48 protein-coding genes, 1 tRNA gene and 1 pseudogene are annotated in these 57,671 nt (G+C 31.1%); 14 read left to right on the top strand and 36 right to left on the bottom strand.

The window, feature by feature from the left end:
* Positions 1-28: 28 nt before the first annotated feature.
* From WG951_RS08930 to WG951_RS08920, 3 genes are all read left to right on the top strand, one after another.
* Complete coding sequence (locus tag WG951_RS08930) at positions 29-415, top strand: ankyrin repeat domain-containing protein (protein ID WP_105050133.1); 387 nt, start codon at positions 29-31, stop codon at positions 413-415.
* 170 nt (positions 416-585) lie between these two features.
* Positions 586-2,331 (top strand): aromatic amino acid hydroxylase, encoded by a 1,746-nt coding sequence (locus WG951_RS08925; RefSeq protein WP_105050134.1) that lies wholly within the window; start codon positions 586-588, stop codon positions 2,329-2,331.
* Between the two features lie 51 nt (positions 2,332-2,382).
* Positions 2,383-2,664, top strand: a complete 282-nt coding sequence (locus WG951_RS08920) for a rhodanese-like domain-containing protein (protein ID WP_105050629.1) — start codon at positions 2,383-2,385, stop codon at positions 2,662-2,664.
* An 88-nt stretch (positions 2,665-2,752) separates the two neighbouring features.
* Here the strand turns inward: WG951_RS08920 and WG951_RS08915 are convergent, their stop codons facing one another.
* From WG951_RS08915 to alaS, 3 genes are all read right to left on the bottom strand, one after another.
* Complete coding sequence (locus WG951_RS08915) at positions 2,753-3,160, bottom strand: hypothetical protein (RefSeq protein WP_105050135.1); 408 nt, start codon at positions 3,158-3,160, stop codon at positions 2,753-2,755.
* A gap of 114 nt (positions 3,161-3,274) precedes the next feature.
* Complete coding sequence (locus WG951_RS08910) at positions 3,275-4,222, bottom strand: GSCFA domain-containing protein (protein WP_105050136.1); 948 nt, start codon at positions 4,220-4,222, stop codon at positions 3,275-3,277.
* Between the two features lie 72 nt (positions 4,223-4,294).
* Positions 4,295-6,913 (bottom strand): alanine--tRNA ligase, encoded by a 2,619-nt coding sequence (gene alaS / locus WG951_RS08905; RefSeq protein WP_105050137.1) that lies wholly within the window; start codon positions 6,911-6,913, stop codon positions 4,295-4,297.
* A 160-nt stretch (positions 6,914-7,073) separates the two neighbouring features.
* Here alaS and WG951_RS08900 point away from each other — a divergent pair, with 160 nt between their 5' ends.
* The 7 genes from WG951_RS08900 (at position 7,074) to WG951_RS08870 (ending at position 11,869) form a co-directional block, all read left to right on the top strand.
* Positions 7,074-8,042 carry a M23 family metallopeptidase gene (locus WG951_RS08900; protein ID WP_105050138.1) on the top strand — a complete coding sequence of 323 codons (969 nt, stop codon included), beginning with the start codon at positions 7,074-7,076 and terminating at the stop codon, positions 8,040-8,042.
* A 94-nt stretch (positions 8,043-8,136) separates the two neighbouring features.
* Positions 8,137-8,466, top strand: a complete 330-nt coding sequence (locus tag WG951_RS08895; protein ID WP_105050139.1) for a MerR family transcriptional regulator — start codon at positions 8,137-8,139, stop codon at positions 8,464-8,466.
* A 117-nt stretch (positions 8,467-8,583) separates the two neighbouring features.
* Positions 8,584-9,192 carry a LemA family protein gene (locus WG951_RS08890; RefSeq protein ID WP_105050140.1) on the top strand — a complete coding sequence of 203 codons (609 nt, stop codon included), beginning with the start codon at positions 8,584-8,586 and terminating at the stop codon, positions 9,190-9,192.
* A gap of 5 nt (positions 9,193-9,197) precedes the next feature.
* Entirely contained in the window at positions 9,198-9,635 is a 438-nt protein-coding gene (locus WG951_RS08885) for a TPM domain-containing protein (protein WP_105050141.1), read from the top strand.
* Positions 9,632-10,477, top strand: coding sequence for a TPM domain-containing protein (locus tag WG951_RS08880; RefSeq protein ID WP_105050142.1), 846 nt, complete (start codon positions 9,632-9,634; stop codon positions 10,475-10,477). Before WG951_RS08885 ends, WG951_RS08880 begins: the two co-directional genes overlap by 4 nt.
* Before the next feature lie 124 nt (positions 10,478-10,601).
* Positions 10,602-11,447: a hypothetical protein gene (locus WG951_RS08875; protein ID WP_170062926.1), complete on the top strand. Its 846-nt coding sequence runs from the start codon at positions 10,602-10,604 to the stop codon at positions 11,445-11,447.
* 164 nt (positions 11,448-11,611) lie between these two features.
* The gene (locus WG951_RS08870; RefSeq protein ID WP_105050143.1) at positions 11,612-11,869 is read left to right on the top strand and encodes a hypothetical protein; all 258 of its coding nucleotides are present in this window, start codon (positions 11,612-11,614) and stop codon (positions 11,867-11,869) included.
* 159 nt (positions 11,870-12,028) lie between these two features.
* Here WG951_RS08870 and WG951_RS08865 read toward each other — a convergent pair whose 3' ends face one another.
* From WG951_RS08865 to msrB, 14 genes are all read right to left on the bottom strand, one after another.
* On the bottom strand, positions 12,029-12,403 hold the full coding sequence (locus WG951_RS08865; RefSeq protein ID WP_105050144.1) for a DUF423 domain-containing protein: 375 nt from the start codon (positions 12,401-12,403) through the stop codon (positions 12,029-12,031).
* 6 nt (positions 12,404-12,409) lie between these two features.
* Positions 12,410-16,102, bottom strand: a complete 3,693-nt coding sequence (locus WG951_RS08860; protein ID WP_105050145.1) for a metallophosphoesterase — start codon at positions 16,100-16,102, stop codon at positions 12,410-12,412.
* Positions 16,103-16,116: 14 nt separating this feature from the next.
* A complete protein-coding gene (locus tag WG951_RS08855) occupies positions 16,117-16,716 on the bottom strand; it encodes a nucleotidyltransferase family protein (RefSeq protein WP_105050146.1) in 600 nt (199 codons plus the stop codon).
* Positions 16,717-16,720: 4 nt separating this feature from the next.
* Entirely contained in the window at positions 16,721-17,740 is a 1,020-nt protein-coding gene (locus WG951_RS08850) for an XdhC family protein (RefSeq protein WP_105050147.1), read from the bottom strand.
* A 60-nt stretch (positions 17,741-17,800) separates the two neighbouring features.
* Positions 17,801-20,089, bottom strand: a complete 2,289-nt coding sequence (locus tag WG951_RS08845; RefSeq protein WP_105050148.1) for a BamA/TamA family outer membrane protein — start codon at positions 20,087-20,089, stop codon at positions 17,801-17,803.
* Between the two features lie 7 nt (positions 20,090-20,096).
* Positions 20,097-25,136 (bottom strand): translocation/assembly module TamB domain-containing protein, encoded by a 5,040-nt coding sequence (locus WG951_RS08840; protein ID WP_245893545.1) that lies wholly within the window; start codon positions 25,134-25,136, stop codon positions 20,097-20,099.
* A gap of 170 nt (positions 25,137-25,306) precedes the next feature.
* Complete coding sequence (locus WG951_RS08835; RefSeq protein ID WP_105050149.1) at positions 25,307-25,576, bottom strand: hypothetical protein; 270 nt, start codon at positions 25,574-25,576, stop codon at positions 25,307-25,309.
* Between the two features lie 17 nt (positions 25,577-25,593).
* The gene (locus tag WG951_RS08830; RefSeq protein WP_105050150.1) at positions 25,594-26,811 is read right to left on the bottom strand and encodes a bifunctional alpha/beta hydrolase/OsmC family protein; all 1,218 of its coding nucleotides are present in this window, start codon (positions 26,809-26,811) and stop codon (positions 25,594-25,596) included.
* Positions 26,812-26,826: 15 nt separating this feature from the next.
* Complete coding sequence (locus tag WG951_RS08825; RefSeq protein ID WP_105050151.1) at positions 26,827-27,345, bottom strand: peptide-methionine (S)-S-oxide reductase; 519 nt, start codon at positions 27,343-27,345, stop codon at positions 26,827-26,829.
* Positions 27,336-28,280 (bottom strand): aldo/keto reductase, encoded by a 945-nt coding sequence (locus WG951_RS08820; RefSeq protein WP_105050152.1) that lies wholly within the window; start codon positions 28,278-28,280, stop codon positions 27,336-27,338. The genes WG951_RS08825 and WG951_RS08820 overlap by 10 nt, the downstream gene beginning before the upstream one ends.
* A 70-nt stretch (positions 28,281-28,350) precedes the next feature.
* Positions 28,351-29,907: a protein adenylyltransferase SelO gene (locus WG951_RS08815; RefSeq protein ID WP_105050153.1), complete on the bottom strand. Its 1,557-nt coding sequence runs from the start codon at positions 29,905-29,907 to the stop codon at positions 28,351-28,353.
* Complete coding sequence (locus tag WG951_RS08810; RefSeq protein ID WP_105050154.1) at positions 29,907-30,152, bottom strand: glutaredoxin family protein; 246 nt, start codon at positions 30,150-30,152, stop codon at positions 29,907-29,909. Before WG951_RS08810 ends, WG951_RS08815 begins: the two co-directional genes overlap by 1 nt.
* A gap of 66 nt (positions 30,153-30,218) precedes the next feature.
* A complete protein-coding gene (gene msrA / locus WG951_RS08805; protein WP_105050155.1) occupies positions 30,219-30,755 on the bottom strand; it encodes a peptide-methionine (S)-S-oxide reductase MsrA in 537 nt (178 codons plus the stop codon).
* Between the two features lie 86 nt (positions 30,756-30,841).
* The gene (gene msrB / locus WG951_RS08800; protein WP_105050156.1) at positions 30,842-31,285 is read right to left on the bottom strand and encodes a peptide-methionine (R)-S-oxide reductase MsrB; all 444 of its coding nucleotides are present in this window, start codon (positions 31,283-31,285) and stop codon (positions 30,842-30,844) included.
* Between the two features lie 189 nt (positions 31,286-31,474).
* Between msrB and WG951_RS08795 the strand changes: the two genes are divergently transcribed.
* Entirely contained in the window at positions 31,475-32,680 is a 1,206-nt protein-coding gene (locus tag WG951_RS08795) for a Pycsar system effector family protein (RefSeq protein WP_105050157.1), read from the top strand.
* Here WG951_RS08795 and WG951_RS08790 read toward each other — a convergent pair.
* The 3 genes from WG951_RS08790 to WG951_RS08780 form a co-directional block, all read right to left on the bottom strand.
* On the bottom strand, positions 32,677-35,064 hold the full coding sequence (locus tag WG951_RS08790) for a GAF domain-containing protein (protein WP_105050158.1): 2,388 nt from the start codon (positions 35,062-35,064) through the stop codon (positions 32,677-32,679). The genes WG951_RS08795 and WG951_RS08790 overlap by 4 nt on opposite strands.
* Before the next feature lie 77 nt (positions 35,065-35,141).
* Positions 35,142-36,458 (bottom strand): ribosome biogenesis GTPase Der, encoded by a 1,317-nt coding sequence (der, locus tag WG951_RS08785; protein ID WP_105050159.1) that lies wholly within the window; start codon positions 36,456-36,458, stop codon positions 35,142-35,144.
* 125 nt (positions 36,459-36,583) lie between these two features.
* Entirely contained in the window at positions 36,584-38,095 is a 1,512-nt protein-coding gene (locus WG951_RS08780) for a choice-of-anchor I family protein (protein WP_105050160.1), read from the bottom strand.
* Between the two features lie 183 nt (positions 38,096-38,278).
* Between WG951_RS08780 and WG951_RS08775 the strand changes: the two genes are divergently transcribed.
* Positions 38,279-38,788 (top strand): GTP-binding protein, encoded by a 510-nt coding sequence (locus WG951_RS08775; protein ID WP_105050161.1) that lies wholly within the window; start codon positions 38,279-38,281, stop codon positions 38,786-38,788.
* Here WG951_RS08775 and era read toward each other — a convergent pair.
* Positions 38,785-39,669: a GTPase Era gene (gene era / locus WG951_RS08770; protein WP_105050162.1), complete on the bottom strand. Its 885-nt coding sequence runs from the start codon at positions 39,667-39,669 to the stop codon at positions 38,785-38,787. The genes WG951_RS08775 and era overlap by 4 nt on opposite strands.
* A 180-nt stretch (positions 39,670-39,849) precedes the next feature.
* Between era and WG951_RS08765 the strand changes: the two genes are divergently transcribed.
* Positions 39,850-39,922: transfer RNA gene (locus WG951_RS08765), tRNA-Met, on the top strand.
* A 161-nt stretch (positions 39,923-40,083) separates the two neighbouring features.
* On the opposite strand, the gene WG951_RS08760 is transcribed toward WG951_RS08765, so the two are convergent.
* The 15 genes and pseudogenes from WG951_RS08760 to WG951_RS08690 all read right to left on the bottom strand — a co-directional run bounded on the left by WG951_RS08760 (position 40,084) and on the right by WG951_RS08690 (position 57,005).
* On the bottom strand, positions 40,084-41,073 hold the full coding sequence (locus tag WG951_RS08760) for an ISAon1 family transposase (RefSeq protein WP_340916159.1): 990 nt from the start codon (positions 41,071-41,073) through the stop codon (positions 40,084-40,086).
* A complete protein-coding gene (locus tag WG951_RS08755; RefSeq protein WP_158838929.1) occupies positions 41,060-41,410 on the bottom strand; it encodes an ISAon1 family transposase N-terminal region protein in 351 nt (116 codons plus the stop codon). Before WG951_RS08755 ends, WG951_RS08760 begins: the two co-directional genes overlap by 14 nt.
* Positions 41,411-41,445: 35 nt before the next feature.
* A pseudogene (locus WG951_RS08750) lies at positions 41,446-42,462 on the bottom strand (ISAon1 family transposase).
* Positions 42,449-42,799 (bottom strand): ISAon1 family transposase N-terminal region protein, encoded by a 351-nt coding sequence (locus WG951_RS08745; protein WP_105050163.1) that lies wholly within the window; start codon positions 42,797-42,799, stop codon positions 42,449-42,451. Before WG951_RS08745 ends, WG951_RS08750 begins: the two are co-directional and overlap by 14 nt.
* Positions 42,800-42,839: 40 nt before the next feature.
* Entirely contained in the window at positions 42,840-43,118 is a 279-nt protein-coding gene (locus WG951_RS08740; protein ID WP_105050164.1) for a cation:dicarboxylate symporter family transporter, read from the bottom strand.
* A gap of 113 nt (positions 43,119-43,231) precedes the next feature.
* Positions 43,232-45,163 (bottom strand): M1 family metallopeptidase, encoded by a 1,932-nt coding sequence (locus WG951_RS08735; protein ID WP_146105301.1) that lies wholly within the window; start codon positions 45,161-45,163, stop codon positions 43,232-43,234.
* 51 nt (positions 45,164-45,214) lie between these two features.
* The gene (locus WG951_RS08730) at positions 45,215-46,114 is read right to left on the bottom strand and encodes a zinc-dependent metalloprotease family protein (protein ID WP_105050166.1); all 900 of its coding nucleotides are present in this window, start codon (positions 46,112-46,114) and stop codon (positions 45,215-45,217) included.
* A gap of 63 nt (positions 46,115-46,177) precedes the next feature.
* Complete coding sequence (locus WG951_RS08725; RefSeq protein ID WP_105050167.1) at positions 46,178-46,999, bottom strand: hypothetical protein; 822 nt, start codon at positions 46,997-46,999, stop codon at positions 46,178-46,180.
* Positions 47,000-47,025: 26 nt separating this feature from the next.
* Positions 47,026-47,823, bottom strand: coding sequence for a hypothetical protein (locus WG951_RS08720; RefSeq protein ID WP_146105302.1), 798 nt, complete (start codon positions 47,821-47,823; stop codon positions 47,026-47,028).
* 37 nt (positions 47,824-47,860) lie between these two features.
* The gene (locus WG951_RS08715; protein ID WP_146105303.1) at positions 47,861-49,132 is read right to left on the bottom strand and encodes a hypothetical protein; all 1,272 of its coding nucleotides are present in this window, start codon (positions 49,130-49,132) and stop codon (positions 47,861-47,863) included.
* Between the two features lie 18 nt (positions 49,133-49,150).
* Positions 49,151-50,341 carry a hypothetical protein gene (locus WG951_RS08710; protein WP_105050170.1) on the bottom strand — a complete coding sequence of 397 codons (1,191 nt, stop codon included), beginning with the start codon at positions 50,339-50,341 and terminating at the stop codon, positions 49,151-49,153.
* Positions 50,342-50,365: 24 nt separating this feature from the next.
* Positions 50,366-51,778 carry a RagB/SusD family nutrient uptake outer membrane protein gene (locus WG951_RS08705; protein WP_105050171.1) on the bottom strand — a complete coding sequence of 471 codons (1,413 nt, stop codon included), beginning with the start codon at positions 51,776-51,778 and terminating at the stop codon, positions 50,366-50,368.
* Positions 51,779-51,789: 11 nt separating this feature from the next.
* Positions 51,790-55,092 carry a SusC/RagA family TonB-linked outer membrane protein gene (locus tag WG951_RS08700; protein ID WP_170062927.1) on the bottom strand — a complete coding sequence of 1,101 codons (3,303 nt, stop codon included), beginning with the start codon at positions 55,090-55,092 and terminating at the stop codon, positions 51,790-51,792.
* 243 nt (positions 55,093-55,335) lie between these two features.
* Positions 55,336-55,776: a RidA family protein gene (locus WG951_RS08695; RefSeq protein ID WP_105050173.1), complete on the bottom strand. Its 441-nt coding sequence runs from the start codon at positions 55,774-55,776 to the stop codon at positions 55,336-55,338.
* On the bottom strand, positions 55,773-57,005 hold the full coding sequence (locus tag WG951_RS08690; RefSeq protein WP_105050174.1) for a pyridoxal phosphate-dependent aminotransferase: 1,233 nt from the start codon (positions 57,003-57,005) through the stop codon (positions 55,773-55,775). Before WG951_RS08690 ends, WG951_RS08695 begins: the two co-directional genes overlap by 4 nt.
* A gap of 188 nt (positions 57,006-57,193) precedes the next feature.
* On the opposite strand from WG951_RS08690, the gene WG951_RS08685 reads away from it, so the two are divergent.
* A complete protein-coding gene (locus WG951_RS08685; protein WP_105050175.1) occupies positions 57,194-57,610 on the top strand; it encodes an Lrp/AsnC family transcriptional regulator in 417 nt (138 codons plus the stop codon).
* Positions 57,611-57,671 lie beyond the last annotated feature (61 nt).

Genomic DNA, 57,671 nt, shown 5'->3' with positions numbered 1-57,671 from the left:
TTAATTATAAACCCAAAACTTATTTATTATGAAAAAATTAATCTTACCATTATTATTTTGTCTTTTTGCTTTCGGATCTGTAAAAGCAACAACCTCAGAGAGTTTAAATTATAAAGAAGCAGTAATAATTAAATCTAATTATAATGTTAGTGCTTTTTTTAAGTTAATACAAATGGGGAATTATGAAGCTGTAAAAGCTTTAATAGAAACTGGAGAAAATGTAAACAAAAAATCGAACGGTTTAACTCCCTTAATGTTTGCTGCAAGGTATAATAAGGCCAAAATTGCCAAACTTTTAATAGAAAATGGAGCAAAATTAAAGACAAAATCAGACAGAGGAAACATGACAGCATTAGATATGGCAAAAAGATCGAATGCAATAGATGCTATAAAAGTTATTAAAGAAGCTCTATAATATTGATATTTGAATTAATTAATATGTAGCGTTAAACAGACTGTCTTTAAGGGAGTCTGTTTTTTTTGTTCATTATGATAAATGCTTGTTAAAATGAGTTTTAACACCTTTAAAATATGTAATCAATATTTTAAAGCGTATTATTGTAAGAATAATTCAATTTATTTTCAATGAACGCTCATTTTGAACTAAACGAAGTTACTAAGAAACTACCCAAACATTTACATAAGTTTGTGGTACAACAACCTTATGATGAATATACAGCCCAAAACCAAGCGGTTTGGCGTTATGTAATGAGAATGAATGTAGCTTATTTGAGTAAAGTGGCACACAAATCTTACATAACTGGGTTAGAAAAAACGGGTATTTCTTTAGAAAATATTCCTTTTATGGAAGGAATGAATAGAATTTTAAAAGAAATAGGTTGGGCAGCTGTTTCAGTTGATGGTTTTATTCCGCCAAATGCTTTTATGGAATTTCAAGCATATAATGTTTTGGTTATTGCTTCTGATATGAGAACTATTAATCACATAGAATACACGCCTGCTCCAGATATTATTCATGAAGCAGCAGGTCATGCACCCATTATTTCAAATCCAGAATATGCAGAATATTTAAGAAGATTTGGAGAAATAGGTAGCAAGGCAATTTCATCTTCTAAAGATTATGAAATGTATGAGGCAATTCGGCTTTTATCAATCTTAAAAGAAGATCCAAATTCATCAGAAATAGAAATTAAAGCAGCACAAGAAAAAGTAGAGTACCTTCAAGATAATATGGGCGAATTGTCTGAAATGGCTCAAATTAGAAATCTGCATTGGTGGACTGTAGAATATGGTTTGATTGGTAGTTTAGAAACCCCTAAGATATACGGAGCAGGTTTGCTTTCATCAATAGGAGAAAGTGCTTGGTGTATGCAAGACAAAGTAAAAAAAGTAGCCTATTCTATTGATGCTGCTACGGTAAATTTTGATATTACAAAACCACAACCGCAATTATTTGTAACGCCAGATTTTGCTTATTTAAGTTTGGTTTTAGATGAGTTTGCAAATACAATGGCTATTCGAACTGGTGGTTTAAAAAGTATTCAAAAATTAATAGATTCAGATAATTTAGGAACGATAGAACTAACCACGGGTATTCAGATTTCTGGTGTTTTTTCTAAAGTTATTCAGTATAAAAATAATAAAGTAGCATATTTTCAAACAACAGGGCCAACGGCTTTAGCAAATAGAGATAAAGAATTAATAGGACACGGAATTACAAGTCATGCCAATGGTTTTGGCAGTCCTGTTGGTAAATTAAAAGGAATTAATTTGCCAATTGAAGATATGAGCCCTAGAGATTTAAAGGCTTACGGAATTTACGAGGGCGAATTTATGACCTTAGAATTTGAGAGTGGAGTTGTTGTAAAAGGAAAAGCAATTACAGGTACTAGAGATTTAAGAGGTAAGATTTTAATTATTTCTTTAGAAGATTGCACGGTAACTTATCAAAATGAAATATTGTTTCAACCAGAATGGGGTATTTATGATATGGCTATTGGTAAAGAAGTGGTTTCTGCTTATGCAGGTCCTGCAGATGTAGATTCTTTTTTAACTTTAGGTAAGGTTTCAGAAACGAAAACGCATAAAATTACGTACTCAGAAAAAGAGCAGCAATTGTATGGTTTGTATGAAGAGGTTAGAAAGATGAGAGCGGGTAATCTATCAACAAATAAAAAAATAACAGAAATATTTAATCAGTTAAAAACTCAATTTCCATTAGATTGGTTATTGCCGTTAGAATTATATGAATTAGCTTTGCAGCATCAATTTTCTATCCAATCGGCTATTTTAGAATGGTTAGAAGCGTTAAAATGTAACAAAAGCTACACAAAGTTAATTGAAAATGGACTAATTTTGTGTCGAGTTTAATATTTAAAATAAAATAACATGGGTCTATTTGACATGTTTAAAAGAAAAGATATGAGTGCAGAAATTAAAGAATATTTAGAAAAAGGAGCGGTAGTTTTAGATGTTAGAACACAAGAAGAATGGAATGAAGGGCATACAGAAGGTGCAGAACATATTGTTTTAACAGTAATTCCTTTAGAGATTGAAAAAATTAAATCTTGGAATAAACCAGTAATTGCCGTTTGTAGAAGTGGAGCAAGAAGCGGACAAGCAACTCAGTTTTTAGCTAAAAACGGTGTTGATGTTATTAATGGTGGTCCTTGGCAAAATGTAGACCAACATATTTCTAAATAGAGGTAAAGGTTTAAACAATCAATTTATTTAGATTGTTTCTTTTAATATGATAAAATAGAATTATAACAATTGTTGTAGTTCTATTTTTTTATGAATAATAGTGATGTTTTTTATTTCGAAAACCTTTTTTTCGGTGTCTTTGTAATCTATTGTAGATTATAATTGAATGTGTTACTTTTCTTATAACAGCAAATACACCACCAAGCATAGCGCCAACAAATGCACCCATTGTTAGTGGATCAAAATTATGACCTGTAATAAAGTATTTTATATAGAAGGTGATAATTCCTATAAGTATAGCTACAAGAAATACTTGAAGTTTAGATTTAGAAATGTAAGCGTAAATACCAGTAAAGATTCCTGTAATTATTGACGTTGCAGTAATTTTTGTTAAAATGAGTTCTATTAAATTAACTTCATCGGTTACAAAAATAGAAGTAACAAAAATACCTATTAAAAGACCTGAGGTAATACCAATTAATACTTTTTTAATCATCTTGTTGAGGGAATTGTAGTAGGTGAAAATACGATTTTATTTTGATATTTCTTTATTTTTTTGCTATTTTTTTAAAAAAATAAAAAAACAAAGCTTAATAATTGGTAATGTGTTTTAAAAAACGATATGATAAAATTGATCTTTTATTTTTGATTTTTTAAACTCTAAATTTTTTAAAAACTGCTGATGTTGCTCAGAATTCTCATTAAAAGGTCTGTGAGACATCCCTTTTTGAATTGTTTCAATTTCTTTCATCATCGATTTTGAGTCTTCAGAAAACCAAGTATCCGTAAATTTTTCCCAAATATAATTGACGGCTGTTTTATTTGGATGTACCATGTCTTCGTTATAAAAACGATAATCTCTTAACTCATCCATCATAATTTCATAGGACGGGAAATAGAAGGTGAAGCCTTCAGTAAGTATACTGTGTATTGCGGTAATTAAATACGCTTTACTTATTGTGTTTTCTACAAATCCATCTTTTAAGTGTCTTACAGGAGAAACCGTAAAAAGTACTTTTATATTTTTATTAATGGATTTTAAAAGATCAATTATGTTTTTTAAGCTTTGAGAAATTTCAGCTACAGTTAGTATTTCTTTTAAGAATTTTTTTTGCGGAATTTTATGACAATTAGCTACAATTGTATCTGTTTCTATAAATCGATATACCCAAGATGTACCCAAAGTTATAACAACATGGGTTGCTTCTTTTAATTGTTGGTTGGTTGATGAAACTGCTGTGTTTAGATTGTCTAAGAGTACTTTTTTATCAGGAGAACTTAAATTAGAATGCGCATCAAAAGAATGCCAACGTTCATTTTGAAAGATGATATCTTTTGTTGTGTATACTTTTTCATTAATTGCATTTGTAATCAGATTTTCTATTGCCTTTGGATGAAATAAAATACCAAATGGATTTTGATTGGTTTGAAACTTAAAATAATTTAGTTTATCACCAATATTTTCAGAAAAACAAGAACCTAGCAAAAGAAGCTTAGAGTTGTAATCTATTGGGTTTCTTATTTCTTTTTTTAAGGGAATTATTGTCTGAAGCTGCATTTTATAAAAGTAAAATAAAAAAGGTTCAAAATAAAATTTTGAACCTTTTTTGATGAGTTTTCTAATCGCTTTTTAAATCAAATAATCCTTAGCTTTATCTAAAGCTTTAGGGATTCCTCCAGGGTTTTTCCCTCCAGCGGTTGCAAAGAAATTTTGTCCACCACCACCACCGTGTATTAGTTTTCCTAATTCTCTAACAACTTTTCCTGCATCGTAACCACGTTCATTTGCTAATTCTTTAGAAATATAACAAGTTAACATTGCTTTGTCTTTTGCTGCAGAAGAAGCAAAAAATAAGAAAGCATTTTGATGCTCTTTACCTAAAGAAAATGCTAGATTTTTAATTCCGTTTTGATCTAAATCTACCTTTGTAGCTAAAAACTGAACCCCGTTAATTTCTTGTATTTGATTTTTTAATTCGCCAGATAAATTTTTAGCCTTATCTTTTAATAGTTGTTCAATTTGTCTCTGTAGAGAAGCATTTTCATCTTGTATTTTTTGAACAGCTTTTACAGGTTCTTTTGTGTTGTTTAATAACTCTTTAATTTCTAATAGAGCTTTGTTACTTTCAAAATAAAAATCTTTAACAGCTTCATTTGTTATCGCTTCAATTCTTCTAATACCAGAAGCAACAGCACCTTCAGATTTAATTTTAAAGTGCCAAATGTCACTAGTGTTTTTTACATGCGTTCCTCCACAAAGTTCTATAGATTTTCCAAATTTTATAGCTCTTACTGTGTCTCCATATTTTTCACCAAACAAAGCCATTGCACCATCTTCAATCGCTTGTTCCATGGTAATGTTTCTGCTTTCTTCTAACGGAAGTTTGCCTGCAATTCTTCTGTTTACAAAATTTTCTACTTCATGTAATTCTTCTACGGTTAATTTAGAAAAATGAGAAAAATCAAAACGTAAAGATTTAGAATGTACAGCAGATCCTTTTTGCTCTACATGAGTTCCTAAAACCTCTCTTAAAGCTTGGTGTAATAAGTGCGTTGCTGTATGGTTACATTCTGTTCTATAACGTTGTTTTTTATCTACAACAGCCTTAAAAGTTTCGTTAATATTTTTTGGTAAATTCTTTGTAAAGTGAATAATAACACTATTCTCTTTCTTGGTGTCTAAAATATAAATTACATCTCCATGTATATCTTCTAAGTAGCCTTTATCACCTACTTGTCCTCCGCCTTCTGGGTAAAAAGGAGTTAGGTTAAATACCAATTGATACATTTCACCATCTTTTTTAGAAGTTACTTTTCTGTACCTTGTAATTTTTACGTTTGCTTCTAAAGCATCGTATCCAATAAATTCTTCTACCGAATCATCCACTAAAACAGTCCAGTCATCCGTAGACATTTCACTAGCGGCCCTAGATCTGCTTTTTTGTTTTTGAAGTTCTGCTTCAAATCCTTTTTCGTCTAATTTTAGCCCTTTTTCAGAAAGAATTAAAGAAGTTAAATCGATAGGAAAACCATAAGTATCGTATAATTCAAAAGCTTTATCACCAGATATTTCTTTGCTAGAAGAGTTTTCTATAATTCTATCTAATAAAAGTAATCCTTGGTCTAATGTTCTTAAAAAAGAAGTTTCTTCTTCCTTTATTACATTTTCTATTAATTGTTTTTGTGCTTTTAATTCAGGGAAAGCAACACCCATTTTTTTACTTAAAACATCTACCAATCTATAAATAAAAGGTTCTTTTTTATTTAAGAATGTAAAGCCGTAACGTACAGCACGTCTTAAAATTCTTCTAATTACATAACCAGCACCTGTATTGCTAGGTAATTGGCCATCAGCAATAGAAAAAGCAACAGCTCTAACGTGGTCTGAAATTACTCGAATGGCAATATCTTGTTTTAAATCTTCGCCATATTTTACATTGGTAATGGTTTCAATTTCTCTAATAATTGGAGTAAAAACATCGGTGTCATAATTAGATTTTACGCCTTGCATAACCATACATAAACGCTCAAAGCCCATACCAGTATCAATATGTTTATTTGGTAAATCTTCTAAAGTACCATTGGCTTTTCGGTTGTATTGCATAAAAACTAAGTTCCATATTTCTACAACCTGTGGGTGGTCTTCGTTAATTAATGTTCTACCATCAACTTTTGCCTTTTCTTCTGCAGAACGAATATCAACATGAATTTCAGAACATGGTCCGCAAGGTCCTTGCTCTCCCATTTCCCAGAAATTATCCTTTTTATTACCTTTTAAAATGCGGTCTTCGGCAATAAATTGTTTCCATATATCAAATGCTTCTGTGTCCATTTTTAAATTATCTGCATCATCAGAACCTTCAAAAACGGTTACGTATAAAATATCTTTGTCTATTTTGTAAACCTCGGTTAAAAGTTCCCAAGCCCAAGCAATAGCTTCTTTTTTAAAATAATCACCAAAAGACCAGTTACCTAACATTTCAAATAAAGTATGATGATACGTATCGTACCCCACCTCTTCTAAATCGTTATGTTTACCAGAAACGCGCAAGCATTTTTGCGAATCTGAAATTCGGTTCTTCTTTGGTACTCCATTTCCTAAGAAGTATTCTTTAAAAGGCGCCATTCCAGAATTTACAAACATTAAAGTTGGGTCGTCCTTAGTTACCATTGGTGCAGAAGGCACAATTAAATGAGATTTTTCCTTAAAGAAGTTTAAAAAAGTAGCACGGATATCTTGTGATTTCATATAAAAAGAAGTTTCCAACAAGTTGGATTATGTTAAATTATTTTAAAAAAAACTGCGAATAAAAAGCAGTTGTAAAACATTTTGTAAATTCGTAACTTAATAAAAACGAGTTTTAAATATAAAACTCTCGTTACAGAACAAAAATAGTATATTTAGCATTATGGCAAAAGTAAAATATTATTACGATGCAGACACACTTTCTTACAGGAAAATTGCTGTAAATAAGGGTGATTACTACAAGAAATCTATTTTTGGGGTATTAGCTGTCGTTTTAACAGCTTTCTTTGGTTTTATTATTTTAAGTCAGTTTATAATGTCGCCAAGAGAGCGTTCTCAAAAAAGAGAATTAGAAAATTTAAAGTTGCATTACGAGTTGCTTTCTAAACGAATGGAAGAGAGCTCTTCTATTTTGGCACAACTACAAGAAAGAGATAATAATATTTATAGAACCTATTTTGAAGCAAATCCTATTTCTGATGAACAAAGAAAAGCGGGTTTTGGTGGAGTTAATAGATACAAGTATTTAGATGGTTTTGATAATTCTACCATGATAACTAAGTTAACAAAAGATATCGATGTACTTTCTAAACAATTGGTGGTGCAATCTAAATCTTTAGATGAGATAGTAGGTTTGGCTAAAGAAAAAGAAAAAATGTTAGCTTCAATACCTGCAATTTTACCTGTTAAATTACAAGATTTAACAAGAATGGCTTCTGGGTATAAATGGAGAATGCATCCAATCTTAAAAATTAGAAAATTCCATAAAGGAATGGATTTTACGGCACCAGTAGGAACGCCAATTTTTGCTTCTGGTAATGGTGATGTAATTAGATCAGAAAGAAGTGCAACTTTTGGTAATGTGGTTTATATAGATCATGGTTATGGGTATAAAACTATTTATGCACACATGAGTAAAATAAAAGCAAGAAAAGGTGATAAGGTAAAACGAGGAGATTTAATAGGATACGTTGGTAACACAGGGCGTTCTGTATCTGCACATTTACATTATGAGGTTCATAAGAATGATAGAGCTGTAAACCCTATTAACTTTTATTACGGAGACTTAACGCCAGAAGAGTTTGCTGCAATGCAAAAAGCTGCGGAAGAAGAAGGGCAATCTTACGACTAAAAATTGTGTAATTGTTACATCGTTTAAATGTTTAAAATGAAGACATAACTTAACAATTACACTTATATACAGTTAAACAATTACAAAATAAAAAATGCACATAGACTTACCAGAAAAAAGGTATTATAAAATAGGTGAAGTTGCTAAGGCGTTTAACGTAAATACTTCTTTAATTCGTTTTTGGGAAAAAGAGTTTGATATTATCAAACCTAAAAAAAATGCCAAAGGAAATCGATTGTTTACACAAGAAGATATTAAAAATTTTAAATTGATATTTAGCTTGGTTAAAGAACGCGGTTTTACTTTAGAAGGTGCAAAACAAAAACTAAAGCAAAATCCAGAATCTACCATCCATAATCAAGATATTATTAATAGATTAGAAAGTGTAAAGGCAGAATTGATTAAAATTAAAAATCAATTGTAACATTTCTTTTATTTGCGTGTCTAATAAATTGATAGGTGCCGATATCCTTTACATTGTCAAGAATATTCGGTAATTTTGTGAAACAAAAAATCAATCAAAAATTAAAAAATAGAAATTATGAAAAAATGGTTAATTCCGGTAATAGTAATATTGGTAATTGTTTTCGGACTTTACAATTGGGGTAAAAATTTTAATAACGAAGCTGTTGTTTTACAGGAAGATGCAAAAACAACGTGGTCTAATGTAGAAAGTGCTTACCAACGTAGAAACGATTTAATTGGTAACCTAGTAAAAACAGTACAAGGAGCGGCAGATTTTGAAAAAGAAACATTAACAGATGTTATTAATGCAAGAGCAAAAGCAACTTCTGTAAATATAAATGCAGGCGATTTAACACCAGAAAAAATGGCACAATTTCAACAAGCGCAAGCGGGTATGAGTGGAGCACTTTCTAAATTATTAGTTTCTGTAGAACGTTATCCAGAATTAAAAGCAAACGCAAACTTCTTAGAGTTACAAAGTCAATTAGAAGGAACTGAAAATAGAATTAACGTTGCTAGAGATCGTTTTAATGAAGGTGTAAATAACTATAACAAACACATCAAAGTATTTCCAAACTCTGTTTTAGCAGGTATGTTTAATTTTGATGAAATGGATCGTTATAAAGCAAATCCAGGATCAGAAAATGCACCTGATGTAAACTTTGATTTTAACAAGAAAAAATAAGAAAAATGTCTAAGGTAGAAGCATTTCTTTCTCCAGAAGAAGAACAAGAAATTATTTCTGCGATTAGAGTTGCAGAGAAAAATACTTCTGGCGAAATTAGAGTACATATTGAAGCTTCCACAGAGATGGAGCACGATAAACGAGCGTTAGAAGTATTTCATCTGTTAAAAATGAACAATACCAAAGATGATAATGCAGTGTTAATTTATGTTGCCGTAAAAGATAAAAAATTTGTTATTTATGGAGATAAAGGAATTAATAAAGTAGTTCCTACAGATTTTTGGAATACCACAAAAGATGTGATGCAAAATCATTTTAAAAAGGGGGATTTTAAACAAGGAATTGTAGATGGAATCTTAAAAGCCGGAGAAGAATTACAAACCCATTTTCCTTGGCAAATTGATGATGAAAATGAACTTTCTAATGAGATTTCTAAAGGATGAATTTAAAAAAAGTTTTCAGTTTTCGATTTTCAGTTTCTACTAAAAAGGCATTTACTTTACTTGTTTTTTTATGCACATTAAATCTTTTTTCTCAAGGATTTAAAATTCCAGAAACGCCTAAATTTCAAACAAGTGTTTATGATTATGTTGGGTTGCTTACTCCGAATCAAAAAACGAGTTTAGAAAGTAAATTAGTACGTTATTCAGACACTACGTCTACTCAAATGGTAATTGCTATCATTGCATCCACCGAAGGTGAAAATATTAGTTATTTAGCCGCAAATTGGGGTGAGAAATGGGGGATAGGAGATGCAGCAAAAGACAATGGTGTTTTAATATTGTTGGCTCAGAATGATAAAAAAATTGCCATTCAAGCAGGTAGAGGTACAGAACATTTATTAACCGATTTTCAATCGAAAAGAATTATAGATAGAGTTATAATCCCGGAGTTTAAAAAGGGAGATTTTTATAGTGGTTTAGATAAAGGGGCTGATTATATTTTTAAAACTTTAAACGGAGAGTTTAAAGGAACTCGCCAAAAAGAAGCGGATGGGTTTGATCCTGGAATTATCATTTTTATCATAATCATTATTATCTTTTTTATTTTAATTTCTAGAGGAAATAAAAATAACGGAAGTGGTGGTAGAGGTTTTAGAAGAGGTTCTATTGCAGATACTATTTTCGATGCCATTATTTTAAGTAATGCAGGTAGAGGTGGCGGAAGCTTTGGCGGCGGCGGTTTTGGAGGTTCTTCTGGAGGAGGAAGTTTCGGCGGCGGTGGCTTTGGTGGCGGATTCGGTGGCGGTAGTTTTGGTGGAGGTGGCGCTTCTGGAGGCTGGTAATAAACAGGTCTTTTACTTTTTTAGAAATAAAATTCATAGTACATAAAAATAAAATTAAAAATGAGTCCCTTCTAGTTTTACTAAAACTAGAAGGGCTTGTTTGTTAACACACAAAAGGTTCTTTATGAAAAAAATAGTTATCGTTTTTAGTTTCTTACTCTCTGTTTCTTGTCAGAATTTTGGTAGTTTAAAGCTTATTTCAGATTTATCTAAAGACTTAGAAGAAGTGTCGGGTACAGAAGTTGTTGCCAATTCTAACTTAATTTGGATGCTGAATGATGGCGGAAATAAGCCTAAAATTTATGGGGTTTCTGATACAGGGAAAATCGAAAAAGAACTTACTATAAAAGAAAAAAATAACGATTGGGAAGATTTAACTTCTGATGAAGATGGAAACCTTTATATAGGTGATTTTGGAAACAATGATAGCAAAAGAAAGAACTTGGTTATTCTTAAAGTCAACCATGAAGATTTAACAAGTGGTAAAAAAGTAAAAGTAGAGAAGATTAAGTTTTACTACCCAAATCAAACAAAATTTCCGCCCAAAAAGAAGCAACTTTTTTTTGATGCAGAATCTTTCTTTTACTATAAGAACTCGCTCTACGTTTTTACAAAAAGTAGAGTAAAAAGTAAATTCGGAAAAACTTCTTTATATAAAATTCCTGCCAAGGAAGGTGAACATGAAGCTCAATTTATCTCTGATTTTAATAGTTGTGATGAGATGGATTGTTGGATAACTTCTGCAGATATTTCTAATGATGGGAGCAAAGTAGCTTTATTATCGCCCTCTTATGTTCTTCTTTTTTCAGAGTATAAAAACGATGATTTTTTATCAGGAAAATTAACTAAGATTCCTTTAAATTATGCTTCTCAGAAAGAAGGAATTACTTTTAAAAATAATAACACCTTGTTAATTACTGATGAAAAAGCACATGGCGTTGGTGGAAATTTTTATGAGTTGAAATTGTAATGTTATTTGTATTTCAGAAGGTAAAAACTACCTTTCGGAAATAGTTTACTTTGTCTTTTTGTTGATACTATTATATTTAGGGTATAATAAAAAAAATAAAAGTTATGAAAGTATTCGTTTTAGCATTTAGTCTTTTTTCCTTCTTATTTTTTACGGAAACCAAGATGAATTCAAAAGAAAACCAACCTAAAATAGAGGTTGTAATTGGTAGTAGTTTTAAATTAATAAATGATACAAAAAACAAAGTAAGTATTTATACAGGTACTGGTTTTGTGTCTTTAAATAAAGGTTCTAGTACAAGTATTGGTTGCAATGTTGGTAAAGAAGTTTGTTGGGCTAGTAAAGGAAAAAAAGGTAAAGTTATTTTTAAAATAACTTCTAAACAGTGCGGAAAAACAATAAAACTATCTACTGTACTTTAATTCTTTAAGATGAAATATCTAAAATATTATAGGTTAGAATTATTACTCTTTTTTCTATATAGTTCTATATTTTTTCTTCTGTTTGTATTTTAATTTTATAGGTAATCAATTTATAAAAATAGCTGAAAATAAATAGGTTTACAGCTATTTTTTTATTGCTTATATAAATCTATAAATTAACAATCCCCAAGCCAATACTAAACACAAACCACCTAAAGGTGTAATTGGGCCTAAAAATTTCAGCTTTTTATTATTGGCAGATGAAAGAACGAGTCCATAAATAGAAAATGAAAATAAAAGGATTCCAATGATAAAGAAGTAAACAATGTAGTTGTCTAAAGTGAGTTGTTGGTTTAATTGAAAACCTAAAACAAGTAAAACGATTGCATGATACATTTGGTATTTTACACCTGTTTCAAAACTTTGTAATTGCTCTGTATTTAATTTTTTCTTTAAAAGGTGTGCACCAAATGCACCAAAAATTACGGCTGTTAGTCCAAAAATTGCTCCTGAAATTAATGCTATTTTATCCATAGTTTGTTAAAAATTGAATCCTAAATTAACGGTTACTCTAAAGCCATCATCACTATTAAATGCAGCAATATTTGCTACTAACATGTTCGCAGCATTAAAGAAAACGCCACCTCCGTAAGAAGTATTCCAATCTTTATTACGCTCTAGGTTTGTTGTATTGTTTTGTTGTCCCCAAATTCTACCGTAATCAAAACCACTATAAATACCAATATTTAAAGGTGCTAAACTTGTTTTAACTTTGTTTAAAAGTAAACGGACATCTGTAGATTGATAAAACGAATTTTTACCCGTAAATCGTTGGTTTCTAAATCCTCTTAAACCATCATTACCACCAATACTTGCTGCTTGATAAAACTCATAAGAATCTCCAAAATTAAAATGACTTTTTGCTTTGGTAGCAAATACTAATTTTCCGCTAGAAACTAATTTGTGATCAAAAGAAACAGCAGGAACTAAATACCCAAAGTTATTGTTATTATTTAAGTTAGAAGTATAACCTACTTTTAAAGATGTTTTCATCCCCATTGTTGGGTAGGCATTGTTATCTGCATTTTCAAAAAGATAACTCGCCTCGGTATTTATAAATTGTTGGTTTTTAAAAATATCATTATCGGTATCAAATTCCTTAATTATAAATCTATAGGCTGTTTTTTCTACTTTATAGTTTTGCAAATTTACACCAACTTTAATTTTGGCTCCCAAATCTCCTTTCCAATGAATAAAAGAACCTGCCGTAATTTCTCTTATTCTAACTCTATTGTATTCTTCCTCCTCTTCTTCATGGTTTGCATTTGGGTTTATGGTGTTGTTTCCAATTCCAAAATAATTCATTGCAAAATTAGGACTCGTAAAGCGTGCATTTATACCAAGATTCCAATTCTTAAAAACGTTTGCAAACTCGCTCGAATAATTCAATTCAAAACCGCTTGTTGCAAAATAGAATGCTGCATTTAGTGTGTGTTGAGATGTAAATGGGTTTCTCTCAAAGCCATAAGCGGTATATATATTAGAAACGCCAATTTTTACACCATCATCCGGATTAAAGCCAATAGTTGGTGATATTAAAAATTGATTGTTTTTAAGCTTTCTGTAATCATAGATATTTGTTTCGTAATCATCCGTCAGTTTTCTGTTTCCTTTATTGGTGATAAACGTGTTTTTCTTCGATTTGTAATCGTAAATTTTTACTTTTTTACCGTTTATAATATTGTAAACATCATTGTTTTGACCGCCAATAATTCTAACCTTAATTAAGTTTTTATCTTCTCCTTTCACTACAAAATGATCATCATCATCTAAACCATAAATCCAAATTTCTTTGGTTTTAGATTTGTGATACGTTCGTTCATGAAAAACAGTACCTTTTTCTCCTTTTATAATGCGATATCCTGTAATTTTTGTTTTACCATTAGGCAATCTATCAATATCAAACCAATCATCTTTATTTGTTCCTTTTATTACCTGAAACTTATTGATATGATCAAAATAAGTATCAGAGATTTTCTGTAAATTTCGTCTTCTACCTTGTAGTTTTGTTTTTATTTCTGCTACTGTTTTATCTCTTACTTCAATAGGAAAATTAGTAAAAGCATCGTCTATTATTGCATCTGTAAGGTGTGTAGTTATCCTCTTTACTTGTGCATCCCAATCGGCTTTATTTGCGGTGGTAATTAAGGCCATGTCTAAAGGATAAGGCTCTAAATTAAACCATTTAGGGCTATTTAATTCTTCTTCATAAGATTGCATTAATCGTAAAGTAGGTATTATTTTTGTAGCAACACTCAATAAAAATCCATCACCAAAAATAGAAAATGCCTGATCTCTATCTCTAGGCACGGGTCTGTAAATAGTTTGCTCTCCTTCTTCAAATTCAGCCCATCTCCATTGGTCTTCATGTCTATCCCAATCTCCAATTAGCATATCAAATAAACGCGCTCTTATGTAAGATTTTTCATCTAAAATATGGTTTTCGTTTTTATTTAATTTTTTTAGTAAATCGTCTGTACTAATTAATTCATTAGAAAAACCAAAGCTTTCTTTGTCTCCATGACCAGAAGAAGCACGTTCTTCTATCATGTATAATTCATCACCAAATTCAGTATTAAAACTCCCCAAACTATTTTGTTTTGGTATGTAGTATAAAACCGGATTTGTATGATAAACGCCAACAGCATCAGATAATTTACCAATAGTAAAAGGCGCATACGGATGTGAGCCTGTAAAAACATCACTTAATAAATCTTCTGTAGCCGTATCATTAAATTGGCCTTCTATATATTGGTCTTTAAAGGCTACAGCTTGTAAATATTGTACTGCATTTTTACGCAAGGCACGCATTACATATTCTCTTCCTTTTTTATCCTTTAGTCTTAAAGATTTAGATTGATGACCACCACCTTTTCTAACAGGTCGTAAACCACCAAAAAGGGTGTCTAAATTTACGGTTGGTGCATTTACTTCTGTACCAAAATATTTTCTGTAACGCTTTCCCCATAAAAAACGATAAACGCCGCTTTTATCAATTTCTTCTTTGGTATAAATAGAAGATTTTTTCTCTGTAATGTTGCTTTTAGGAAACGTGGTGTAGTTTTTCTTTTCATTTGCTGGTAAAACGTTGGTTTCATAAACAACTTTATCATCTTTTACAGTATAAAAACGAACGTTAGAAGAACCATCTTTGTAAATATTTAATTTAGCAAAACCTTGTGCAGCATATGTAAATTTAGCATTGCCAGATAATTTTGTTGGTGTTGTTTTAGAACCAGAACCACTAACTATTTGCGGAAGATTGTCTTCTACAATGTATTGTAAATTATGATCGTGACCAGAAACAAAAATAGTTTTATCATTTTCTTGAGAAAGCGTTATTATGCGTTTTCTAAGCTCGTTGTATTTTTTATTTTGAATGTCGGTATTTGAAAGTCCGGATGTTTTTCTAATTAAATTTTTAAGAGAACCTAGAATTGGTAACGGATTTGTATGACTTTTAAAAGAATATTTTCCTCCATGAGAACCGTTTGTAAACATTGGGTGATGCAGCGCTACAATGGTTGTTTTTCCTCTTGCTTTTTTTATTAAACCTTCAAATTCATCAAAAAATTTCGTTCTTGTTTTAATTTCACAGTCGTCATTTATTGTTGGGTGCTTGTCCCAATTTGTTAAATACCAATGTGTATCTACAATAATTAAAACAATGTCATCAGAAATATTAACTTTTTCTAACGGACAACCATTATTCGGTAAAAAAGCTGATTTTCCCAATGCTTTTTCAACTAGTTTTTCTTCTCTTTTTAGACCATCTAAACCATGATACCAATCATGATTACCAGGAATAAAAATGGAGTTTCCTTTAAACTCTTTGGCAACATTGGTTTGTGCTTCTATTCTTCTTTTGGCTAAAGGATAGTTTTTAGATGATTTTTTAGGAATACCCGTTTCATACACGTTATCGCCTAAAAAAAGTAAAGTTGACTTTTCTGAAGCGTTTTTAATATGCTTGTTTAAATATTTTAAAGCAGGTGAATCTTCTTCTAACGTTGAGTTTCCTGCATCTCCAATTAAATAAAAAGTATGTTCAATTTTAGAACTATCCTTTTTAATTACCTTAGGTTGATTTTCTGCAATTTGCTTTTTTATGGTTGCACAAGCGGAAATCAATAAAAAAAGTAACGTGAAGACAGCATATTTGAATAATTTCATAAGTACGAAAATAACTATTTTAAAATTGAATTTTTATATTGATGTAAATCTTCTTTGGTATCTATATCTAAGAAGTTAGTGGTTCGTTTAGGATATAGCACTTTTTCTGTTCTACTGTTGATGAAGTCTTTTGCTCCTTTATCTCCTTTTATCAGTAATAAATCGGAAAAATATTTTTCAGGAAAAATAGCCGGAACCCCTAATTTTTCTCCATAATTGGAAGCGATAATTACCTCTTTATTTTGTTGAAATAAATGTAACATTTCTTCTAAATACCGAACTTCAATTGCGGGTTGATCTGCTAATAAAATAAAAACACCCTCAAAATGATGTTTCTTTTTTTTAAAATAATTGATACCAGCAACGATGCTAGAACTCAATCCATTTTCGAAATGATCATTCTTAATAAATTCGATATTGTTTGTATCTATTTCAGATTTTATTTTATCCGCATTTGCGCCTAAAACACAATGAATTGTTGAAGGAAAAACAGTTTTAATATTCTCTAAACTTATCTCTAAAAGTGTTTTATTATTGATTTTTTCTAACTGTTTTATACCATTCATTCTAGATGATTTTCCTGCAGCTAACACTAAAATTGCAATATTTTTCATCAATTTAGTTGTTTATTTTACCTGTAAGATTTCTTAAAGAAAAGGGTTTCTTTTCTCTAATAACAGATAGAATTTCTGCAACAATAGAAACCGCAATTTCTTCTGGAGTTTGTGCGCCAATATGCAAACCTGCTGGTGTGTAAATATTGTCTAAAAAAGTATCTGAAAGATCTGGTACAAAATCAAAAAGTTCGTTAAATAAACGTTCTCTTCTGTTTGGTGCACCTAAAACACCAATATATTTTGGGGTGTATTCAGACAGTTTTACTACATATTTTAAATCCTGTACATAACTATGATTCATAATTACAATGGCAGTATTTTCTTCAATATTTTTAAACTGAATACTTTCTGGAGAATCACCAACAACTGAATTCGCCCCAGGGAAATCTTTTAGTTGTTTGCTATCTTTTACGCAGGTAATTACATCTATCTCCCAACCTAAAGTAGCAGCTACTTTACATAATTTAACAGCATCGTGTTCACCACCAATTATAATCAATCTAAAACGGGGTTGTAAAATTTGAGTGTAAACGTCTACTTCTTTTTTATGCTGAAAATTGAAGTGGTCTGAAAATACAAATTGTTCTTTATTGTTAAAAGTAACTACAGAACCAAAGTTGCCAAAAGCTTCATTTTCTTTTGTAAAATGGCTTTCAATTTTGATGGTTTCTCTTTTAGAATTTGCATCAGAAAACTGATTTATAAAGGCGTTAGAAATTAAAAAAGGTTCAATTAAAACATATAAAATACCTTCGCAGCCTAATTTATATCGTCCATCGTAGGTAATCACTTTTGGTTTGTTATCAGCAAAAACACTTTTAGCTCTGTGTATAATTTCTTTTTCTACACAACCACCACTAACAGCACCAACGGAGTTTAAATCTTCAGAAATTAACATTCTTACCCCTGGTTTTCTGTAAGAAGAACCCTCTAAATGGACAACAGTTGCCAATACATTTTTCAATCCTTTTTGTTGATTGATAACTGCCTGATTGATAATTTCTTTAAGTTCGTGATTCATTGATAAAAACTAATATTAAAATCTAAATATAAAACGTTTAATCCTTTTATTTTGATGATTCTAAAAAGAATAACCAATTGCAAAGTTAAAAACAGGTTCATCTGCTCTAAAGTCCCAACGTTTTCCTTCTTCTAAAGAAGGATCATGAAACGGAGCCGCTAAATCGAAACGAATTACAAAACCCTGTACATCTATTCGCAAACCAAAACCAGCACCCATTCCTAATTCATTTATAAAGTTGGACGTAAATTTGTCTCTAACATTACCATCACGATCATTAAAATCAGAATTAGAAACGGTGTTCCAAACATTTCCGGCATCCGCAAAAACAGCTCCTTTAAGAAAGGAATAAATAGGAAAACGGTATTCTAAATTAGCTTCTAACCGAACATTACCTGTTTTATCAAAAAAAGAACTTGCAGTGTTTGTATCATTGTCATTATAAGTTCCGGGCCCAAGAGATCGAATACTAAATGCTCTAACGCTATATGGGCCACCAGAATAATATTGTTTTACAAACGGAATTACATCAGAATTGCCATACGCATAACCATAACCAGCAAAGATTCTAGCAGCAATTGTTTGCCCTTTTTTAGCACCAAAATTATAATGATATCTTGCATCAACATCTGCTTTTGCATATTGTGCATATTCCAACCCTAAAAAAGTATTCGTTTCTGTTGTTTTTTTATCAAATAAACTAATAGAATTACCAGCCACATCTAAGGTAGATTGTAAATAAAATTGATGGCTTTTGGCGGCATTCAACATTTCATTGTAGGTAAAAGAAAAGGTAAGTCCGCTTATAAATTGCTGATCAAAACTGCTCTGTAAATAAGAGTTGTTATCTAAAATTTCTTGAAACGCTGCAGTCGTATTTGATAGACGCGTATAATTTACAGAAATAGGATTTACCTCGTATGTAATATATTTATTTGCATTCCAAGTATACCCAAAAAGAGCTGTACCAGATAATAAGGTGTATAATTGACTTCTGTTTAAATAGGTGGCACTTAAACTTACTTTTGTTTTGGGAATTGAATAATCGAAATAATCTTTATTGATAGAAAATGGCGCTATAACTCTAGGGAAAATAAGTTCTCCTTTAAGGCCCAATTCTAAACTACTTAACCCCGTATTACCACTAGAAATTTGGGTTTCATAACCAATATTTGTACTAATGTTTAACGTTTCTCCTCCTTTAAATAAGTTTCTATTGCTATAGGTTAATGATAGCTCTGGACCTGCAAAATTGTTAGATTTGGTAACGGCTTGTAATTCTGCACGTACGGCGCGTTTGGTTAAGGGTGATAAAAAAATGTTGGCTTCTAAACTAGCTAAGGTATCTGTAATAGCATCTTTTATTTCTTTATACTGAATGTTTACAAACTTATATGCACCAATGGAAGAAAGCCTTCTGGCGGTGTTTTTAGAAGTTTCTGGATTAAAAAGAGCGCCTTCTTTTAAGGTGATAAATTCATCTAAATATTTTGGATTAAAAAATAAGGTGTCTTGATAATAGTTTTTATCTTGATAACGAATGCCTTTTACTTCTGTAGAATCATTTAAACTATAATTCGGATATACATTGATGTTTTTAATTTGATAAGGAACGGTTGCTTTTTTAGGTACGTTTGCTTTTAATTTTAAGAATAAATCGAATTTTTTACTTTTATATCTGTTGGTGTCCGCTTCAAATAGTAAAAAATCCGAATTAAAATTATAATATCCTTTGTTCTTTAATTCGGCATCTAATCGTAGTCTTTCTAGTTTTAAATTCCCCAAGTTAAAACGCATCTCTTTTTTAATTGGAGATGTTGTACTTAGGTTTTTAATGTCTTTATAAATAGGCGAAACCATAGAGTCTATTTGGTAAGTAGCCATTTTATAAGGAGCAGGTATTTTTAAACGATATACTATAGATGCTTCCTTTTTCTTTTCTTTAAAACTAGACGCAATAGAGCTATAGAAAAAACCATAATTTTCTAATTTATTTCTTAAAATTTCTTTATTTTCAATGGCATTTACATCTGATTGATACACCGGTTTTTGACCTATTTTTTTATACAACCATCTATTTAAAAAGTTGGTTTTTTCTTGCTGATTTTTATAGTAATAATACAAGCCAAGGTGCATCCCTAAAAACTTTGTATTGGGTTGTTGACTTAATACAGAAGATAAACTTTGTTTTAATTCACTTACTTTTTGTACGGTTGAGTCTGCTTCAATTTCTATAGAAGCACCCGTGTACAAACGTTTGTTTTCTGGAATGTATTTTTTAATACCACAGCCGTAAATAAATACGAATAGTAGAATTATAAAAGAATGTTTTTTATAGGATGCTTTCAAATTTTAATTACTTTTTAGGTTCTGAATCATCATTGTTCTTAATTAGTTTTGGTGTTGTTTTAACTTGTTTGTCTTTTACGTTCTTTTTGTCTTTTTCTGAGCGTAAAATAGAATTCCAAAGTTGATGAAATTCGTTAAATTCTTTGGTAAAAATCAATGCAATTCCGTTTACAATTATTTGTCCGTCTATGACATTTTCAAATTCACTTTTTCTAAAACCTCTAAGGCGATATCTACCATCCTCAGTAATTTTATACTCTAAACTTACATTACCAATTAAAGGAGATTTTTCTTCTGTAGTGCTACTACCTTGTATGTCTACTTCGCTACCAACTCTTACCGTTAAACGATCGTTAAATAATTTTTTCTGAGCCGCAACATCTAATTGCGTTCTATCTGTTGGTGTATCTCCTTGGTAATCTGTAAAACTATTTAATCCAAAATCTAATTCGATACCAGAACCCCCTAAAATTTTATTAGAAAAAGTATTTAATTGCCCAGAAACAGCATCATTTAAATTGTTTCTAGCAATGGTTGCAAACCCACCAGAACTACCATCACTTCCAGCATCTGGATAAAATCGATTTAAAACTAACAAAGAAAAAACCTGTTTATTTAATTCTTCTTCTTGTTGATTAATTTGTTGTACACGCTCGTAAACCTGACCGCTTATTGCACCTTGTTGCTCTTCTGGCATGTCTAAATTAAAAGATATTTTTGGTTGCAATAATTCACCTGCAATATTTAAATACACATTAAACGGCAATACTTGTTTGTACTTGTTTTTTGTTGATGAATCTTCGCCAGAAGTTTGAGAAGCCATTAAATCTGATGCAGAGGTTTTTAATGTATACTTTGTGCGGATGTCTAATTTTGCATCAAAAGGATCTCCGGCCCAAGAAATTCTACTTCCAGGAACCAACACAAATTTTCTATCTACCACATTGTATAAATTCAGTTGGTAATATCCTTCGGAAACTTCATAAGCACCCGTTAAAGACAAACGTCCATTAGGGTTCATTAGAAAGATAAAATCACCATCACCAGAAACCTTAAAATTATCACCAGATTCTTTATCTATGATAATATTTACGGCTGCTTTTTTATCAATTTTTAACAATGCTTTTATATCAAAACCAGTAATTGTAGCGGTTTGCTCTTCTTTTTGTGTTAAAATAGCCTCCGGATTTTCTCTATTTACAAAAGCAACTACACCGTCTCTTTCTTCAATATTTGTATAACTAGAAGGTAGTACGTAGGTAACATCTGTGTCTGAACCAACAACTAGTTTTGCATTTAATTTAGGGATTTGTAAATCTCCAGTTAGTTTTGCATCAACATTAAAAGAAACTTTTCCGTACAAAGATTCGTTATTTTCTTTGGTGGCATTTAGTACTCTAAATTTATTCGCCTTAACGTCTAAATTAAAAGAAGGATTTATAAAACTCTTCGTTTTGATATCACCAGAAAGCACTAACGAATTTTTTTCTGCATCTAATATGGTAAAATTAGATAGATGTAAACCACTGTTGTCTACTTGTAAAGTTTCGTTCTGTAAATTGAATTTTGCGTTTAATTTAGCAACTTTAAAATCAGCATTTGTAAAAAGTAAATTTCCATTATATTTAGGATCAGATGTTGTGCCTGTTACTTTAAAATCGCCAGAAAAACTACCTGAAGTTTCTTTAATTTCTCCGAGTGAAAGGGTGTTTAACGCTTTCATTTTAAAACTATGAATCAACAAATCTAAATTTAAATTGGCGTCGTTATTATCTACCAAATAATCGCCTTTTAAGTCTAAATCGATACTTCCATCTTTTAAAGCGGCATTAAAATCATACTTTCCGTTTTCTAAAGACTTGGCATCAACACTTAATTTCCCAAAGTCAGTTTTTAATACTTGTAGCTCACTAATATTTAGATTGGCAATAATACCAGTATCTCCAAAAGGTTGTTCTAAAATAAAATCTCCATTTAAAATTCCTGTGGTAATTTCATTTTCTGGACTTAAATAATTAAAAACTTCATTGATTTGAAAATCTTTGTAATTGATAGCAATATGATCTTTAGAAATACGCGGAATTTTATCTGTAATTTCTATAGATTGCTTGCCTTTGCTAATTTTAAAATCGGAAAATGTAAGTTTATTTTCTTCAAAAAAGATGGCATTGGTTTTAGGAATTTTCCAAGTATTACTATTTAAAAACAAACTGTCTTGGTCTATTGTAAACTTTAATTTATCACTGTTACCAGTAATCGTTGTGTTTACATTCATCAATTTTTCTTCTTTATAAAAGCCTAAAAAGTTAAGGGATAATTCGTTGTCTTTTTGTGTACCTGTAATGATTGTTTTGGGCACATTTAAAGGGCCTGCAGTGATTTCTTTAAAACCTAAATTAAAGATGAAATCTTCTTTATCTGTTTGCATAGAAAAAGCCAAACTATCTAATTTATTATCACTAAAATTAATGTGCGGAGCAGTAATATTTGCTATCAATTTTCTTTCTTTTTCTTTAAAATTGACATCAACATGTATAGTGTCTAACTCTTTTAAATTGACAAGAAACACCTCTTTTAAAAGTGGTGTTTGCGAAACTTTAGCTTTTAAAATTAAATTGACAGGATTTGTAATCGTATCAGAAAGGGTAACATTTCTATAAAAATAACTAGAAACATGACGCTGTAATGCCGTACTAAATGTTTGTGGATCTGTGTTAGATTCTAAATTTAAATCAATCATTTTATTTTTAACAGAAACCGCTGTTGTGTCTTTGTCTACAAACGCATTGGCAGTTACATCACCCAATAAAAAGGTTCTATTATTATAGACCACAACTCCGTTTTTGATGTTGCTTTTTACTGTGTAATTTTCAGTGTTTCCTGCAAAGTCTAAAGAAAGCTCCATGCCGGTTTTTACTTTACGTTGCATAACGCCAAGTGCTTCTAAATTGGCACCAATTAAGTTTAGATTTACGGTTGCTTTAGAATTTATAGAGTCTAAATTTACAAGGGCATTTAGATCTAAATTCAAATTTTCATCTTTATAAGTAGACGTTATTTTTCCTTTGCCATTTTTCACATCACCTTCTAGATGTAAATCTTTAATTAGATATTTTTCTAATTGAAATTTAGAAATAGTTATATTTAAAGTAGCGTCTAAATCTTGCATGTTTTTACCACTTCCTGTGGATGTTAAAGCGATGCTTAATTCCCCAAAATTAGGATTCATTAAAAGAGCCCCAACATTATAATTATTAATTTTTAGATCTGCATTGTAACTAATTGTAGTTTGATTTTTAAAGCTTCCTTTAAGAGTAGCAAGCCCTTGTGATGTTGTTATTTGTGTATTTGTACTGATGTTCTTTAAAGTACCTTTTGCGCTACTCGTTATTAAAATATCTTCAGGTAAATGAATGCCAAAAGCTTTTTCATCTACAATTTTTAAAAGGTCATTTCGTTTTGTCTTTGCTGTAAAATTAGCAATGTTCAGTTGTAGTTTATCTGGGTTTGTGCTGTTTTTGATGTTTCCATCTAAAGACATTTTAGTTGCAGTTCCCCAATTTAAATTTGTATTAGCAATATTTAAATCAGCTAAAACTCCGTTTACATTTATTTTTCCAAAAAGCTCTTTTTTACTTAATTTTGATATGTACTCATTTTGTTTTAAACTAGGTTGAAACGTAAAAAAATCATCTAAAAAAATAGAGAAATTAGGAATTCCTAAGTTAATTTTTGTGTTTTCTGGTGATGAAATTAATTGAGAAATAGACTTGTATTTTGCGTTTGCAAAACCAGCAATCGTACTTTTATTTAAGTTGATTTTTAGATCAGAGACTTTTAATTCTGTATCTGTTATTTCTGTGTTTAGTGTAAATTTCTTTAACCTAAATCCCGATTTTTCTTTAAAATTAAAAGCAATTAATTGCAAACCTGCTTTTTTGTCTTCCAAGAAAATATCGGAAGCTTTTAAGGTGAATTCGTCTAAAACAAGTGCATTCGGATTAAAGCTGTTTTTAACAATTTTTGCATTATTTACAAAATACTGAACCTTGTTGTTTTCTAAATTTACATCCGTAATTTGTACATTAAAATTGGGCCATTCAAATGCTACATTATTATTTACAACGGGTCTATTATTGGTTGTAGCATTGTTTGAAGCTGTTTTTAAAAGAATATCAGAATTTTTAAGCTCAACGGTAGTAAGATGAATGCTGTTTTTAGACAAATCAATTTCAGGAATTTCTGTGTAAAATTCATCAATATGTACATCAGCAATTAATTTATCCTGTGGATTCTCATAATCTATTTTTACATTTTTTAGAGATAATTTATTTATGGATAATAGAGGTGAAACAGTTTCTGTAGTTGAAGTACTTGAAATTACAGGTTTCTGAATCAGTCTAATATTTGAATTAGAAAGAGCAATTTTATCAGCATTAAAAAACAATTTTTGCAAATCAACTTTATCCATATTGGCAGTTAGATTTCCAATTTTAAAATGGCTGTCAATTCCTAATACGTCATCTTTAAAAAGTATATTAATATCTGATAAATCAAGATTTCCAAGAACAATATCTATAGGTTCAGAAACTGTTTCTTCAACAACTGGAGTAGAATCTTCTGATGCAAATGCATCTATTAAAAACTGAAAATTATAGCCAGAAAGGGTGTCTTTTCTTATAATATTGGCATGTAGACCATGCCATTCTAAATTGTCTATACCAACCGCATCTCCTTTAATCATAGACCAAAGAGGTAGGTTTGCTTCTAAAGATTTAGAATAAATTAAGGTGTCTCCCTTGGTATCTTCTACATACAAACCCTCTAATTGCAATCCTCCTTTAAATGTTAAAAAAAGCTTGTCTACAGTAATTTTTGTGTTGGTTTTGTCGGTAACAAAGTTTATGGCTTTATCTACAATAATGCTTTGTCCCCAAGGACTTCTAACAAAAAGTAGCAACAAAGTAATAAAAAGTATACCTCCTAAAAAGATTCGTAAAAACCTTCTTAAAAATCGATATTTCTTATGTTTTACTTTTTTTGACACTGTGTTAGACAATTTTAGTTGTGCAAATGTAACTTGCAAATGTTAATCAAATTGTCCTTAAATCAGATTCTTTTAACTCTTTTGCTAAAAATTTAACAATTTTAGGGAAATCCATATTTTAGGAATCATAAAAAATGGATTAGATTTAAAAGAACCGCATATATAAGCTGTTATTTGTAGCCTACTTTACAAGTTTCACATTGATAGGTGTCTTTATTGATAACAATACCTGTAATGTTACTTTCTACAATTTTATTGATAAAGTTGTTATAAGTTTGGTCGTTTCCAACCAATTTATTTCCTTTATTTTGTTTGTAAAATTCTCCTTCCCACTCTTGCTTTCCCCAACAATTAGGGCAAATTCCAATAGGTGCTTTTGTAGAAGTATTTCCTTGAACTTTAGAGTTAAAGTAATTTTTAATATTTTCTATAAGATTCATCTTTTGTGGTTTTAAGGTTACATTAATTCAGTTTCAATAATAATTTTACTTTGTAATGTTTTGTGAACAGGGCATTTAGCTGCAATTTCTTTTAAGCGTTGTTTTTGTTTATCATCTAAATTACCAACAAATTTTAATTTCTTTTGTAAATGATCAAAACGAGTTGGTTTTTCCACATCAATATCTAAATCGTCACTATGTTTTTTTGAGTAAGTGATGTACACAAAGACTTCTTGTAAATTCCATTTTTTACGCTCTGCATACATTTTTAAGGTCATTACTGTACAAGCTGCTAAACCGGCGCTTAAAAAATCATACGGAGAAGGGCCAAAATCGTCTCCACCAACACTAGTAGGTTCATCAGCAATAAAAGAATGCTTTTTAGTTTGAATGGATGTTGTAAAATTATCTTCTAACAAGTTTAAATGACCAACCAATTGCTCATCATCCGTAGAAATCATTTTGTTTTCTTCTGGTTCAAAATAACGCTCTACCCAAGTACCAATCATATTACCAACATAAATGCTGTCTGATGATTTTGATAATAAATGATCTGCATCATCTAAACTTACAAAACTCTTTGGATGCATGGCATTATGATAAATTTCATGCGCATTTTCTATACCCACTACTTTATCAAAAGGAGCGTGCATTACCAAAATTGGCTTGCGTAAATCTTTGATGATTTTTGGTAAATCTGTTTTATGAAAATTGTTTACAAATTCTTGATTTATCTTAAAAGGACGACCTCCAATTTTAACTTCAACATCCCCTTTTTCTGGGATGTCTTCTAATCCGTGAGAAAATAAATGTGTTACGTGACTCACTGTTGCTGGTGCGCCAACTGTTGCCACAGCTTTTACATTTTTTAATTTTGATGCAGCTACAATAACTGCTGCTCCACCTAAAGAATGACCAACCAATAAAGAGGGGGCTTTGTAATTTTCTTCTAAAAAAGCACTCACATCTAACAAATCTTCTACGTTGGCAGAAAAATGACTTTCGGCAAATTCGCCTTCACTTCTTCCTAAGCCTGTAAAATCGAAACGTAAAACACCAAAACCGTGAGTAGATAAAGAACGGCTGATGTTTTTTACCGCATTAAAATTACTATTGCAAGAAAAACAGTGTGCAAAAATGGCAAATTGATTTGGTTTCTGATTTGCAGGTAATTCTAAATATGCTTGTAATTTTAAGCCTTTTCTATTTTTAATTTCTAATCTTACGGTGTTCATTCTTTTTTTGATTTTTTAAATAGTCGAAATAAGGTGACGAACTTTACATTTGTCTACGTTTTTAGAGAATTGTTGTAATAAAAGTTTCAACTTTGGGTTGATATAATTCTTGCAAAATGGCTTATCTGGATTCGATTGATAATAATTTTGAAATGCTTCTGTAGAAGGTTTAAAATTTTTAAATTCTACTATTTTAGTAATAATGCTATCACTGAAACTTGCTTGTAATTCTTCAATAATTTGTATACTTTCTTCTTTTTGTTGATGAGAAAAATAATAGATCGCAGACCGATATTTTGTTCTCATAGAATGGTTACTCGTACTTTTATGCGTTAATAAATGGATTTCAATAAGCGTTTTTAAATTGATTTTTTCAACATTAAAATGAACAATAACAGCCTCAGAAAAACTATTATTTGTTTCTGTTGACGAAACCCAACCTTGTTCCACTTTTACTACCCCAACTAAAGCTTGAAAAACAGCTTCTGTACACCAATGACAACCACCACCAAAAGCAATTTTGGTTAATTCCATTGTAATTTTTTTCTTTCTGTCCAGTATGCATCTGGAGAAACTTTTAAAGAATTTAAGGTTTCTATATCATCAGCAGATAAGGTAAAAGAATTCATTTCTAAATTCTGTTTTAATTGTTCAATAGAACTAGCACCACTTAAAACGGTACTTTCAGGAATTGTTTGAACGCAATATTTTAATGAAATAGCATCCACACCAACGTTGTGTTTTTTTGCTAAACGTTCTAAAGTAGCATACATTTCTGTATAATTCGGATAGTTTTCATTCTTAAAAACCCTTCCATTTGCCAAAGCTTCTTTAATTACAATCGATTTATTTTGACGAACTAATTCCGCTGAAATTTCTATGAAACTTTGGTCTAAAAAATTATAGGTTACTTGAAATAAATCAAAAACCGGCGCTCCATCAACCAAAACATTTAAAGCTTTTTTAATAACTTCAACTTGGTTGGTTCCTGTTGTGGTTAATCCTATTTTTAGATTATGTTCCTTTTTTAAAGAAGCCAATTGTTCTAAAACTTCGGTATTCTCTAAAACTCCAGTTTCTAAAGTTGCAGAGTGAATTTGATACACTTTTAAATAGGGTAGCAGCTGTTTAGAGAAATTCCACTGCTCATTTAATTTAGATAAACTATGTTCTTTTACCTCGTGAATCGTTGCATTTGCATCAAAATTTGCCGTGTATGTATATCCCCATTTTGTAGCAACTTCAATAGAATTGTCACTTTTGGTTTGTATCCATTCTAACAATAATTCTTCGGCTAAACCATATCCAGGAGCGGTATCAAAATAACGAATCCCTAATTGATAGGCTTCTTCTAAAACAGCAAAACTTTGGTTTCTAAATTCCGTTAAGTCAGAATTATCACAAGTTTCTGTTCTAACATTAATGTATTGAGGTCTTCCTAAAGCTGCGGTTCCTAATCCTAATTGCATATTTTTTAATTTTTTTGATATTATTTTTCACAGACCTCGCAGGTTTTTTTAAACCTCTGAGGTCTTGTTTTTATGAACTACAAGACAACATAGAGCAACCTACTTTATTTCTTGCCCATTCTGGTCTTTTTGCAAACCATTTTTCGTTTTCTGGTTGTGCTGCGTATGGCTTTTTTAAGAGTTGAAATAATTCATCAATTAAAGCGTAATTTCCTTTATCTGCTTCATCAATTGCCATTTGAGACATATAGTTTCTAAGCACATATTTAGGGTTAACCAAATCCATTTTTTCTTTTCTTTCTTCGGATGAAACACGTTCTATTTGAAGTCTTTCATCGTATTTTTTGAACCACAAATTCCAACTATTCTTTACTTCATCAGAAATGTTATCAAAATCGTAAAAAGCTTCTTTTATCAACTCTAAACCCGATGTATCATCTGTGAAATTGCTTAAATTTCTAAAAAAGATCGTCATATCTGTTTCTACCAATTGTAAAGTATCCTCTAAATTCTGAATCAATTTAGCATCGTCTTCATCCGAAGTAGATAAACCTAATTTAGATTTCATCATCTGTAAAGATTGTACTTCAAAATCGATTTTATATTGCTCTAAAATAGCATTTAAAGGGTCTACTTCTTCAATAATTGGATACAACGCATTGGCTAGTTGATACAAATTCCACAAACCAATATTGGGTTGGTTTCCGTATCTATAGCGTTTATGCTGAATGTCGGTTGTATTTGGCGTCCAACCAAAATCGAAGCCTTCTAACCAACCATAAGGCCCGAAATCTATGGTTAAACCAAGAATAGACATGTTATCTGTGTTCATGACTCCGTGTACAAAACCAACACGTTGCCAATCAATAATCATTTTTAAAGTACGTTCAGAAACCTCTTTAAAAAAGTTGATATAAGTTTCTTTGGATGGCTTTCCTAAATGCGTAAAATGATGTTTGATGGTATAATCCATCAAACCTTTTAAGTTTTTAAGGTCTTTTCTAGCTGCAAAAATTTCGAAACTACCAAAACGCAAAAACGAAGGAGAAACTCTAGAAACAATTGCACCTTTTTCGTAAGCCGGATTTCCATCGTATAAAACATCTCGTAGTACCGAGTCGCCAGACAAACTTAAAGACAAAGATCTTGTGGTTGGCACACCCAAATGAAACATGGCTTCGGCACACAAATATTCTCTAACGGATGATCGTAAAACCGCCAAACCATCTGCCGTTCTAGAATACGGAGTTTCGCCTGCGCCTTTTAATTGTACTTTCCAATTCTTATCTTGGTGTTCTACTTCAAACAAATTAATAGCTCTTCCATCGCCTAATTGTCCTGCCCAATTGCCAAATTGATGTCCTGCATAACACATGGCATAGGGTTTTGTATTTGGGTAAATTTCGTTTCCTGTAACAATATTTTTAAAAAATTCTGATTGTGCGTCTTCCTCAGAAATACCCAATTCAGTAAGCATTTCTGGTGAAACGTGTAGCACTTCTGGTTTTGCTGTTTTCTTTGGGTTTACATAAGAAAAAGCAGCGTTTTCTACCTGTCTTCTTGTGTTTTCTAAATTAACATCCGAAGGGTTTTCTGCCGTAAAAGTGTCTTTTATGTTTAGGTTCATCATAATGTATCAATCCATTTAAGAAGGTCTTTATCCGAAGGGTTTCTTAATTTTTTATCATTAATAGTAATAGTAGGGAAATTTAGCTTTCTATTGGCATACAAGTTACGCAATTCCTCTGCATTTTCTAAAGACCTTTCTATATCTAAAAACGCGTAATCTAAATTACGCGTTTCTAAAAATGTTTTATAATATTGAGTTTTATGGCATTTTTCTGTGCCAAATAATTTGATTTTATTTTTCATTTCGTTTGTCTTTGAGCGCAGTTGAAAGGTTTTGTTTGTTCTCGACTGCGCTCGGACTGACATTAATTACTTTATTTTATCTGCGTGTAATTTTCTCAATTTAGCTAATTTTGGAGCAATTACAAAACTACAATATCCTTGTTGGGTATTTTCTCTGTAATAATTTTGATGCTCTTCTTCAGCTTCATAAAAAATACCTAACGGACTAATTTCTGTTACAATTTTATCATCATAATAAGGTTGTACTTGTTTTACAACTTCATCAGCAATCTTTTGCTGAAGTTCATTATGATAATAAATTACAGAGCGATATTGAGTTCCTCTATCTGCACCTTGTTGATTTAAGGTTGTAGGATCGTGAGTGGTCATAAAAATAACCAAAACATCTTCATAAGAAATGATATTTGCATCAAAAGTAATTTGAATTACTTCTGCATGCCCTGTTAAACCAGAACAAATTTCTCTGTATGTTGGTTTGCCTGGAGCAATCCCTCCTGTATAACCAGAAACTACTTTTTCTACACCTTTTACTTCTTGAAATACAGCTTCTGTACACCAAAAACATCCACCTCCTAAAGTGGTAGTTTGTAAATTTTTATTCATTTTATACCTTTTTGTCATTACGAGGAAGAATAACGAAGTAATCTTTAATTTAATAATAGATTGCTTCGTAAACTCGCAATGACGTTTTAAATTTCTAATTTCATCGATTCAGAATTAATACAATAACGCAAACCGCTTGGTGCTGGTCCATCCGGAAAAACATGCCCTAAATGACCATCACAAGTATTGCACATAACTTCTACTCGTACCATTCCGAAAGAAACATCTTTATGATATTTAATGGCATTTTCTTTTATAGGTTGTGTAAAACTTGGCCAACCAGAACTAGAATCGAATTTTATGGTAGAATCAAACAAGGGAGTGTTGCAACAAACACAGTTGTATTGGCCTTCATCATAAATAGAACATAAGGCACCAGAATTTGGTATTTCTGTACCTTTGTGTCTTGTAATTCTAAATTGCTCTGGGGTTAATTGGTCTCTCCATTCCTTTTCTGATTTTTCTACTCTTTTATCCGGAATCGGGTTGCCTTTTACACTAAAGTTTATTATTTCTTTCCAAGTAAGCATATTTCTTTCCTTTTTTTTAAATTAGTACGATGATAGCTTTGCGTTTTTAGGCGTAAAAACGCTTGTTTCCTTACAAATAATTGTTAATTTGTAAGCTGTTGAAAGCAAATGATAAATTTACGACCAATATTGACAAAGTAATGAATGGAATTATAGTTTCTTCTTATTTATTTATAAAATAATCTTACAATGAGCACATTAATTGATAATGCAGAAAAGCATGTTTTTAAGTTACTAAATATTGATTTAGAAAGAAACTATATCTATCATAATTTAGCACATACACAACGTGTTGTAGAAAAAACGCAAGAACTTGTAGAGAAGTTAAAAATAGATAAGGAAGCTGCAGAAAATTTAGAAATTGCTGCTTGGTTTCATGATACAGGTTTTGTAAAAGGAGCTGAAAACCATGAGGAAGAAAGTGTAAGAATTGCTACCGCTTTTTTAAAAGAAAATAAAATTGAAGCGGATAGAATTGATGTAATTACGAGACTTATTTTGGCAACTAAAATAAATTATCAACCCAAAGATGATTTAGAAAAAATTATAGCAGATGCAGACTGTGCGCATTTGGCCTCGAAAAACTTTTTTGAATATACCTCGTTATTAAGAAAAGAGTGGGAGCTAACTGGTTTTAAAAATGTTTCGGATATAGAATGGGTTGAAGGGAATATCGATTTCTTTACACAATGTCATCGTTATAATACCGCTTATGCTTTAAAGAATTGGACAAAAACCAAAGAGAAAAATTTGTCTAAATTGATAAAGAGTCAGAAGGATTTGGCAACAGATTTTAAAAAAAATAAACAAAAGCAAGAAGCTTTAGATATTAAAAAGAACAAAAGTGAGGTGCCAGAAAGAGGAGTAGAAACTATGTTTAGGATTGCTCTAAAAAATCATATGACTTTAAGTAATATTGCAGATACTAAGGCCAATATTTTACTATCTGTAAATGCTATTATTGTTTCTTTAGCACTGTCTAATTTATTTCCAAAATTAGATAAACCCTCTAATAGTTACTTAATTATACCCGCAATTATATTTATTATTTTTACGGTGGCGTCTATTATTTTATCAATTTTAGCAACAAGACCCAATATAACACAAGGTAAGTTTACTAAAAAAGATGTAGCTAATAAAGACGTTAATTTATTGTTTTTTGGTAATTTTCATCAAATGAAATTACCCGATTTTGAATGGGGTATTTCTGAAATGATGAAAGACAGAGATTATTTATATGGTTCTCTAACCAAAGATTTGTATTTTTTGGGATTGGTTTTAAATAGAAAATATAAGATATTAAGAATTACCTACACTGTTTTTATGGTGGGTATTTTAGTAAGTGTATTGGCTTTTGCTATTTCTTTTTATTCATTAGATTTAACAGCTTCTTAAGCTTCAATTTCTTTCATTAAATCATTAAAAGTAATTGTTTGGTTTTCATTAAAATTTGTTTGATATAAAACCTCAACTCTTAATGCTTTTAATCCGCTAACTCCTTGCAGGTCTTCTAAATCTAAAAACTCAATGGTTCCTAATTGTTTTTTAGACTGTAAGTAGTTTATGTATTTTACATATTCTAATGCATCTTTGTTTTGAGAATAAACAATTGCTATTTTTCCGGGTACGGTTAAACGATCTTTGGTGCCTTTTATATGTGCTTTATCAATACGTTTTTTAATAATTTCGTATCTTATATTATAAGCACCATCTACATCAAACTGCTTTTCGTCCATTCTAAATTTTATCGCCATAGCGGTACTATGTACTAAAATTAGAGAAGCAACACGTAAATCGTGTTTCATGTTTTTACGCTCGTAAAAGGCTAGATTTTCCATTTCGTAGGTAGTCTGTAATTGCCATAAACGAAGGTTGTATAAATATAGACTATCAAAAGTTTTACTTTTTGTAATAGATTGGCCTATATACATGTTGTATTCTACACCATCCGTTTTATATCTCTCAAAATAATGAGGATACATTTCTTGCGCTTGTATTTGTTTGTTGTCTAAGAATTTTGCTAGTTTATCATTTAATAATGTAACACTATTTTCGTATTCTTTTCTTTTTTCATAAACAACGTTTAGTTTTTTATCTAAACGATTCATATAAATACTTACTTTTTGAGAAAGCGTTTTGTTTATATTTTTTATATGATTAAATACGGGGTAGATTTCTCTACTTAAAAAGTCTAGAATACTTACTTCATCACCAGCAGATAACCCTTTTTTTACATCTTTTAAGTAAGATGCAACTCTAAACATTAATTCGTTATAAATAGGTAATTTTTCTGATTGGCAAGCGTCTTTTAATACCGTAATAGCTAACGATAATTGTGTTGTTAAATCTTCTTTTATGGCTAAATTTCTTGCTTCTGAAGACCCTTTTATATCACTTTGACCAAATAGTGGATATACATTATTAAATACAATTTCGTCTAATTTTGCATTCTTGTCTATTTGACGTGTTACATGATATTTTTCTGCAGCCTCATAAAAACGCCATTTTACAGAATGATGTATAGAGGTGTAGTTTTCTTGAATGGTAGCTTCTAAAATATTTTGACGCTCTTCTGAAGTTCTTTTTACAGCAGCTTCAAAAACAGGAATGATATCTTTTAATTTGTTGATGTTTACAGAGTTTAAATCATAAGCTCTTGGTGATGCAATTTCTAATAAAGCTAAATCTCCATTATTGGTAGCTTTAATAGGAATTAAAATGATACTCTGAATTCCGTTTTCTTGAAGATTCTGAGAAAAAGGATTATGATTTGTGTTTATACCGTATTGTTCTATATCAGAAATGATAAAGGTTTCATGGTTTTCAAACACTTTTTCCATAATAGCATTACAAAAGTAACCAGAGTTACAATTTATTTCGGCACCATGATTTAAGATTAAACTGTTAGATTTATTAACCTTAGTCTCACAAATTTTTGTATTGATATTATCAAAAATAGAATAGCCAAGTTTTAAGTCTTTTATGCTGTAGAAATCTCTTAAATTACTTTGTAGTTTAGGTATTAAATCTGTGGCACCTTCTAGTAAATTTGCTTTAATAGAAGAAAGCATTTCTTCTGAAGTAACATCAAATAAACTAATAAGACCAAAGCCTTTAAAAATATAGCTATTTGGAGGGAATTTTTCTTTCCAAAGTGCTATGTTATCAAAATTATTAAGTAATTCTTTAAAGTCTTTTTCTGTTAATAAAGGTGCTTTATCTGTTGCTGTAATTTCAGAAAAATCTGCATTAAAAGTGGTTCTGTAGTATTTCATTGTTCCAGTTGTTTTGTCTGGAATATCAAAATAAAAAGGTCTTTTTACATCTACCTTAAAACCATAAACATAGCCTAAAATAAATGTACATGCCATAATGTACATGCTGTCATCTTCGAAATTACGAACAGTTAATTGGTAATCGTCTCCTGCATTTTTTAAAATATCCTCAAAACGATCTGTAAATTTAAAAGAAGTAAAAGAAAACGGAATACTTGCTGCTTTTATTTCATTTAATAATAAAGGTTCTGGAAATAAGGGATTTAATAATAAATTTATTTGATCTTTATATTTTTCTAATAAGGTATAATCAGAAAAACCATCATTTAATTCAGGATACAGATTAATTAAAGTTACCATTTCTTTTGCAGAGCTATGAAAAGGATGTTTTGCATACTCTGTATCGGCATATTTTTTAAACAAGGTAAAAACCTTGTTAAAAGATACGTTTAGTTGTAGTGGTAATTCCGCTTCTGAAATTAAATTTGATTTTATAATTTTCATTCCTTATAAATGTAAATTTATTTACAATGTTACTAAGCATTTAGACGTATTACGGTAACAAATGTTACAAAATGACGTTATTTTTGTCTAAAATAGATAGTAATTGGGACTCCAGAGAAATCGTAAATGTCTCTTAATTTGTTTTCTAGAAAACGTCTGTACGAATCTTTTACATATTGAGGCAAGTTACAGAAAAACACAAATTGTGGTGTTTGTGTAGGTAATTGCATACAATATTTAATTTTTACAAACTTCCCTTTTATAGCTGGTGGCGGAGAGTTTTTAATAATCTCTAACATTGTTTCATTAAACTTACTTGTTTGTATTTTAGTTTTTCTTTTCTGAAAAACTTCTACAGCCGTTTCTATGGCTTTAAACAAACGTTGTTTTGTTAATGCAGAGATAAATACAATTGGCACATCTGTAAAAGGCTCAATTTGTTTTCTTACCATTGCTTCAAAATCTCGCATGGTGTTGGTTTCTTTCTCTACCAAATCCCACTTATTGATTAAAATAACAATTCCTTTTCTGTTTTTTTCTGCTAACCAAAATATATTTTGATCTTGTCCTTCAAAACCACGAGTGGCATCAACTACTAAAACAATAACATCAGAATATTCTATAGAACGTACTGCACGCATTACAGAATAAAATTCTAAATCTTCTTTTACACGAGATTTTTTACGGATACCAGCGGTATCTACTAAGTTAAAATCGAATCCAAAACGATTGTATTTTGTATCAATAGAATCTCTAGTTGTACCAGCAATATTGGTAACAATGTTTCTATCTTGCCCAATTAAAGAGTTTATAAATGAAGATTTTCCTGCATTTGGTCTTCCAACCACGGCAAATCTTGGTAATGCTTCTTTTTCTGAATCTAAATCTACTTCTTCTGGTTCTGGCATTTTTTCTGCTAATGCATCTAATAAATCTCCAGTTCCGCTTCCGTTAATTGAGGCAATTGTATAGTATTCTCCTAAACCTAGGTTGTAGAATTCTATAGCGTCTGGCTCACGCATTGCGTTATCAACCTTATTTACTACGGTAAAAATTGGTTTTTTAACCTTACGTAAAAGTTTAGCAACTTCTGCATCCATAGGTGTAATACCATCTTCTACATTTACTACAAAAACAATTAAATCTGCTTCTTCTATGGCAAGGTTTACTTGTTTTCTAATTTCACCTTCAAAGATATCATCAGAACCAGTAATATATCCACCGGTATCAATCACAGAAAATTCTTTTCCATTCCAGTCAGATTTTCCATAATGTCTGTCTCTTGTAACTCCGCTAACAGAATCTACAATGGCTTCTCTTCTTTGAACCAATCTATTAAAAAGCGTCGACTTTCCTACATTTGGTCTTCCTACAATGGCAACAATACTATTCATTTGAATTGAAATTTTTGCAAAGATACAATTTAAGGTTGTAAGAATGATACTAAAAAAAAAGTCTTTAAGCAGCAAAAACCAGCAAATTTCTTTGCTGGTTTGATTACTTATAAATTTAGTGCTTTTTAGTTGTTCTCGTAAATAGTAATTGTACCACTATCTTCGTTAGAAACAACTAGTAAGTCTTTGCCTGTAGGGCTATCATTTGCATCAATTATTAATAAGCCTTCTGGAGCTTCATCACCAGAATGAGAAAGGATTTGTAAAAATTGAGGAGATGTAGGATTTGTAATATCATACACTAAAACCTGATCGTTTCTTTCTAAACCTACAAATAAAATATAGCGCTCATTACCAAGGTTTAATATTTCTACACTTTCTGGTTCTGCACCTTTGTCATCACTTCTTTTATCACCATCATTAAATCTATCTGGTGTTAAAGCCAACGTTTCTGTTGCAATACTATTTCCGCTATCATAAACTAAACTTCCGTTTGCAGACCAAATACTAAAAGAACGCGCTCCGTAGCTAAATAATTCTTCTACTTTACCATCATTATTTGCATCACCTAAAGTAGTTGTAGTTTTTAAACGACCTAAATTTGTTTTATTTAAATAATCATTTGCAGCAGGAAAAACGGTTTCATCTAACGTTAAATCATCCATTCTTACTTCTTCGCTAAAACCGTCGTAATCTCTAGAATCACCTTCGTTTGCAGAAATAATATATTCTACCTCATTAATTTTTACATACACAATTGCATCTGGCATGTAGATACCTTTTACTGGCCAGTTTTTTAACTCGGTAACATCATCTTTATCACTTGCATCAATAGAATTATTTGCTAAAGAATAGTCTTTATAACCTAAAGGATAAATATTATCGATGCTTTTTGTAACAAGGTTTATTTTAGCAATTCCGTTGTTTTCTTGCAAAGAAACCCAAGCTGTTTTAGAGTCTTCTGAAATTGCTACGTATTCTGGCTCAACATCTTTTGCTAAATCTGCATTAGGGCCAAAAACTCTAAATCCGTTGCTTTCTAAAGTTGTTTCTTGATCATTGAAAGCTGTAAAATCTAAAGTAGTTACCGTATTATTTTCTAGGTTGATGATACTTACACTTCCTTCAGGATCATTTGTATAATCATCACTTGGCTCTCCTTCATTGGCAGAAACAATTGTTTTTCCATCAGGAGAAAAGGTAACCATATCTGGTAAAGCACCAACGGTATATTCATTTAATAAAGAATTATCCGAAGTGCTAAAAACTAAGATTTTTCCAAGATTTTGTTTTACATGATTTTCTACAGCTACGGCTAATTTACCATCAAAAACAGCAACACTATTAGGAGAGCCATATGCATCTAAATTGATAGATGTTTCTTTTATTGGAGCATTTAAATCGCTAATGTTATTGATAGAGATTTCATTCGATTCAACATTAACTGTAAACAATTTTTTTGATGTTTTATCAAATGCAGTAATTTCTGATGCGCCTTCATCACCTACATTTATGGTAGTTTTGTGTTGAAAATTAACAGAGGTGTTTACCGGAGGTGATATAGGATCGCCGGTTTGTTGGCAACTAATTGCTATGGTTATTAAGGTTCCTAAAATAAGTTTTTGTAAAATTTTCATTATTTGGTTTTTATTTTTTGCAAAAGTGCTTCCAAATCTTGAAATTAGTGTTAAGAGAATTATAAGTAAATATTAGTATTTTGGTCTGTTTGTAAAGAAAAAGATTGTTTTTTGCTTGAATTTTAATTGATTTGTTAACAAAACGTAATTTTTGATTACTTTTAAAAAATAATATATAACCACATGAGTGTTAAAGAAACCAGAAATAGCGATCTTTTTTTACGTCCGAGGTTTTCTATAGATCTAGAAGAAAATGCTGATGAGTTATTAAAAAGAATTATAACATATCTAAAAAGTGATGCTTGTGTGTATAGGAGTAGCGTGGCAGAAAAGCATGTTTTTATTGATATACCTGTTAAGAAAAGTCATTTTTGGTCTCCACAATTGCATTTTGAAATTGTAGCGAAAAATGAAAATTCATCAACCATAAAAGGTTTATTTGGACCAAAACCACAAGTTTGGACACTTTTTATGTTTGTTCACTTTGTTGTGGCAACGTTGTTTTTAGGCTTTTCGGTGTTTGCTTATGTAAAACATCGTTTGGGTGAAAACTTGGTGTTTCCTATTGCTGTTTTGGTAGCATTGCCATTAATATGGTTGTTGCTGTACTTTTTAGGAAGTATAGGAAAAGAAACCGGTAAAAACCAAATGAAAGAATTACACGATTTCTTAATAACTATTATCAATTGTTAGTTTTGGTTGTAACCAAAACGTTTTAGCTGCGTTTTATCACTACGCCAATTCTTATTTACTTTTACATATAGTTCTATAAAAACTTTTTTCTCAAAAAATTTCTCTAAATCTTTTCTTGCTTCTGCTCCAACACGTTTAAGGGCAGATCCTTTATGACCAATAATAATTCCTTTTTGAGTTTCTCTTTCTACCATGATAATAGAACGAATTCTAACAATGTTTTCTTCTTCTATAAATTCTTCTGTTTCTACTTCTACAGAATACGGAATTTCTTTTTTGTAATGCATTAGAATTTTTTCTCTAATTTTTTCATTTACAAAAAATCGTTCTGGTTTGTCTGTTAATTGGTCCTTCGGATAAAAAGCAGGACCTTCTGGCAATAATTCTTTTATTTTTTCGAAAACGGCAGGAACATTAAATTTTTCTAGCGCAGAAATTACAAACACTTCTGCATTGGGAACTTTGTTTTTCCAATATTCGATTTTTTCTTCTACTTCTTCTTGAGAAGACTTGTCTATTTTGTTTAAAAGTAGAATAACCGGAATCTCACTATGGATGATTCTTTTAAAGAAAGCTTCATTTTTTAATTCTTTCTCACCAACTTCTACCATATATATAAGTACATCTGCATCTTCAAAGGCAGATTTTACAAAATCCATCATAGAAGATTGTAGTTCGTAGGCAGGTTTTAAAATACCTGGAGTATCAGAAAACACGATTTGATAGTCGTCTTCATTTACAATTCCTAAGATTCTATGCCTCGTAGTCTGTGCTTTAGCTGTAATGATAGATAATTTTTCACCTACCAATGCATTCATTAATGTTGATTTACCTACGTTAGGATTTCCTATAATATTTACAAAACCTGCTTTATGCGTCATGCTGCAAAGATAATTCCTTTTTCTATTTGATTAGAATTTAGAAGATTAAAAAATAATTAAAAAAAAATCAAAAAAAATTTGGTTGGTACTTACTTTCTGTTGTATATTTGCAGCCGGAAATAACGGGTCGAGTTTATGAATCGAAAGTTAAAAGCTAAGAAGTTATTTTTGAAATTACAACGCGGGATAGAGCAGTAGGTAGCTCGTCGGGCTCATAACCCGAAGGTCACTGGTTCGAGTCCAGTTCCCGCTACTACTTTAAATCTTTATAAAACAACAGTTTAGTTCGCTAAACTGTTTTTTTATGCAATCAATTTACGAATTTATTACCTTTACGTCTAAAATTGAACACGATTTGGAACACGCTGGATCAAGTCAAAAAGGATCAAGTCAAAAAGTTGTGGGATTTTAGGATTAGGCAAAAATAGTAGTAAGTCTATATAAGAAAAAATCGACATTTCTGACGCCTCTAAACTGAGTTCTAAAGGCTTTAATTTTAGCATTGAATGATTCCGCAGAAGCATTAGTACTTCGGTTATCAAAATAGTTTAAGATATTTTTATAATGTATGGACATCGTTCTAGCTATCGTGTTGAAGCTTTTAAACTGTGCTTGTCTTACTTTTTCATCCCATTTAGCAAGTCTTATAAGTGCTGATGTTTTATCTGTAGTGTTATTGAATATCCAAGATAGATTTTGGCATAACTTGTATGCTTTCTCTATATCAGGATATTTTTCAAACAGTATTTCTGCTCTTATGGCTTGATTTTTAGTCCATTTACTGCTGGACTTATATAATAGATATCTGCTTCTAGCTAATAGTTGTTTAAGTGTATCTCCATTAGGTAATAGTTTTGGGGTGTATTTTAAAGATTTACTTCTGGCGTTTTCAATGGCATCATTCTCAGTATCAATCGCTTCCCATCGATGTTTAATTCTTATTTCTTGCAGTGCATCTAATGCTAATTTTTGCACATGAAAACGATCTATTACTAAGGCAGCGTTTGGAAAGGATTTCTTGACTATAAGCCCCATATTTCCCGCCATATCTAAGGTTACTTCCATAACTTTCTTCCTATGTTTTAAAGGAATTTTATGAAGTATTTTTATGACAACTTCAGCTTTAGTTCCTTTGATCATGGCTACTATTGCGCCTTTCTTTCCTTTAGCTAATTTATTTGTTATTATGGTATATAAATCACCGTTAGAAAAGGCAGTTTCATCAAGTGATAAGTGAGTCCCAAAATTCTTTGCAAACAATAACCAGTCTGTTGCGTGCTTCTGTTGATCCCAAGCTTTAAAATCACTTAAATAATCTTTATACTGTCTTTGTAAACTTCTAGGGTTTACGCCGTAGAAATTAGCTACAGTAGTAGTGCTAGTAGCGTTATTACTGACTGATATCTTTTAAAAAAGCAGCAAATTCACTAGTTATTCTAGTACCTTTTGCTACTAATTGCCAATCTCTAGTAACTACTTTTTTAGAATTTTCTTCAACCCAACGTCGTCTAATAACGTGTAGAAAAACGTTTTTACCTCGAATTGGGAAATCTTGAATAGTAGCTTCAGGAAAGAAACCTTTAGAACTTAATTTAAGTGCTTTAAATTCTTCTGGAATTGTATTTAATTCTGTGAAATGGAAATGAAGTTCTCCATTTTTAACTTCGTGTTTCGTTAGTTTAAAATAGTCAACAAGAATTTCTGGTAATAATAGTTTTGTTAGTTCAATTGAAGTATCCAAAATAGAGGTTTATTAGAAAGCAAAGTTCATGCTTTTTAATTTACTCCACAACTTTTTGTGTTGATCCCAAAAATAGTAGTAAGTCTATATAAGAAAAAATCCACATTTCTGACGCCTCTAAACTGTGCTCTAAAGGCTTTAATTTTAGCATTGAATGATTCTGCTGATGCATTCGTACTTCGATTATCAAAATAGTTTAAGATGTTTTTGTAATGTATGGACATTGTTCTAGCTATAGTATTGAAGCTTTTAAACTGTGCCTGTCTTACTTATTCATCCCATTTAGCAAGTCTTATAAGTGCTGATGTTTTATCTTTAGTGTTATTGAATATCCAAGATAGATTTTGGCATAACTTGTATGCTTTCTCTATATCAGGATATTTTTCAAACAGTATTTCTGCTCTTATAGATTGATTTTTAGTCCATTTACTACTTGATTTATATAATAGATATCTGCTTCTAGCTAATAGTTGTTTGAGTGTATCTCCATTAGGTAATAGTTTTGGGGTGTATTTTAAAGATTTACTTCTGGCGTTTTCAATGGCATCATTCTCAGTATCAATCGCTTCCCATCGATGTTTAATTCTTATTTCTTGCAGTGCATCTAATGCTAATTTTTGCACATGAAAACGATCTATTACTAAGGCAGCGTTTGGAAAGGATTTCTTGACTATAAGCCCCATATTTCCCGCCATATCTAAGGTTACTTCCATAACTTTCTTCCTATGTTTTAAAGGAATTTTATGAAGTATTTTTATGACAACTTCGGCTTTAGTTCCTTTGATCATGGCTACTATTGCGCCTTTCTTTCCTTTAGCTAATTTATTTGTTATTATGGTATATAAATCACCGTTAGAAAAGGCAGTTTCGTCAAGTGATAAGTGAGTTCCTAAATTCTTTGCGAACAATAACCAGTCTGTTGCGTGCTTCTGTTGATCCCAAGCTTTAAAGTCACTTAAATAATCTTTATACTGTCTTTGTAAACTTCTAGGGTTTACGCCGTAGAAATTAGCTACAGTAGTAGTACTAGTAGCGTTATTACTGACTGATATCTTTTAAAAAAGCAGCAAATTCACTAGTTATTCTAGTACCTTTTGCTACTAATTGCCAATCTCTAGTAACTACTTTTTTAGAATTTTCTTCAACCCAACGTCGTCTAATAACGTGTAGAAAAACGTTTTTACCTCGAATAGGGAAATCTTGAATAGTAGCTTCAGGAAAGAAACCTTTAGAATTTAATTTAAGTGCTTTAAATTCTTCAGGAATCGTATTTAATTCTGTGAAATGGAAATGAAGTTCTCCATTTTTAACTTCGTGTTTCGTTAATTTAAAATAGTCAACAAGAATTTCTGGTAATAATAGTTTTGTTAGTTCAATTGAAGTGTCCAAAATAGTGGTTTATTAGATTGCAAAGTTCTTATTTTTTAATTTACACCACAATTTCTTGTATTGATCCAATAACTATGGCACGAAGACCAATATTTCTATACTTAGAGATATCTTTTAAAACGGAAGCACCTTTTACCAAGGATGCCAATATGAGAGGAATGGCTATTAATTTTAAAAATTTTACAAAAATATTCCCAATAGGTTGTATCCAATTGTCTATAAATTGCGGCCCCCAATCTACTTGAGTTAATGCTAAACTAAATAGAATACCAGCAACCATTCCAATCATTATTTGCCAATGCAGCTCAAGTTTTTTCATATCCTATTTTAAATTATTTATAAGCCTAATTATTTAAAGAAATCTCATATAACACAGACATCTTTAAGAACTTCTATGACGCATATAAGCAAAACAAAAACAGCATTATTCTCTTATATTTTTATCTCTAATAAATTATTTGAAGGGTTTACATCTGGAAATGTATCAGTAACTAACTCTACAGAAATCAAATCTTCCGCATTTATAATTTCTATTAATATGTTAGACTTTCCTGATGACCAAATTTCTGGTGAATTATTAATAATCGATGTTTTATTATTCGCATAGGTTAGTTTTAAAGACACTGGTACTGGCAAGCCTCCTATATTTTCTATAACGACCTTTGAGCTCTCTATTTTAGTTAACGCCAAATCGGCATAACCATATTCAAAAACCCATTTTTTCCAAAACCAATTTAAATTTTTTCCACTTACATCATTAAAAGTGAACATAAAATCAAATGGTGTTGGGTGCTTACCTTTCCATCTATTTAGATACGTTTTTAAGCAAATTTTAAACAGTTTTTCTCCTAATAAATGTTCTAAAGCCAAATACATAAAAGCCGGTTTACGATATGATTGTTGAAAATGCATATTTCTAACCACCATATAATTTGAAGGGCTAAACAAAGGGGTTTCCCATTGCTTACCTGCGCTTCTATTATAACTACTTATAGCACGATTTAATTCATAATTTTCAAATGCTGTGTCTCTGTAAAAATCTTGGCAAAACTTAAAGGTTAAAAATGTTGCCCATCCTTCTTCCATCCAAGAATATTTCACCTCGTTTATTCCCACCCAATGTGGTAAATATGTATGTGCTAATTCATGAAACGTCATGAGGTTATTACTTATTTCTCTGTTTGAAAAACCGTTATTTGCCATCATTGGAAATTCCATACCATCAAATTCAGGCACACCTATAAATGATGTAAAGCTATTGTATGGATAAGCCACACCAGGTAATTTATTCGATAAATATTGAATACTTTTATTTTGCGTATTTAAAAGATCTCTAAGATTTTTTTCATCTTTATGACTATAAACAATATTGGACGAAACAACCTTATTTTCAACAGCTGTTGCATTTGCTACCCAGTTAAAGTTATTAGTTACACCAAATCCAAAATCCCTAACATTTTCAGCTTTAAAAAACCATGTAGCTTCGGAATTTAGAGCTTTACTCGTTGTTTTATGATTTAAAATATTGGTGTTTTCAGGGCTAGTTTTTGATAACACGTAAGCAGAATATTCTTCTGAACTAAATACATCTTTAGGATTCAATAAATCTCCGGTCGCAAATACGTAATTCCCTTTAGGTACTTTAATTTTTACATTAAAATCTCCAAAATCTGTATAGCATTCTTGGGCGCCTGTATATTCATTTTTATCCCAACCATCAATATCATCATAAACTGCTATTTGAGGATACCAATACCCCATAAAAGCACTTTCACCATCGTAAGCTCCTATTTTATTAACATAAATTGAAGGCATTTCTGTCTCCCAATCCATAGAAAATTTTGTAGTTGAATTGGGAGGTATAGGCTGATTGAATTCTAACGTTAGGAACGTTGAATTATAACTAACAGATATATTGCTGTTTTTATTCTTTTCCTTAGTAGCATGGGCTAAGTTACTCACCGATGCATCCATATTTAAATTAACAACTTCACCATTTACCATTAAATTTGAAATAACCATACCATCGGTTAAATTTTTTAGAGGAATTTTATTAGCACGCACTCCTCCCTTTTTATAGTGATTAGGATACATTTTAATAACAATTTCCGACAAACTATCTGGACTATTATTAGTATATAATATGGTTTGTTTTCCTATAATTTTCCAACTCCCAGGAATTATTTCTGCCTCTATAACATAGTTACCAGAATTTTGCCAATAATGCTCCCCTAGATTTCCATTATGAGCGCGTGTTTTGTTTTTATAGGCTTCTTTAAACTCCCTAGGCATATACAAAGACTCTTGGCTATAAACAGTTATAGTTAAAAAGATAAAAATTATGCTGCTAAATAGTATTCTCATTTATATCTTATTTTAATTTAGATAGGTTTAAACTTACTGAATAGAAAAATATTATTCCGCTCTGGTTATTAAATACGCCCTTTCATTATTTAATACTGAAATTATTTTATCAATTTGGCCTGGGCTAAAATGTCTTCTGCATAAACCAGCAGAATCTGCTCTTGTTCTTCCTGATGAAGTCATAAAGTTAAAAGTATCTGGATTGTATTTTACACCAATAGGATCTGTTTCTGTTCCAATATAAACACAATCTCTCATGTTGGACTCATTAAGACCTGGTGAAGCAGGTGTGTCACAAATTTTATCACCTGCTTCAGCACAATTAGACCCGTCGACTAACTCAATTCTTCCTTGGCTATCTTTAAAATCATCATCTGTATGATAAAGTCCAAGGTAATGTCCTATTTCGTGCGTTGCTGTTGCAATATTTTGAATTTCTACAGAAGATGCACTCAATTTTATATTATTACCCTGATTTGGAAACAGCGCTGTTGCGCCCAATCCGCCGATAATTTCTCCATTTCGTCTATTTAATAATTTGATAAAATAAAATATATTTAATGCTTTCTCGTCTTCGAACGGCGCTAAAAATTTACTTTCCGTAAAATCATCTTGTTTCACAAACTCGGTATTCCATTGCGTATTATCAATAAATTTTATGGCTTTAGTAAAAAATTGAATTTTTCCAGATTTATAGTTTCCGTTTATATCGCCCATCATTTTTTTAATACGCTGTTCAGAAACGGCTGCATTATTACCATTGTTATTTCTAGATATATGATGTACAACGGGTATTCTTAAGGTATCCTTAGAGATGACATTAACAGTATTATTAGAAATTTCGTATTCTTTCCTTAAATCTTGTCGTGCTTCAGACCCGTCATTTTTTTTGCAGCTCGAAATTAGCGAGAAAAAAAACACAAGAACGTATATCGTTTTTGTTATATTCATGCTTTAAACTTTTTACATTTTTTTATACCATCGTAATTAATACTAACCCTCACATCCAGTATTTTAATCTTCAAAAAATGTTTCTAAAAATTCATACCGATTAGGTATATTCTCTATTACCCAATTTTCAATATTTTGAGATAATCGTCTTGGATAATTAACCATAGTATATACGAATATAGCTGTTTCAGGTATGTCTTCTACGTTTGGATTATCCTCCGCATATTCCGTTACAAAAATGCCATCTGCGTTTTGGGCATTTTTCCAGGCTGTACTTGTTCCATACCTTTTTTCAAAATAAACATGTACAGTTTCATGAAAAACCGTTTCTTCGAGTTGATTATCCGCTATTCTTTCATCTATTCTCTCATCAGAGATGAAGAAAAATTTACCATCGGGTTCAGCAGAAGCTCTACTCTCACCAGAAAATACGGCTACATGATTTAATTCATCCCTCATAAAAACAGGTAACTTACCTAATTTGTCTGTTAATTTATTAGCATACTCGGTGGCCCGTTGCAAAGTTCCAAAATTACTACGGCACCAAATACCAATTTTTTTACCACCAGTAAACGTCGCTTCAAAAACATAAGCGTTTGAGTCTAGTGTGGGATCTACCCCAGGTATTTCTTTTTCAAACTGTCCTAAATAATCAATACTTAAAAATGTGTCTGGGTCTGTAGACTTTATATAATCGATACCAGTGCCAGATACCGAAAACTCAAATAAAGGTGTATTATCTCCCTCATTGGTATTTTCGCCATCACCACCATTTTCTTGATTTTTAAGATCATCTCTTACAAATATTTTTTCATCTGAGGTACAATTAGTAAATACTAATATTATCGACAGATAAAAAATACTACAATAACTATTTAATTTCATAATTTATATTTTTATTAAGCTATTCTTTAAAAGAACATTTCTAAAAATTTATATCTATTGGGTATATTAATTTTTATCCATTGTTCTATTTCCTTTGATAATCTGTTTGGATTTGTTTTCATGGTGTAAACAAATAATGCCGTTTCCGCAATATCTTCTTGATAGGGTTTGCTTTTAGCGTATTCTGTGATGAATGCTTTATCTGTGGCCTGATTTTTTTTCCACATTTTACTTTTCGCATATTTTAAATCGAATGTTACGTGGCTTGTTTCATGAAAAACCGTTTCTTCTAAATCGTTATTGCGTATTCTTGTATCCATATTATCGGAATACAGCACAAAAAAACCACCCACATCTTCAGCAAAAGCCGTATGATCTCCGGTATGAATCACGACATGGTTTAAAGTATTACGCATAAATGACGGTAACTTACCCAACCTACTTGTTAATTTATCTGCGTATGCTTTGGCTTTTTTCTTATTACCAAAACTACTGTGCAACCAAATTTCAACAGATTTATCATTGGAAAAATGAGCTTTAAACACATAAGTGCCATTATCAATTAAACCTTCATCTGAAAGTCCACCTGGCATTTCTTTTGTATGTTGACCAATGTATTTAAGATTTAGAAATGCATCATTATCGGTTTCTCTAATAAAATCTATTTCTGTTGCCGTAATAGAGGTTCTAAATAAAGGTTTTGTTTCTTCCTTTATTTTATGAGCAACTTTAGACATATCATTTTGCGACGAATCGTTTCGTTGTATATTTTTACACCCCACTACAAGCGCCATTAAAGAGGTTATGACAATATATTTTTTCATTCTTTCGATACTTTATTAATTTATCTATTTATTTTATTTACAAGGCTTCAAAAAATATGGTTCCCGTAGTTTCGCTTCCATCTGAAGTTTTTGTTAAAGTAAATTGAGACAGTTCTATAAATCCTTCGGAATTTGAGTAACTTCCAAAGGCTTTAAATGTATATTCAACGGTTCCACTATCCGATTCACATGTAAAGGTTTTTTCGGCTATAATAACTTCTGATCCGCCATCTTCTTCTCCAAAGAATACCCCTAATTCAAAATCATTATTACAACCTAGGTTTAAGAAATCTCCAGAAAGGATATATTCATTACAGTTTTCTGGATTTTGAGTTAATTTTCCATTACCAAAACTTTCGTTTCCATCAATATTTACAATGCTACTATATTCTCCTTCAAAACCACACCTATCTCTTTCATCTCCAACACCATCTGTAATTTGTTCGATAAATAAGTTTCCTGTAATACTTTCTCCATCTCCTGTAAGGGTGTAGCCAAAAAACTCCATAAACCCATCATTACCACTAAAAAAACCAGTGGCATTAAACGTGTATTCTACGGTATCTCCGGCTTCATTAGTACAATTAAAAGTAGCATTTTCAATAATAGCGTTTCCTTCATTTCCGCCTTCTACAAAAGGCTCTAAGAATAGTATAAACTCTATATTTTCATTGGTACATCCTAAATTTAAAAAGTCTCCGCTTATAGATATTTCGTTACAACTTGGTAATAAAGATGCTACTATAATGGTTTCTCCATTGTTTGAGTCTCTGGCTTGTAGTTCGCCTTCAAAATTACTAAAATCGAAATCTAAATTACAACCTTTATATGGGTCTGTACCATTAATAAACTCGTCTATATTAGATATTCCATCATCATCACAATCTGAACTTCCCCATATGTCATTATCAGAATTAAAACCAACATATCCTTTTTCTTGTTCTGGTACACATGGGTTTTGTGGTGCCTCATCCAAGAAATCTGGCACCCCATCTCCATCGGTATCGGTATCCTCGTTTACGTAGGGATTACGCGTTTTATCTTCAAACTCATCTCCATTTGATACCCCATCACCATCACAATCTGCGTTTTGCCAAGCAGCATTAAAAACATTGAAATTAGTATATGTACCGTCTTTAACAGGTAAACATGGATCGTCAGGAAATTCGTCTAAACTATTAAGCACGCCATCACCATCATTATCCGCTGCGCTACTTATAAATTCATGATTATCTATACACGAATAGTTGAAAACCATTGTGAAAATAACTAACACAAAAGGCCATTTTATATTTATATTGTTTTTCATATTTCTTGTTATTTTTGATTATAATGGTCTAATAATGAGTGTTCCTGTAGTAACCCTTTCATCATCTGGAATATCGTCTCCTAGTTGTGTAATGATATATGTTAACTCTACCGTTCTAGAAGCACCAGCGTAGGTTCCTATGCCTTCTATTGTAAAGGTTCTTGAAGATACCCTGTCTTCTGCTAAGCAAGAATACTCTGTACGCTCTACAAATACTCTACCATTTGATGATGTTTGATCTACAGGCTCAAAAAAGAATGGTATACTCACATTATCATTAAAACATCCTTGATTAAATATACCGCCACCAGTGAATGAGATGGTGCCGCAATTTCCTCCAATAACACCTATAGTTACACCTTCTCCGTTGTTAGAATCTACCGTTCTTAACTCTCTGGCGTAATTTTCTAGCTCGAAGTTAAATATGTCGTTACACGGTAAATTTGGAAAAGGATAAGGCGATCTTCCAGCAGCAACTTCATCACCATTAGAAATCCCATTACCATTACAGTCTCCAGCTGCCCAAACTTCGTTCTCCGCATCGAAACCTTGATACCCAATAAATTGTTCTGGTAAGCATGGATTATTCGGGTCTGAATCTACATCATCACGAAGACCATCACCATCGGTATCTCCTATTGATGATTCATCAAAATAAGGATTACTACCGCTATTTAATTCATCTATATTAGAAATCCCATCTTGGTCACAATCGGCTTCACGCCAAATACTATTATATGAATTGTATCCGGTATAATTTACATCTTGTAAAGGTAAGCATGGGCTGTTTGGGTCGCTGTCCATGCTGTTTTCTATACCATCTCCGTCTGGGTCGTTTAAATTTCTACGAATGGTTACGTTGGATATTTTTGTTTCTTGTAGTTTTTTAACTTCAATAACTAGATTAACTTCGTCTGTAATATCTGAGTTAAAAAACTCTGGGTTTTCAACAATTATTTCTCCGTATCGCAACCCCAGTACAACACTATTTTCGGGTACCTGAGAAATTAAAGAAAATGTTACTTCGCCTTTGTTTGAGTTTCCTTTTAAAAAGCCTAGGGTATCTAGTTTTCTAACTACAAGTGGTGCTTCAATTGTAAAATCTTCAGTGTTTACTGATACCTCTGAGGTATTATCATTAGACTCATCACAAGAAAAGGAAATGGATAAGATAAATATACCTATTATAAATTTTAATTTTTTTTTCATAATTATATCTTTTATATTCTCGACTTACTGTCTTGGATTTTGTTCTATTTCTGGATTGGCCTTAATGTAATTGGTTGCTATAGGTAATGCCCAATTAAGACTGTTTGGAGTTAAGGATGCTGTTTCTCCATTAAAGCTATGTGTAACAGTTATGTTGGCATTATCAAAACGATTGTAACGTTTAATATCAAAAATTCTTAATGTACTCATTGCTTTTTCTCTTCTAATTTCATCTTTTACAAAAGCAATTAAATTATCTTGGTTTGTTATGTTAATAGGTGAATAAGTTCCAGTTTCAAAACGATTAACTCTTAAAGTATTTAAATCGTTATTTGCAGCATCAATGTTTCCTAATCTAGCATTACATTCGGCGCGCATTAAATAAAGGTCGGCGGTTGTTAAAGATACATTGGTGTTATTATTAGCTCTATGGGCAACAAATACAGGGTTTTCTATCTCTGCAAAGAAATAGGTTTTAGCATCTGCAAACCATTTTTTTCTTTGATCGGTATCATCATACAAGCTATAAAATTCTGGTGAGGTAACTATGGTAAATCCTCCAGAATCTTTAAACCAAATTAATTGTTCGTCTTGAACAGCCAAAGGATACGCTAATACATTTGCATCTCTTGGGTCTGCACTGTCATTATTAATATCTCTTAGGTTGTTTTTTAAAGCTAAACCTTTATTTACTGCTTTTAACGCCTCTTCGTATTTAGCTTGGTAAATTAAAACTCGTGCTAAAAAGGTATAGGCTCCAGCTTTAGATGGTCTAAAACTTAAGTTTGCTGGTTGTAAATCTGGTAAAGCATCTATGTTATTATTAATATCGTTAAGAATAAGATCATAAACCCCGGCAACTGACGCTCTTGTAAAGTCTGATCCTTCTAGCTCAATACCTTCTCTTATAGGTACTCCTAAATCTCTATCTGCCGTTTCAGGATTGTAATGCACACTGTAAATATTTACTAAATTAAAATAAGCAAAGGCCCGTTGTAAAGACGCATCAGCTCTAATTTCTGCAATAGCTTCTGGGGTACCATTCTCTACCGTTTTTAAACCTTCAAGCACTACGTTTGCAACGTAAATTTGATTATAATATCTAATCCAATTGTTATCATCGCCATTTTCTGTAGAAATCTGTTCTTTAAATAAATACAGATTTATTTCTTCTGGACTTATACCAAAACTAGCTCGTACCTGTTCTGTAAGTAAGTAATTATCGCTGGCGATAATGGTAAAATCATGATGCGTACCAAAACCTTGCGTAAAGTTTACATTTGGGTCTGGTTCTACTTGATCTAATAAAGCTCTAAACTCTTCAACTTTAGAAGGTATTACCTGTCCTTTTGGTTGAAAATCTAAGAAATTGTCTCTAGTACATCCCGTTAATACGATCGATACTAATATAATAATGATATATTTTGTAGTTTTCATAAATATGGATATTAAAATGTTGTCGTTATATTAAGTGTAAAAGTTGGAGGAATTGGTATTGTTCGACTTACAGGATCGACATCCCATTTGTTAAAATTCCAGACTTTTAGGTTATCTGCTTGTAGGCTTACAGTAAAGCTATTCATCGATAATTTTTTAGTCAAACTTTCTGGAAACTGGTAGGATAGATTTACTTGAGCTAAACGAATATATGAAGCATCATCGGTATTTCTATCCGATTCATTTAGATATAAATAAAGTGGTGTTTGGGTTTCATTTGGCGATGTAAGTCTTGGCACATCTGTGAGTAGCTCGTCACCAGGTTGCTGCCACCTGCTAATATAATCACTATATACATTAGTTTGAAAAAATCTAGGATCATAATTTTTTTCGAATCTAAATCTATTTCCACCAGAATATACCGTAAGCACACGTAATGATAAATTTTGATAAGTAGCGGTATTGGTTAAAGAACCTGTACGAGTAGGTGATCTAGACCCCTCGCTTTTTAAAGCTTCTATGGCTCCAATATCGCCACCTACTTCTACAATATCGTTATTTTCATTAAAAAATGATGGATTACCTGTTGTGCTTAAACCAGCATATCTAAAGCTATAAAAATTATCAATAGGATCACCAACTACATATGAATTAGCATCATATTGTGTGAAAAGGAAAATTTCTCCTGGATTACTTTCGTCTATACTTGTTATTTTATTTTTATTTTGACTGTAAAGTATTCTTGTATCAAATTTAAAATCTTTAGTATCCATAATTCTTAAACCTAAATCGATATCAATACCTCTATTGTATAATTCTGCTACATTTAGAAAAGAAGAAGACAAACCATAGGTTGGACTTATATTACGTCTAGCCAGTAAATCTTTACTATTTCTGTCATAGTATTCTACACTTCCATAAATTCTATTTTTAGCCATAGAGAAATCAACACCCAAATTAAAAGTTTTTGTTTTCTCTAAACGTAATGTTGGATTAGGAGGGTTTGAAATAGTAAGATAATTATTTAAAAAACTTCCTTGGTCTCTGCCTTGTCTGGCTACTAAAAACGGCGATGTATTTCTATCTACATTTCCGCCAGAACCATAGGTTGCTCTTAAATTAAGGTTATCGAAAAACGTTGAATTAAAGAAATTTTCTTTAGTTATATTCCATTTTAAACCTACTGAAAATAAAGGAATATTTCTAAAATCATCCGACGCACCAAATAAGTTAGTATCATCCAACCTCATACTTCCCGAAATGGTATAACGTTTGTCGAAATTATAAGCACCATTAATATAGTATGAAAGAAATCTATTTTCATTAAATGTTAATCTAGAGTTTGAATTAATCAATCGTTGTCCGCCAAAAATTGGACTAGGATAGAGTGTATTTAAATTAGGTTGTGTAAAAATTAAAGATTGATCGTTATATCCAAACTTTCTATCTCTATTAAACTCTGTAATTTGTTTTCGTACCTCGTACCCAGCTATGGCATCAATGTTATGAAGTCCGTCATTAAAACTTTTTGAATAATTTAATTGACCTCTAAAAGTATTATCTGTAGTACTTCTTGTAGACATATCTAATAATGATCCTAAAGAAACAGGTGTTTCTATAACTTGACCATTGGCATCTACTTGAGCAAAAGAGTTTACTAAATTTCTAGTTGTAAATCTATTTTCGTTAAGTAGATTTCTACCAAAAAATGATGACCATAAATATTGGTAACTTAAGTCTATTTTTAGGCCGTCTAATATTTCGTAATTCAGTCCTGTTTGAATACGAATATCTGTTGATGTTGATGTATTATCAACATTATCAGACTCTTGTTTAAGATTAAACGTCCAAGGATACGGATAACCTTGTCTTTGAGCTAATTGAGAACTTTCTATATTTACGCCACCTTGCATAGGCAGATAATTACCATTATCGTCCACAATACGTTCAAATATTGGGTAATTTATTAAGTAATCTACAGGTCCTGTACCAATACCATTTTTACTTTTGGTTTGCGAAATATTACTAGAAAATCTAGCTTGCAACTTATCTGTAAACTTGTAATTGCCAGCAACATTTAAAATAAATTGATCGGACTTATCATTTACAATTTCACCTTTGTTTTGATTATAAACAAGTGACGAATTAAAATTGTATTTTTCAGTACCACCAGATATACTTAGGTTATATTGGTTCCACAGGCGTTGTCTTAAAAATAGTCTTGAATACTCCTCTCTACCATCATTGTTTCTAAGAGCATTTATTCTGCTATCAGCGGTAGCAATATCAATATCACCTCTTTGAAGCCTAAGTAAAGTTTCTCTAACCGAGTTGGTTTGATATAACGAAAACTCATTTAGGGTTCCATCAAATAATTTCCTTTGCTGTGAATACTGCTCAAAGTTAAACAACTCAATTTGATAATCGACCTGAGTACTTGGGTCTGCATAAGGTGCTTGAAAAATATCTTGCTTTAAAGTTACTGAGGAATTTATAGAAAGATTTACCGAGAGTTTACTATTCTTTTTTCCTTTTTTAGTAGTAATCACAATAACACCATTTGCAGCACGAATTCCCCATATAGATGTTGCGGCAGCATCTTTTAAAATAGTAATAGTTTCTACATCATTTGGATTTATAGTACCAAAACCTCCTGGTATAGCAAATCCATCAACAACAACCAAAGGCTCGGTAGTAGCATTAATAGAACTTCTACCGCGAATTACTAGACCAATATTATTTTTTTCCTGAATAAAAGGATCAAATTGCACACCTGGAGCTTCTCCTGCAATTTTGCCAATAATACTCTGATTTATTTTTCGCTCTAAAACCTTAGTATTAATTTTTGCAAAAGATCCGGTTACGCGCTCTTTACTAATCTTTTGATACCCAGTAGAAAATATTTCTACCCCATCCAATTCTTCTGCTGAAGGGCTCATTTTTATATCATAACTTGTTCTGCTATCTACGGTTAATTCCACATCTCCATAACCTAAATACGAAAACAATAATACGTCTCCTACTCTTGTATTTAATCTAAATTTACCATCAAAATCGGTAGTTACACCTTTGTTTGTTCCTTTTATAATAACAGTAACTCCTAATAAAGGTGTATTACTTTCGTCTGTAACGATGCCCTTAATAGTTTTTTGAAAGACTTTTAAGTTTGATTCTTTCCATTTTTCTTCAAAAAAATCGATGTCTTTACCTGTAGCATACTTGCTACGCTTTAGACCATAACTTTGAGAAAATGTTAAAAACAAACCTGTAACTAATAATGTTTTCTTTAAAACATGCTGAAGTTTAATTTTCATAGATGATAGTTTTTTAATGATCTGAATAAAAATCATATTATTAATAATTTAACACTTATTAATTTTTGATATATTTTATTCTTTACAATCGTACATATTTAAATAATTTAACACCATAAAGGTAATTTTATTAAATATAATTCAAAAGTCGATTTTTAGGGAAAATAAACTTTTTTTGAGTGAAACAACTTTTATAAACTTTAATAAAAAGGATTCAATGGTTTAATTAATGATTTATTAATTTTATTTAAAAACCTTATTAACACTACAAACTAATGTTATTTCAACTGAGGCATTAGAGGGTAAAGATGCTACACCTATTGCTGCGCGGCTTCCAATACTTTTAATTCCCAAAACATCTATAACAATCTCTGATGCAAAATCTGCTATTTTTGAATGAGCTGTAAATCCTGCTTCTGTATTTAAAAAAATATTCATTTGTAACACTGAAGCTATTTTTTCATTCAATTCTAAACAATTAAGAGCAGCTCCCATCGCATTTAGTGTCGCTAGCTCTACAGCTTCCCTGTATGCATCTACAGGAACCGAAGCTTTTATTTCACCAGAATAAAGTAATACACCATCTTTTCGAGGTGTCATGCCCGATGTATATATAACATCAGCATGCCTTACAGCTGGAATATACTTACCTTGTGGTATTGGATTTTTATTTACTTCTTTCATAAAGAATATATTTCAACCATTTTTACAATTCGTTTTGCTGCTTCAACTGCTGCATCATGGTCTTGTGAAAAATTAAGCCTAATACTATCGTTTAAATGAGGCGCAAATTCTGATGCAGGCGTAACAGTTATATGTGCTTGATATCTTAACAGGCGAACAAACATATTTAAATCGACACTTAATGCTGGTAATTTAGGAAACAAGTAACTTCCTGCTTGAGGTGTTGCTGTTTGAAGATTTGCATCCCTAAAAATCTTGAGCAACTCATCCCGTATAGCTTCATGTTGGTTAATTCTATCCTCCAACCAACCATCAGGTTCGTTAAACCAAGTTTTAAAAACAGCTTGATTATAACCTGCCGCTCTTAAAGAAACAATAGCTTGCAGGCGTTCCATTCTATCAATTATACTTGATGTTCCAAAAGCGGCTCCAAGGCGATATCCACTTAAAGATTCTGTTTTAGAAGGTCCCATTATTGTAATAAGATTTTCTGGCTGTACTTTACAAGAACGCAAGTGCGTGTATGTCTCACCACTATACAACATTCTTGAATATAATTGATCTACAATTACAGTAACCTTATAATTGTTGGCCAAAACAGCTATTTTGTCTATTACTTCTTTTGAATATACTAACCCTGTAGGGTTGTTAGGTGTAGAGAAAACTAAAACTTTAGTATCATTTTTAAAAGCCATTTCTAGCTCATTAAGATCGAGACCACTTTTAGAAGGCGACTCTAAATAGCGCAGTGTAACGGGTACTACTTCTCCTCCAAAAAACTTAACTAATTTTCTATTAGCAAAATAATCAGGCTCAACAACAGCTACTTTAGTTCCAGTAGCTACAGTTGCACCAAGAGCCAAAAATAATGCGCCTTGCGTTCCAGGTGTTAAAATTAACTCACTATCAGCTAGTACTGGCTTCTTTGTAAAGTCTCCAAGGTGTTTTGCTAAAGTTTTTCTTATATCAAAAGCACCTCTATACTCTGTGTAAGCTTGAGCTCCTCCTTGTTTAAAGCCATTTAACCAATAATTTTCAGAATTTGGAGTTGGAGGAAACGCATCCACATTACCATGAGAAAAATCAACAGGTATTCCATCGAGTTTCTTACCTTTCATTACATTGTCAAGTAGACTTAAGTCTTGTCTTACTTCTTGACCTGGAGCATTTTCAGCCTCAAGTGCTTTAAATTTCTCATCTAACACTGTAGTTTTTAAATTCGCAATCATATCGCAGCATTTGTCTTTTAATTAATGTATTTTGCTTTTTTACTTGTTGAATATATAAAATATTGATATTATTATTAATAATACATCAAAAATACAACCTACTACCTATGCTTTAAAATTGATTAGTTGTTATTTTTAATATATTTACCGTTTAAAAAACAGAAATACAATAAAAAACTAACGATTCAATGGTAGATAATACAGATAAAAAAATATTGGATATTTTAAAAGAAAATTCTCGCTTATCATTTGCAGATCTAGGAAGAAAAATAAATTTATCTCCATCTTCAGTTAGAGAGCGTGTACAAAAACTAGAAGAAGAAGGTGTTATTAAAAAATATGATATTCAAATAAACAATAAAATGCTGGGCTTTGACTTAGAAGCATTCATTTTATTAAAAGTTTTTCCTGGAAAGTTGAAATATGTAATTGATAAAGTTAATGAATTTCCTGAAATTACAGTAGCTCATCGCATTACAGGAAATCAAAATATTCATTTAAAAGTTGTTGTAGAAAATCAAATATGTTTACAAAAACTGCTAGATAAATTAATGCAGTTTGGAGATACAAATACATTTTTAATTCTTTCTGAAATATCAGAATAAGTCAATTTTAAATTTATAACACCTAGGCTAGTGTATTAATATAAAACTAAAAATCTTAAAG

The organism is Polaribacter butkevichii (genome assembly GCF_038024105.1).
GTDB lineage: Bacteria > Bacteroidota > Bacteroidia > Flavobacteriales > Flavobacteriaceae > Polaribacter > Polaribacter butkevichii.
The sequence above is the reverse complement of the archived record's forward strand: the minus strand, read 5'-3'. Positions and strand labels throughout refer to the sequence as shown.

Bases quoted from the DNA above. Each gene is read 5' to 3' on its own strand.
- WG951_RS08875 (WP_170062926.1), top strand. From the start codon at position 10,602: ATGAAAAAAATAGTTATCGTTTTTAGTTTCTTACTCTCTGTTTCTTGT.
- WG951_RS08740 (WP_105050164.1), bottom strand. From the start codon at position 43,118: ATGAAAAAACTTGAGCTGCATTGGCAAATAATGATTGGAATGGTTGCT.
- WG951_RS08685 (WP_105050175.1), top strand. From the start codon at position 57,194: ATGGTAGATAATACAGATAAAAAAATATTGGATATTTTAAAAGAAAAT.
- WG951_RS08930 (WP_105050133.1), top strand. From the start codon at position 29: ATGAAAAAATTAATCTTACCATTATTATTTTGTCTTTTTGCTTTCGGA.
- WG951_RS08735 (WP_146105301.1), bottom strand. From the start codon at position 45,163: ATGAGAATACTATTTAGCAGCATAATTTTTATCTTTTTAACTATAACT.
- WG951_RS08850 (WP_105050147.1), bottom strand. From the start codon at position 17,740: ATGAATCACGAACTTAAAGAAATTATCAATCAGGCAGTTATCAATCAA.
- WG951_RS08870 (WP_105050143.1), top strand. From the start codon at position 11,612: ATGAATTCAAAAGAAAACCAACCTAAAATAGAGGTTGTAATTGGTAGT.
- WG951_RS08780 (WP_105050160.1), bottom strand. From the start codon at position 38,095: ATGAAAATTTTACAAAAACTTATTTTAGGAACCTTAATAACCATAGCA.
- WG951_RS08795 (WP_105050157.1), top strand. From the start codon at position 31,475: ATGAGCACATTAATTGATAATGCAGAAAAGCATGTTTTTAAGTTACTA.
- WG951_RS08720 (WP_146105302.1), bottom strand. From the start codon at position 47,823: ATGAAAAAATATATTGTCATAACCTCTTTAATGGCGCTTGTAGTGGGG.
- der (WP_105050159.1), bottom strand. From the start codon at position 36,458: ATGAATAGTATTGTTGCCATTGTAGGAAGACCAAATGTAGGAAAGTCG.
- WG951_RS08915 (WP_105050135.1), bottom strand. From the start codon at position 3,160: ATGATTAAAAAAGTATTAATTGGTATTACCTCAGGTCTTTTAATAGGT.
- WG951_RS08705 (WP_105050171.1), bottom strand. From the start codon at position 51,778: ATGAAAACTACAAAATATATCATTATTATATTAGTATCGATCGTATTA.
- WG951_RS08690 (WP_105050174.1), bottom strand. From the start codon at position 57,005: ATGATTGCGAATTTAAAAACTACAGTGTTAGATGAGAAATTTAAAGCA.
- WG951_RS08710 (WP_105050170.1), bottom strand. From the start codon at position 50,341: ATGAAAAAAAAATTAAAATTTATAATAGGTATATTTATCTTATCCATT.
- WG951_RS08715 (WP_146105303.1), bottom strand. From the start codon at position 49,132: ATGAAAAACAATATAAATATAAAATGGCCTTTTGTGTTAGTTATTTTC.
- WG951_RS08725 (WP_105050167.1), bottom strand. From the start codon at position 46,999: ATGAAATTAAATAGTTATTGTAGTATTTTTTATCTGTCGATAATATTA.
- WG951_RS08920 (WP_105050629.1), top strand. From the start codon at position 2,383: ATGAGTGCAGAAATTAAAGAATATTTAGAAAAAGGAGCGGTAGTTTTA.
- era (WP_105050162.1), bottom strand. From the start codon at position 39,669: ATGACGCATAAAGCAGGTTTTGTAAATATTATAGGAAATCCTAACGTA.
- WG951_RS08700 (WP_170062927.1), bottom strand. From the start codon at position 55,092: ATGAAAATTAAACTTCAGCATGTTTTAAAGAAAACATTATTAGTTACA.
- WG951_RS08820 (WP_105050152.1), bottom strand. From the start codon at position 28,280: ATGCAATTAGGATTAGGAACCGCAGCTTTAGGAAGACCTCAATACATT.
- alaS (WP_105050137.1), bottom strand. From the start codon at position 6,913: ATGAAATCACAAGATATCCGTGCTACTTTTTTAAACTTCTTTAAGGAA.
- WG951_RS08835 (WP_105050149.1), bottom strand. From the start codon at position 25,576: ATGAATCTTATAGAAAATATTAAAAATTACTTTAACTCTAAAGTTCAA.
- WG951_RS08900 (WP_105050138.1), top strand. From the start codon at position 7,074: ATGGCAAAAGTAAAATATTATTACGATGCAGACACACTTTCTTACAGG.
- WG951_RS08925 (WP_105050134.1), top strand. From the start codon at position 586: ATGAACGCTCATTTTGAACTAAACGAAGTTACTAAGAAACTACCCAAA.
- WG951_RS08910 (WP_105050136.1), bottom strand. From the start codon at position 4,222: ATGCAGCTTCAGACAATAATTCCCTTAAAAAAAGAAATAAGAAACCCA.
- WG951_RS08730 (WP_105050166.1), bottom strand. From the start codon at position 46,114: ATGAATATAACAAAAACGATATACGTTCTTGTGTTTTTTTTCTCGCTA.
- WG951_RS08790 (WP_105050158.1), bottom strand. From the start codon at position 35,064: ATGAAAATTATAAAATCAAATTTAATTTCAGAAGCGGAATTACCACTA.
- WG951_RS08890 (WP_105050140.1), top strand. From the start codon at position 8,584: ATGAAAAAATGGTTAATTCCGGTAATAGTAATATTGGTAATTGTTTTC.
- WG951_RS08860 (WP_105050145.1), bottom strand. From the start codon at position 16,102: ATGAAATTATTCAAATATGCTGTCTTCACGTTACTTTTTTTATTGATT.
- WG951_RS08855 (WP_105050146.1), bottom strand. From the start codon at position 16,716: ATGAAAAATATTGCAATTTTAGTGTTAGCTGCAGGAAAATCATCTAGA.
- msrB (WP_105050156.1), bottom strand. From the start codon at position 31,285: ATGCTTACTTGGAAAGAAATAATAAACTTTAGTGTAAAAGGCAACCCG.
- WG951_RS08830 (WP_105050150.1), bottom strand. From the start codon at position 26,811: ATGAACACCGTAAGATTAGAAATTAAAAATAGAAAAGGCTTAAAATTA.
- WG951_RS08810 (WP_105050154.1), bottom strand. From the start codon at position 30,152: ATGAAAAATAAAATCAAATTATTTGGCACAGAAAAATGCCATAAAACT.
- WG951_RS08865 (WP_105050144.1), bottom strand. From the start codon at position 12,403: ATGGATAAAATAGCATTAATTTCAGGAGCAATTTTTGGACTAACAGCC.
- WG951_RS08815 (WP_105050153.1), bottom strand. From the start codon at position 29,907: ATGAACCTAAACATAAAAGACACTTTTACGGCAGAAAACCCTTCGGAT.
- WG951_RS08825 (WP_105050151.1), bottom strand. From the start codon at position 27,345: ATGGAATTAACCAAAATTGCTTTTGGTGGTGGTTGTCATTGGTGTACA.
- WG951_RS08775 (WP_105050161.1), top strand. From the start codon at position 38,279: ATGAGTGTTAAAGAAACCAGAAATAGCGATCTTTTTTTACGTCCGAGG.
- msrA (WP_105050155.1), bottom strand. From the start codon at position 30,755: ATGAATAAAAATTTACAAACTACCACTTTAGGAGGTGGATGTTTTTGG.
- WG951_RS08880 (WP_105050142.1), top strand. From the start codon at position 9,632: ATGAATTTAAAAAAAGTTTTCAGTTTTCGATTTTCAGTTTCTACTAAA.
- WG951_RS08895 (WP_105050139.1), top strand. From the start codon at position 8,137: ATGCACATAGACTTACCAGAAAAAAGGTATTATAAAATAGGTGAAGTT.
- WG951_RS08695 (WP_105050173.1), bottom strand. From the start codon at position 55,776: ATGAAAGAAGTAAATAAAAATCCAATACCACAAGGTAAGTATATTCCA.
- WG951_RS08885 (WP_105050141.1), top strand. From the start codon at position 9,198: ATGTCTAAGGTAGAAGCATTTCTTTCTCCAGAAGAAGAACAAGAAATT.